We start from the raw sequence: 49,815 nt of genomic DNA on the forward strand, positions 1-49,815 counted from the left end.
CAAGGGCGTCGTGGTCACCCATGAGAGCGTGGCCGCGCTGGCCGCGTGGGCACGGGAGGAGTTCGGCACCCAGGGGCTCTCCCATGTGGTGGCCTCGACCTCCCTCAACTTCGATGTGTCGGTCTTCGAGATCCTCTGCCCGCTGCTGGCCGGTGGCGCCATCGAGATCGTCCGCGATCTGCTCACCCTGGCCGAGCGGACGGAGCCCTGGACGGCGAGCCTGATCAGCGCCGTGCCCTCGGCGCTCGGACAGGTGCTCGGCAAGGGGTCGGTCTCGGTGACGGCGGGCATCGTGGTGCTGGCGGGCGAGGGCCTCGCCGCCCGCACCGTCAAGGACGTCCGGGCGGCCATCCCCGGCTGCCGGGTGGCGAACATCTACGGGCCCACCGAGGCGACCGTCTACGCCACCGCCTGGACCTGCGACCCGGCCGATCCTGACCGCACCCCGCCCATCGGCGCCCCGGTGGCCGCCACCCGGGCCTACGCGCTCGACGCGCGGATGCGGCCGGTGCCGGTCGGGGTGCCGGGAGAGCTCTATCTGGCGGGACCGGGCCTCGCCCGGGGGTACTTCGGCCGACCGGGGCTGACCGCGCAGCGGTTCACGGCCGATCCGTACGGCCCCGCGGGCGGCCGGATGTACCGCACCGGCGACCTGGTCCGCTGGGACGAGCGGGGGCAGCTGGAGTACCTGGGCAGAACCGACGACCAGGTCAAGGTGCGCGGTTTCCGTATCGAGCTGGGCGAGGTCGAGGCGGCGCTGGCGCGCCATCCCGGTGTCGCCGAGGCGGCCGCGGCGGTCGTCGACACCGGCGGTCACAAGCGGCTGGCCGGCTATGTGGTACCGGTCCCGGGCTCCCCGCCGGTGGACACCGCCGCGATCCGCGCCTTCCTCGCCACGAGTCTGCCGGACCATATGGTTCCCTCGGCCGTGGTGGTCCTGGACCGGCTGCCGCTGGGGTCCAGCGGCAAGCTGGACCGGCGTGCGCTGCCCGCGCCCGTCTGGGCGGCCCGCGCCACCGGCCATGTGGAGCCGCGCACGGAGACCGAGAAGGCCCTCGCCGCCATCTGGGCGGAGGTGCTGGGGGTCGAGCGGATCGGCGTGGACGACAACTACTTCGCCCTCGGCGGCGATTCCATCCTCAGCATCCAGATCGTCTCCGCCGCCCGGCGGGCCGGGATCGAGCTGACCCCGCGCCACCTCTTCGTCCACCAGACCGTGGCGGACCTCGCGGCGGCCGCGCGGGAGGCCCCCGCCACGGCGGCCGAGGCCGAGCGGGGTCCGGTCGTCGGCGAGGTGCCGCTGACCCCGATCCAGCACTGGCTCTTCGACCAACTCGGCCCCACGGCCGCACACTTCACCCAGTCGGTCTCGGCCGAGCTGACCGCTCCGGTGGACGAGAGCGCGCTGCGCACCGCCCTGTCCACGGTGCTGACCCACCATGACGCCCTGCGGCTGCGCTTCGAGCGGACCGAGGACGGCGCCGTGCGCCAGCACAACGCCCCACCGGGCACGGAGCCGGTGCTGGACCTCCACGATCTGTCCGCCGTTGCGCCGGAGCGGCGGGACGCGGTGATGCGGGAGACGGCGGGCCGGATCCGGGCCGGGTTCGACCTGGCCCGGGGACCGCTGCTGCGCGCCGTGCTCTTCACCCGGGGCGAGGGGATACGGCCGGTATTGCTGCTGACGGCCCACCACTTGGTGGTGGACGCCGTCTCCTGGCGCATCGTGCTGGAGGACCTGGACACCGCCTACCGGCAGCTCGTCGCGGGACGGACGCCGGAGCCCGGCCCCAAGACCACGTCGTTCCGCACCTGGGCGCTGCGTCTGACCGAGCACACCGCCGCCGGGGGCTTCGACGCCGAGCGCGACCACTGGGCGGCCTCCCACGGCTCCACCGACCTGCCCACGGACGGTTCGGGCCCCAACACCGCGGCCTCGGAGGAGGAGGTGACCGTACGGCTCGGCGCCGAGGAGACCCGGCTGCTGCTGCACGAGGTGCCGGGCGCGTACCGGACCCGGGTCAACGATGTGCTGCTGTGCGCCCTGGGACGGGTGCTGGCCCGCTGGACCGGCCGGGACACGGTGGCGGTGGCCCTGGAGGGGCACGGCCGGGAGGAGATCTTCGACGGGGTCGATCTGTCCCGTACGGTCGGCTGGTTCACCAGCATGTTCCCCGTCGCGCTGGAGGCCCCCGCCGACTGGGGACTGGAGCGGACGCTGAAGGCCGTCAAGGAACGGCTGCGGGCCGTCCCCGGGAACGGCCTGGGCCATGGCGCGCTGCGCCAGCTGTCCGGCGCGGCCGGCGCCGGGCTCCCCGCCGCCCCGAAGATCAGCTTCAACTATCTGGGCCAGCAGGACTGGGAACCCCCGGCCGGTGGACTGCTGCACGCCCTGGTCGGTGGGCTGGAGGGCGATATGAGCCCGGAGGCGCCCCGGCCGCATCTGCTCGATGTGATCGGCCGGGTGGCGGACCGGCGGCTTGAGCTCAGCTGGTCCTACTCCCGGTCGCTGCACCAACGCGCCACGGTACGCCGGCTCGCCGAGGAGATGGCGGAGGAGCTGCGGGCGATCGTCCGGCTGTGCACCCGCCCGGACGCGGGTGGACGGACACCATCGGACTTCCCGCTGGCCGGGCTTGACCAGGAGACCGTCGACCGATTGGCGGGCGACGGCCGGGACGTGGCCGATATCCATCCGCTGATCCCGACCCAGTCCGGGCTGGTCTTCCATGCCCTGGCCCAGCGCGGCCAAGGGCTCTATGTGGAGCAGGTGACCTTCGTCCTGGACGGGGTCGGCGACTCCGGAGTGCTGGCCGCCGCCTGGCAGCATGTCGTGGACCGCACCCCGGTGCTGCGCGGCGCGGTGGTGATGCACGATGTGCCCGAGCCGCTGATGATCGTGCGCCGTACCGCGGCCGTACCGGTCGAGGAGCTCGACTGGAGCGGCCTTACGGAGGACGAGCGCACGGCCGAGCTGGAGCGGCTGCTGGACCGGGACCGCGCCCGCGGGATCGATCTCACCGCGGCCCCGCTGCTCCGCGTCACCCTGGCCCGGCTCTCCCCCGGTGAGGTGCGGGTGCTGTGGACGTTCCACCATGTGCTGCTGGACGGCTGGAGCGTCTTCCAGGTGCTCGGCGATGTCTTCGCCGCTCATGCCGCCCTGGCCGCAGGTGAGCAGCCAAGACTGCCGGCCCGCCGACCGTTCGCCGACTATGTGGCCTGGCTCGCCCGTCAGGACCGCACGCGTGCCGAGGCGCACTGGCGGCAGGCCCTGGAAGGATTCACCTCTCCCACTCCCCTCCCCTATGACCGCAGGCCGACGCCGGAGATCGCCACCAGGTCCTCGCGCTGGCTGTCGCACCGGCTCGGTGAGCGGGACACCGCCGCCCTCGAGGACTTCGCACGGCGGCATCGGCTCACGCTGAATACGATCGTGCAGGGCGCTTGGGCCCTACTCGTATCTCGCTTGAGCGGTGAGTCGGACGTCTGCTTCGGGACGACGGTCTCCGGACGGCCGGCGGAGCTGCCCGGCGCGGACGACATCACCGGCATCTTCATCAACACCCTCCCGGTGCGGTGCGCGGTGGACGGCACCGCCGGTACCGCCGCCTGGCTGCGCGAGCTCCAGGCCGAGCAGGCGGACGCGCGCGGTTTCGGCCATGTGCCGCTGGCCCAGCTGCGGGGCTGGAGCGAACTGCCCGCCGGGGCGGACCTCTTCGAGAGCCTGGTGGTGTTCGAGAACTACCCCATCAACAGCTCCGCCGCGGCCGACCACGGGCTGCGGGTACGCGATCTGAACGCCCTGGAGGCCACCAACTACGCGCTGACCGTGGTGGTCTCGCCCGGATCCGAACTGTCCGTGGAGCTCGGCTACGACCCGCGGCTGTTCGAGGAGTCCACCGCCGCGGCGCTGGCCGACCGGCTCACCCATCTCCTCGGCGCACTGGCCGCGGCCCCCGACGAGCTGCCGCTGGACGGCATCGACATCCTCCCGGCCGCCGAGCGCCGCCGCCTCCTGGTGGACTGGAACGACACCGCCCGGCAGGTGCCCCGGGCGACCTGGGCCGAGCTCGTCGAGGCGGCGGCGGACCAGCGGCCCGACGCGACGGCGGTGGACTCCCCCGGCCTCCGGCTGACCTACGCGGAGCTGGACGGCCGGGCCAACCGCCTGGCGCATCACCTCATCGGGCAGGGCGTGGGCCCCGGCCGGATCGTCGCGCTGGTGCTGCCCCGCTCGGTGGAGGCCGTCGTGGCCCGGCTCGCGGTGGCCAAGGCCGGAGGCGCCTATCTGCCCATCGACCCCGACTACCCGGCCGAGCGCGTCGAGCTGATGCTCAAGGACTCCGCCCCGCATCTGGTGATCGAGCGGACCGCCGAGGTCGAGGCGCCGGACGGCCCGGCGCACCGCCCCACGGACGAGGACCGGCTCACCGCCGTCCACCCGGACGACCCCGCCTATGTGATCTACACCTCCGGGTCCACCGGAACGCCCAAGGGTGTGGTCGTCACCCACCGCGGGATCGCCGGGTTCGCCGCCGCCGAGGCCGAGCACTTCCAGGTGCGGCCGGGCGACCGGGTACTGCGGTTCTCCTCACCCGGTTTCGACGCCTCCGTCCTGGAGCTGTGCATGGCGCTGCCGTCCGGGGCCACGCTGGTGGTGCCCGAGGCAGGACCGCTGCTGGGCGGCCATCTCGCGGACGTCCTGCGGCGGCAGCGGATCACCCACACCCTCGTCCCGCCCGCCGCCCTCGCGACACTGCCCCCGGGCACCGAGCGGGAGCTGCCCGATCTGCGCACGCTGATCGTGGGTGGGGACGCCTGCGGCGCGGACCTGGCCGCCCGCTGGGCGCCGTACCACCGCATGATCAACGCGTACGGGCCGACCGAGACCACCGTGGTGGCCACCTGGTCCGAGCCGCTCGACCCGGACGGCGCCCCGCCGCCGATCGGGCGGCCCATCCCCAACACCCGGGTCCATCTGCTCGACGCGCGGCTGCGCCCGGTGCCGGTGGGCGCGGCCGGCGAGCTGTGGGTCAGCGGTCCGTCGCTCGCCCGCGGCTATCTGGGCCGCGCAGGGCTGACCGCCGCCCGTTTCGTCGCCGACCCGTTCGGGCCGCCCGGCTCCCGGATGTACCGCACCGGTGACCTCGCCCGCTACGACGCGCAGGGCCGTCTGCACCATCTGGGCCGCGGCGACCACCAGCTCAAGCTGCACGGCCATCGCATCGAGGCCGGTGAGGTGGAGACGGCGCTGTGCGACCACCCCGCCGTCGCGGAGGCCGTGGTGACGGTGCGGGAGGACGAACCCGGGGTACGCCGGCTGGTGGCCCATCTGGTCCTCGCGCCCGGGGCCGGCGCCCCGGCCGACACCGAGTTGCGCACCCATCTGGGCCGGACGCTCCCGGGCCCGATGGTCCCGTCGGCGTTCGCCGTGCTGGACCGGCTGCCGCTCACCGAGAACGGCAAGACCGACCGCGCGGCGCTGCCCGCGCCCGGCCCCGCCACCACCGCGGCCGCACCGCCCGCCCACATCGCCCCGCGCACCCCCACCGAGGAGGTCATCGCGGAGATCTGGTCGGAGGTGCTTGAGGTGTCGCCGGTCGGCACGGAGGACGAGTTCTTCGCCCTGGGCGGTGACTCGGTCCGCAGTCTGCTGATCGCCTCCCGCGCCAAGGAGGCGTTCGCCGTCGAACTGACCCCGCGGGACATTCTGACCGCGCGCACCGTCTCCGCCCTCGCCGACCTGGTCGAGGAGCACATCCTGCGCGAACTCGAAGACGCCGCTTCCGGCGGCAGCGACCACGACGACCGGTGAGGAAGGACGACATGACGTCTTCGAGGAAGGACCGCGCTTCCGCCCTGCCCGAGGAGCTGCGGGAGGCTCTGCGCCGCCGCCTCGCGGGCAAGGCCGGGCGCGCCGACGCCATCCCCCGCGCGGACCGCGCGCGGCCGCTGCCGCTGTCCTTCGCCCAGGAGCGGCTGTGGTTCCTGCACACCCTCCAGCCGGAGGAGGCGGGGTACAACAGCGCGCTGGCACTGCGGCTGACCGGCGCCCTGGACGTGGCGGCGCTCTCCCGGGCGCTGGATGCCCTGGTGGAGCGCCATGAGGCGCTGCGGACCACGTTCGACGACCTCGACGGCGGGCCCGTCCAGGTGGTGCGCCCGGCCGCGCCCGTACCGCTGCCGGTGGCCGACCTCAGAGCCCGTGTCACCGGCGAGGACGGGGACGCCGAGGCGCTGGACCGGCTGCTGTTGGCCGAGTACGCCCGGCCGTTCGAGCTGCGGACCGGTCCGGCGCTGCGGGCACTGCTGGTCCGCCTGGCCGAGGACGCGCACGTACTGCTGCTCACGGCCCATCACATCGTCACCGACGGCTGGTCGATGGGGGTGTTGCAGGACGAGCTGTGCGCGCTCTACGACGCCGGGCCCGGCACGGACCCGCTGCCCCCGGTGCCGGTGCAGTACCCGGACTTCGCCGTGTGGCAGCGGGAGCGGCTCTCCGGGGCCGTCCTGGACCGCCAGCTCGCCTACTGGAAGGGGCGGCTGGACGGCGTCGTCCCGCTGGAGCTGCCCACCGACCGGCCCCGGCCCGCCGCGCCCACCTCGGCGGGGGCGATCCACGAGTTCACCGTGGGCCGCGCCACCGCGGACCGGCTGCGGGCGCTCGCGGCGCACGAGCGGACCACGCTGTTCACGGCGCTGGTCGCCACCTGTCAGGGGCTGTTCGCCCGCTGGTCGGGGCAGGACGACATCGCCATCGGCACCGTCACCTCCGGCCGTGGCCGCACCGAACTCGAGCGCGCCGTCGGCTTCTTCGTCAATACGGTGGTGCTGCGCTCCACCGTGGACACGGCCCGTTCGTACCGCGAACTGCTGGCCGACGCCGGGGCCACGGTGCTGGACGCCTTCGCCCATGACGAGGCGCCGTACCAGCGGCTGGTGGAGGCCGTGGGGGCGCGCCGGGAGGCGGGCCGCAATCCGCTGTTCGATGTGATGGTGCTGCTGCACAGCGCCACGAGGAGCGCGCCCCGGCTGTCCGGCCTGGCCGCGACGAGCGTGGCCGTGCCCCGCCGTTCGGCCACCTTCGACCTCAGCGTCGAGTTCGTCGAGGACGGGGAGGAGCTGCGGGGGCTGCTGGAGTACGGCACCGAGCTGTTCGACCGGGCGACCGCCGAGCGGATGGCGGGGCATCTGCTGGTGCTGCTGGACGGGGCGGCCGCCGAACCGGACCGGCCGGTGCGCGAGCTGCCCCTGCTCACGGAGGGGGAGCGGCGGCGGATGACGGCCGCCGGGCACGGCCCGGCGCTCGCGGTCGAACCGGCCACGTTCCCGGCGGTGTTCGAGGCGGCGGCGGCCCGTACCCCGGGCGCCACCGCGCTGGTGGCCTCCGACGCCACCTACGACTTCGCGGGGCTGAACGCGGCCGCCAACCGGCTGGCCCACCATCTGATCGCCCGGGGCGTGGGCCCGGAGCGCGTGATCGGGGTGAAGCTGCCCCGGACCTCCGAGATGATCGTGGCGATCCTGGGTGTGCTCAAGGCGGGCGGGGTCTATCTGCCCATCGATCCCGAACTGCCCGCCGAGCGCGTCGCGTTCCTCCTCGGCGACGCCGAGCCCGCGCTGGTGCTCGACGAGGCCGCGCTGCGCGCCGTCCCGGCCACGCTGCCGGTGGCGAATCCCACGGACGCGGACCGCACCGCCGTACTGCGCCCCGACAGCGCCGCCTACGTCCTGTACACCTCGGGCTCCACCGGCCGCCCCAAGGGGGTGGCCGTGGAGCACCGGTCGCTGGTCAATCTGCTGGTCGGCCACCGCGAGGGCTTCGTGGCCGAGGCGGGCGGGGGGCCGCTGCGGGTGGCGCTGACCGCGTCGTTCTCCTTCGACACCTCGCTGGAGGGGCTGCTGCTCCTGGCCGACGGCCATGAGCTGCACCTCATCGACGAGGCCACCCGGCTCGATCCGGCCGCGCTCGTGGCGCGCGTCGCCGAGCGCCGTATCGACTTCCTCGACCTGACCCCCTCGTATCTGCGGCAGCTCCTCCCGGCCGGGCTGCTGGACCACCCCCGGCACCGGCCGCGGGTGCTGATGCTGGGCGGCGAGGCCATCGGTCCGTCGCTGTGGCGGCGGCTGGCGGACACGCCGGGGACGTCGGCGTACAACTTCTACGGTCCGACCGAGTGCACCATCGACGCGCTCGCGGCCCGGATCGGCGGTGCGGGGCGCCCGGTGGTGGGCCGCCCGCTGGGCAATCTGCGCGCCCATGTGCTCGACTCCCGGCTCCAGCCGGTGCCGGTGGGGGTGGCGGGTGAGCTGTATCTGGCGGGTGAGCAGGTGGCCCGGGGGTACCGGGGCCGTCCGGGGCTGACCGCGTCCCGCTTCGTGGCCGATCCGTACGGGCCCGCCGGGAGCCGGATGTACCGCACCGGGGACCTGGCCCGCTGGACCGCGGACGGGGAGCTGGACTACCTCGGCCGGGCCGACGACCAGGTGAAGATCCGGGGCCATCGGATCGAACCGGGCGAGATCGAGGCGGCGCTGCTCGATCTGCCGGCCGTCGCCGAGGCGGCCGTCGTCGCCGTGACCGACGACCGCGGCCACGCCCGGCTGGCCGCCTACTACGTGCCCGCGCCCGGCGGTGAGCCGCCCGCCTCCGGTGAGTTGCGCGCGGCCCTCGGGCGGACCCTGCCCGGCCATATGGTCCCCGGTGCCTTCGTCGCCCTCGACGCCATGCCGCTGGGCACCAGCGGCAAGCTGGACCGCCGGGCGCTGCCCGCGCCACGGCTGGACGCGGACCGGCCGGAGCGGGACACCACCGCGCCGCGCACCGGGGCGGAGCGGGAGCTGGCGCGGATCTGGGCGGAGGTGCTGGGCGCCCGGACGGTGGGGGTGAACGACAACTTCTTCGAGCTGGGCGGCGATTCGATCCTCAGCATCCAGATCGTCTCCCGGGCCCGCCAGGCCGGACTCGCGCTCACCTCGCGGGATGTCTTCCTGCACCAGACCATCGCCGAGCTGGCCGCCGCCGTGGCACCGCGCAGCGCGCCCGAAGCCGCCGGGGACGAACCGGCGGAGGTGGCGGGCCCGGCGCCGCTCACCCCGATCCAGCACTGGTTCTTCGCCACCCACGGCCCGCTGCGCCACTTCACCATGTCGATGGTCCTCGAGCTGCCGTACGACCTGGACGAGGAGGCGCTGGAGGCCGCGCTGGACGCCGTGGTCGGGCACCACCCGGCCCTGCGCACCCGGTTCGTCCAGGGGGACGACGGCGGGTGGCGGCAGCTCGGGGACGGCGCGCCGGGTGAGCCGGTGCTGCTGCGCCACGAGCTGACCGGGCTCGGCGGCACGGAGGAGACGGCCGCGGCCGAGGCCGCCGCGGAGGCCGCCCGCGCCGAACTCGACCTGGCCACTGGGGCGTTGCTGCGGGGCGCCCTGCTGCGGCGCGGGGCGGGGGCCCGGCCGCGGCTGTTCCTCACCGCGCACCACCTGGCCGTGGACAGCGTCTCGTGGCGCGTTCTGCTGGGCGATCTCGAGAGCGCCTACCGACAGGCCGCCGCCGGGGAGCCGGTGCGTCTGGAGCCCGCCTCCACCCCCTTCACCACCTGGGCCCACCGGCTGGGCGAGCGGGTGCGGGAGGGCGAGCTGGACGCCGATCTGCCGTACTGGGAGGGCGTACGGCGGGCGGGCGGCGCGGACCTTCCGGTGGACCGCCCCGGTACGGCCACCGCCGGGTCCACCCACAGCGTGCGGGTGACGCTCGACCGCGAGGTCACCGACGGGCTGCTGCGCCGGGTGCCCGGGGTGTACCGGACGCAGATCAACGATGTGCTCCTCGGCGCGCTGGGGCGGGTGCTCGCCGGGTGGACGGGTGAGGACCGGGTGCTGGTGGCCATGGAGGGCCACGGCCGTGAGGAGCTGGACGCGGCCGTCGATCTGTCCCGGACCGTGGGCTGGTTCACCACGCAGTACCCGGTGGCGCTGACGCTGCCCGGGGACGGTTGGGGCGCGGTGCTGAAGTCGGTGAAGGAACAGCTGCGCGCGGTGCCGCACCGGGGGCTGAGCCATGAGGCGCTGGCGTATCTGAGCGCTCCCGACTCCCCCGCCCGCGCGCTCGCCGACGCGCCGCTGCCGGGCATCTGCTTCAACTACCACGGCCAGTGGGACTCGGGCGGGGGCGGCGGCACGTTCACGCTCACCGGGGAGAGCCTGGGGCGGGATCTGGCGGCCGACGAGCCGTCGGTGTATCCGCTCGATGTGTCCGCCGTGGTGGCGGACGGTGAGCTGGAGCTGACCTGGCTGTACTCCGACCGGGTCCACGACGCGGCCACGGTGCGGGGGCTCGCGGACGGGATGCTCACGGCGCTGCGGGAGATCGTGGCGCACTGCGACGGACCGGACGCGGGCGGCCGTACCCCCTCCGACTTCCCGCTGGCCCGGCTGGACCAGGCCGCTGTCGACCGGCTGGTGGGCGACGGGCGGGAGATCGAGGACGTCTATCCGCTGACGCCGCTTCAGGAGGGCATGCTCTTCCACCGGCTGGTGGGCGGCGAGGAGGACGTCTACCTCGACCAGGCCACGCTGATCCTGGACGGGGTGGGCGAACCGGAGGCGTTCGCCCGGGCCTGGCAGGAGACGGTGGACCGCACACCGGGCTTGCGTACCGGCGTCGTCTGGGAGGGCGTCGAGCGGCCGTTGCAGATGGTCCGCCACCGGGCCGAGGTGCCCGTGACCCAGCTGGACTGGCGCGGGCTGCCGGAGGAGCGGCGCGAGGCCGAGCTGGAGCGGTTCCGGGCCGAGGACCTGGCCCGGGGCATCGATCTGACTGCGCCGCCGCTGATGCGGCTGGCCATCGCCCGGCTGACCGGCACCCGGGTGGCGCTGATGTGGACCTCGCACCATCTGGTCCTGGACGGCTGGAGCCTGGCGCAGGTGTTCACCGAGGTGTGCGAGCGGTACACCGCGGCCGCCCAGGGCCGTGCTCCGGCGCTCCCCGCCCGCCGCCCGTTCCGCGACTATCTGAAGTGGCTGGACGGGCGGGACGGGCAGGAGGCCGAGCGCCACTGGCGGGACGCGCTCGCGGGCTTCACCGCCCCGACCCCGCTCCCCGCCGACCGCAAGGCGGTGGAGTCCCACCGGGCCCGGTCCTCGGCCACCGTGGCGGTCTCGCTCACCCCCGAGGTGTCGGAGGAGCTGCGCCGTACGGCCCGCGGCGGCGGCCTTACGGTCAACACGATCGTGCAGGGCGCCTGGGCGCTGCTGCTCTCCCGGTACGGCGGCCAGGAGGACGTGGTCTTCGGCACCACGGTCTCGGGCCGTCCGGCGGAGCTGGCCGGGGTCGAGTCGATGGTCGGGATGTTCATCAACACCCTGCCGACCCGGGTGCGGGTGGACGCCGCCCGCGACACCGGGGACTGGCTGCGGGAACTCCAGGTGGCGCAGTCCGCGTCCCGGCGCCATGAGTCCGTCTCGCTGGCGCAGGTGGCGGGCTGGAGCGAGATTCCGGCCGGGACCTCGCTCTTCGATTCGATGGTGGCCTTCGAGAACTACCCCTTTGACGACTCCTCGGCGCGCGAGGCGGGCCTGCGGATCATCGAGGTCCACTCGATCGACGCCACCAACTTCGGCCTGAGTCTGCGGGCCCATCTCTCCGACCGGCTGGGCTTCGACCTCGGCTATGACCCGGGGCTGTTCGACGCCCGGACCGCGGCCGCGCTCGCCGACCGGCTGGCTCTGCTGCTCACCGCTATCGCGGCGGACCCCGACCGTCCGCTGCGGGCGCTGCCGTGGACCACCGCCGAGGAGCGGCGGCGGATCCTGGTGGAGTGGGGCGGCGGCGCGGCCCCCGAGGCGCCGGAGCGGACACTGGTGGACCTGTTCGAGGAGCAGGCCGCTCGCACCCCCGGGGCCACGGCCGTCTCCTGCGCCGGGGTTTCGCTGTCGTACGCCGAGCTCGACGCGCGGGCGGGCCGGTTGGCGCATCGGCTGATCGCCGAGGGGGCCGGGCGGGAGCGGTACGTGGCGCTGGCGCTGCCCCGTACGCCGGAGATGGTCGTCGCGATCGTGGCGGTGCTCAAGACAGGGGCCGCCTATCTGCCCCTCGACCCGGACCAGCCGTCCGGCCGGATCGCCCGGATGCTCGCCGACGCCGAACCGGTGGCCCTGCTGACCACCACCGACCTGCGGGCGCGGCTCGCCGAGGACGAGGACACCGCCGAACCCACCGTCGAACCCACCGCCGTGACCCGGCTGTGCCTGGACGACCCCGCCCTGATCGCCGATCTGGAGCGCCGGCCCGCCGCCCTCCCGGCCGGTTCCGGGCCGCTGCCGGAGAGCCCCGCCTACGCCATCTACACCTCCGGGTCCACGGGCGTGCCCAAGGGCGTGGTGATCCCGCACTCCAACGTGGTCCGGCTGTTCTCCCGCACCCGGGAGTGGTTCTCGTACGACGCGAGCGATGTGTGGACGCTGTTCCACAGCTACGCCTTCGACTTCTCCGTCTGGGAGATCTGGGGGCCGCTGCTGCACGGCGGACGGCTCGTGGTGGTCCCGTACGCCGTCTCCCGCTCCCCCGAGGAGTTCCTGCGGCTGCTGGCGGACGAGGGGGTGACGGTGCTCAGCCAGACGCCGTCCGCCTTCCAGGGGCTGATGCGCGCCGACGCGGAGCACCCGGGCTCCCGACTCGCGCTGCGCCGGGTGGTGTTCGGCGGTGAGGCGCTCGACGCGCGGCGGCTGGCGGGCTGGTACGCGCGGCATCCGGACACCGCGCCGGTGCTGGTCAACATGTACGGGATCACCGAGACCACCGTGCATGTCACCTACGCCCCGCTCGACCGCGCGGCGACGTCCGTCGCGGCGAGCGCCATCGGCACCGGCATCCCCGATCTGCGGGTGTACGTGCTGGACGAGGGGCTGGCGCCGGTGCCACCGGGCGCGGTCGGCGAACTGTATGTGGCGGGGGCCGGGCTCGCCCGGGGCTATCTGCGCCGCCCGGGCCTGACCGCGTCCCGCTTCGTGGCCGATCCGTACGGGCCCGCCGGGAGCCGGATGTACCGCACCGGCGACCGGGCCCGGTGGAGCGCGGACGGGGAGCTGGAGTATCTGGGCCGCGCCGACGACCAGGTGAAGATCCGTGGCTTCCGGGTCGAGCCCGGGGAGATCGAGGCGGCGCTGGCCGCCCATCCGGGGGTCGGCGACGCGGTGGTGACGGTGCGGGAGGACCAGCCCGGGGTGCGGCGGCTGGTGGCCCATGTGGTGGCCGCCGGTTCGGCCGCGCCTCCGCGGGCCGGTGAGTTGCGGGAGTTCCTCCGGCGGACGCTGCCCGCGCAGATGATCCCGGCGGCGTTTGTGGCGCTGGCCGCGCTGCCGCTGACCGCGAACGGCAAGCTGGACCGGCGCGCGCTGCCCGCGCCCGGCCTCGACGGCTTCGCGGCGAGCGCCGAGCGGATCGCCCCGCGCACCGAGGCCGAGCGCACGGTGGCGCGGGTGTGGGCCGAGGTGCTGCCGGTCGAGGAGGCCGGGGCGACGGACGACTTCTTCGCCCTGGGCGGCGATTCGATCCTGGCCATCCGGGTGGCCTCGCGGCTGCGGACGGCCTTCGGCACCGAGGTCACCCCGCGTGCGCTGTTCACCCACACCACCGTGGCCGAACTCGCCGCCGCGCTGGGCGCGCCGGAGGACGGTGGGGCCGCGGAGGACGGCGGGGCGCCGGAAGTCGGCGGGGCGCCGGACACCATCCCGGCCGTGCCTCGGGACGGGGAGCTGCCGCTGTCCTTCGCGCAGGCCCGGCTGTGGTTCCTGGACTCCTTCGACGGCGGCGGCACGGAGTATGTGACCCCGTTCGCGCTGCGGCTGCGCGGCCGCCTGGACACCGCCGCGCTGCGCACCGCCCTGGACGCCCTGGTGGCCCGGCATGAACCGCTGCGCACCACCTTCGCCGAGGTGGACGGCCGCGGGGTGCAGCGGGTGCACGACCCGTACGAGGTGGCGCTGGGGCTGCGTGACCTCACGGCCCGCCCCGTCGCCGAGCGCGAGCGGGAGCTCGAGCGGCTGCTGGAGCGGGAGGGTGCCACCCCCTTCGATCTGCGCACCGGGCCGCTGCTGCGGGCGTCCCTGATCCGGCTGGACGACGAGGAGCACGTCCTCACCCTGACGATGCACCACATCGTCACGGACGGCTGGTCCACGGCCGTCATCGGCGCCGATCTGAGCGAGCTGTACGGCGCGGCGGTCCTGGCGCGGCGACCCGCGCTCGCCCCGCTGCCGCTGGGCTACGCCGACTACGCGGCGTGGCAGCGCGATCCGCTCGGCGGCGCGGCGCGGATGGAGCCGCAGCTGGAGTACTGGCGGACGCGGCTGGCGGACCTGGCGCCCCTGGAGCTGCCGACCGACCGTCCCCGGCCGGCCGTACAGACCAGATGCGGCGCACTGCTGGAGTTCACCCTGCCCGCCGCGCTGGTGGAGCGGGTGCGCGCGGCCGGGCGGCGCCGCGACTCCACCCTCTTCATGACGCTCCTCGCCACCTGCCAGGTGCTGCTGGCCCGCTGGTCGGGGCAGGAGGACATCGCGGTGGGCACCGTGGCCTCGGGACGTGAGCGGCCCGAACTGGAGCAGCTGGTCGGGATGTTCGTGAACACGCTGGTGCTGCGCACCCGGGTGGCGGCCGACGAGTCGTTCGAGGAGCTGCTCACCCGGGTGCGGGGCACCGTGCTGGACGCCTTCGCCCACCAGGACGTGCCGTTCGAGCGGATCGTGGACGCGCTCCAGCCGGAGCGGGACACCAGCCGAATCCCGCTCTTCCAGGTCATGGTGGCGCTGCACAACCTGGGCGCCGAGGTGCCCGACCTGCCCGGTCTCACCGTGGAGGCCGTACGGGTGCCGGGCCGGACCGCCGGTTTCGATCTGAGCTTCGACTTCGTGGCCGGCCCCGGCGGCCTGACCGGCTTCGTGGAGTACAACACCGATCTGTTCGACGCGGCCACCGTGGAGCGGATGGCCCGTCAGCTGCGGCTGCTGCTGGAAGCGGTGGCCGAGGACCCCGGGCTCCGGGTGGGCGAGCTGCCGCTGCTGACCGCCGGGGAGCGACGGACGGTGCTGGAGGAGTGGAACGGCACCGCGCTCGCCGTGCCGGACACCACCTTCCCCCGGCTCTTCGAGGAGCAGGCCGCCCGTGCCCCGGGCGCCACCGCGCTGGTGGCCTCCGACGCCGCCTACGACTTCGCGGGGCTGAACGCGGCCGCCAACCGGCTGGCCCACCATCTGATCGCCCTGGGCGTGGGCCCGGAGCGGGTGGTCGCGGTCAGGCTTCCGCGCACCGCCGAGCTGATGGTGGCCCTGCTGGCGGTCCTCAAGGCGGGCGGTACGCAGCTGTACGTGGACCCCGGGCTGCCCCCGACACGCGCGCGGTTCCTGCTGGACGACGCGGCGCCCGAGGTGGTCCTCACCCCGGAGGTCCTGCGCGACGCGCACCTCGACGGGCTGCCGGACACCGACCCCACCGACGCGGACCGGACGGCCCCGCTGCTGCCCGGGCACACCGCGTACATCACCTACACCTCGGGGTCCACCGGCCGCCCCAAGGGTGTCGCCGTCGAACACCGCCAGCTGGTCAACCTCTGCCTCGACCACCGGGCCGGGCTGATCGCCCCGCACCAGGCCGAGGCGGGGCGCCCGCTGCGCTCGGCGCTGACCGCCGCGTTCTCCTTCGACACCTCCTGGGAGGGCGCGGTGTTCCTGGCCTCGGGCCAGGAGGTGCACCTGGTGGACGACGCGGTACGGCTGGACCCGGCCGCGCTCGTGGCCCTGGTCGAGGACCGTGGCCTGGACTTCCTCGACGTCACCCCGTCGTACCTCCATGAGCTGATGGCGGCCGGGCTGTACGCCGGGGACCGCCACCGCCCCCGGATCGTCATGGTGGGCGGCGAGGCCCTCGGGGCGGGGCTGTGGCGGGAGCTGCGCGCGGTGCCGGGCGTGGCGGCGTACAACTTCTACGGGCCCACCGAATGCGCCGTGGACGCGGTCTACGGCGACCTGGCCGGTCTCGGCGACCGTCCGCTCATCGGACGCCCCGGCCGCAATCTGCGGGCGTACGTCCTGGACGGCGCGGCGCGGCCGGTGCCGCCCGGCGTCCCCGGTGAACTCCATCTGGCCGGGGCGCAGGTCGCCCGAGGCTATCTGCGCCGCCCCGGGCTCACCGCTGCGCGTTTCGTCGCCGATCCGTACGGCCCTCCCGGCAGCCGGATGTACCGCACCGGCGACCGGGCGCGCTGGACGGCGGACGGGACGCTGGAGTTCCTGGGCCGCGCCGACGAACAGCTCAAGATCCGCGGGTTCCGCATCGAGCCCGGCGAGATCGAGGCCGCGCTGCTGGACCATCCGGCGGTCCAGGAGGCGGTGGTGGTGGCCCGCGAGGACACCGGCCACCGGCGGCTGGTGGCCTATCTGGTGACGTGCTCCGACGACTCGACCGGCTCCCCCGATCCGGTGGAGCTGCGCGCCCTGCTCAAGCGCACCCTGCCGGACTACATGGTCCCGGCCGCCTTCGTGACCCTGGACCGGATGCCCCGCACCGACAGCGGCAAGGTGGACCGGCGCGCGCTGCCCGCTCCCCCGGACCGCCCGGAGCAGGGCTCGCCGTATGTGGCGCCCCGGAACCCGGCCGAGACGGTGCTGGCCGGGGTGTGGGCCGAGGTGCTGGGCGTCCCGGAGGTGGGGGTGGAGGACAACTTCTTCGCCCTGGGCGGCGATTCGATCCTGAGCATCCAGATCGTCTCCCGCGCCCGCCGGGCCGGGCTGACGCTCACCTCCAAGGACGTCTTCCGCCACCAGACCATCGCGGAACTGGCGCTGAGCGTCGAGACGGCCCGGCGGCAGCCGCTCGCCGAGACGGCCGACGCGGTGGCCGGACCGGCGCCGCTGACCCCCATCCAGCACTGGTACCTGGACGGGCGGCACCCCGGCGAGCGGCACCACTTCACCATGAGCCACCGGCTGGAGCTCACCGGCGACCTCGACGAGGCCGCCCTGCGGCGGGCGGTGGACGCCCTGGTGGCACACCACGCCGCGCTGCGCACCCGCTTCCTGGTCGTCGACGGGCAGTGGCGGCAGGAGGTCCTGCCCACCGCCCCCGGCGGTGTCCTGGAGCGGCACGACCTGTCCGGTCTGGACGACGCGGCACGCACCGAAGCCGTACGGAGCGCCACGGTCGCGGCCCAGACGGGGCTGGACATCGCCGAAGGGGCCGTACTGCGGGCGCTGCTGTTCACCTTCGGCCCCGGGCAGCCGCCCGAGTTGCTGCTCACCGCCCACCATCTGGTGGTCGACGGCGTCTCCTGGCGGGTCCTGCTCGGCGATCTGGAGACCGCCTACCGCGGCGCCGCCGCCGGTGGCGCGGCCACCCTGCCCCCGGCGAGCTGCGCCTTCACCCAGTGGGCCGCCCGGCTGGCGGACCATGTGCGCTCCGGCGGGCTCGACGGCGACCTGGCGTACTGGACCGGCGTGGCGCGCTCCGCGCCCGCCGCGCTCCCCGTCGACCGCGAGGGCCTCAACACCCATGAGACGGCGGCCACGGTGACCACGGTCCTCGGCCGCGCCGAGACCGAGGCGCTGCTGCGCCAGGTCCCCGGCGTCTACCGGACGCGGATCAACGACGTACTGCTCGCCGCGCTCGGCCGGAGCCTGGCGCGCTGGACCGGCGGGGACACGGTGCTGATCGGCGTGGAGGGGCACGGCCGGGAGGACCTCTTCGAGGACCTGGACCTCTCCCGTACGGTCGGCTGGTTCACCGCCGAGTACCCGCTCGCGCTGGCCGTCGACGCCGGGGCGGGGTGGCGCGACACCCTACGGTCCGTCAAGGAGCAGCTGCGGGCCGTTCCGCACCACGGGCTCGGCCACGGAGCGCTGCGCCACCTGGCCCCGGAGGACTCCCCGGCCGAGGAGCTGCGGGGCGGTCCCTCGCCGCAGATCGTCTTCAACTACCACGGCCAGTGGGACATAGGGGCAACCGGCGGGAGCGCCCCGGGCCTGTACCGCGCGGCCCTCCCCGTGACCGGCCGGGACGCCGCGCCCGGGGAGCCCCGCCCATGTCTGCTGGAGGTCACCGGGGCGGTCCAGGACGGCCGTCTCGAGCTGGGCTGGAGCTATCCGGCCCGGATGTACGACGAGGCCACCGTGCGCCGGGTGGCGGAGGACTGCCTGGCCGCGCTGGAGGAGATCGTCGCGCACTGCGCAGAGCCCGGCGCGGGCGGGCGCACCCCGTCCGACTTCCCGCTCGCCCGGCTCGACCAGCGCCAGGTGGATCTGATCGCCGGTGACGGCGGCGCGGTGGAGGACGTGTATCCGCTGACCCCGCTCCAGGCCGGCATGCTCTTCCACGGCCTCGTGGACAGCGCTGCCGCCGGTGGCGCCTACTTCGACCAGATCGCCATCCGGATCGGCGGGATCGCCGACCCGGACGCCTTCGCGGCCGCCTGGCAGCGGGTGGTGGACCGTACGCCGGGCCTACGCAGCTCCGTCCGCTGGGAGGGCCTGGCCGAGCCGGTCCAGGTCGTCCACCGCCGGGCCGATCTGCCCACCGTCCGGCTGGATTGGCGGGGGTTGACGCCGCCCGCGCGGGAGGAGGCGCTGCGGCGGCTGCTGGCCGAGGACCGCGCCGCCGGGATGGAGCTGACCTCGGCCCCGCTGAGCCGGATCGCGGTGGCCGGGCTGCCCGACGACGAGGTCATGCTGGTGTGGACCTCGCACCATCTGATGCTCGACGGCTGGAGCACCGGCCAGGTCTTCGCCGAGGTGTGCGAGACCTACGCGTCCCTCGTGGCCGGGCGCTCGCCCCGGCCGCCCGCCCGCCGGGCCTTCCGGGACTTCCTGCGCTGGCTGGGTGAGCAGGACCAGGAGCGTGCGGAGCGGCATTGGCGCGAGGTGCTGGCGGGGTTCGGCACCCGCACCCCGCTGCCGTACGACCGGCCGCCGCGGGAGGCGCATCGCACCACCTCGACCGCGCTGACCCGGCTGGAGCTGACCGAGGAGGTGTCCGCCCGGCTGCGGGAGACCGCGCGCGGCGGTGGGCTGACGGTCAACACGGTGGTGCAGGGCGCGTGGGCGCTGCTGCTGTCGCGGTACGGCGGGGTGCGCGACGTGGTGTTCGGCACCACCGTCTCGGGCCGTCCCGAGGGGCTGCCGGGCGTGGAGACGATGGTCGGCATGTTCATCAACACGGTCCCCACCCGGGCCGTGGCCGAGGGCGGCCATGAGGTCGTGGGATGGCTGCGGGAGCTCCAGGAGCAGCAGAGCGAGTCCCGCCGCTTCGACTTCGTCGCCCTCCCCCGGATCCAGGCCCTCAGCGCGGTCCCGGCCGGTGAACCGCTCTTCGACAGCATGGTGGTGTTCGAGAACTACCCCTTCGACGAGGCGTCGGCGGCCGGTGCCGGGATCCGGGTGCGGGAGGTGCGGGCCGAGGACTCCACCAGTTTCCCGCTGTGTCTGCGCGCCTACCTCGGCGACCGGCTGGGCTTCGACCTCGCCTACGATCCGGCGCTGTTCGACGCGGCCACGGTGGAGCGGGCGGCGGCCCATCTGGAGACGCTGCTGACCGGGATCGCGGACGGCGCCGGGCGGTCGCTGGACGAGCTGCCGCTGCTGGCGGAGGCGGAGCGCCGTCAGGCGGCCGGCGAGTGGAACGCCACCGCCCGGCCGCTGCCGGAGGGTTCGCTCGCGGAGCTGTTCGCCGAGCTGGTCCGCCGGACCCCGGACGCCGTCGCCGTCACCGACGGCGCCACCTCGCTCAGCTATGCCCGGCTCGATGAGTGGGCGGGCCGGTTGGCGGGGCGTCTGCTGCGGTCCGGGGTGGGTGCCGAGGACCGGGTGGCACTGCTCATGGACCGGTCGGTGGAGCTGGTCGTGGCCCAGCTGGCGGTGGTCAGGGCCGGTGGGGTGTACGTACCGGTGGACGCCCGCGCCCCGCGCGACCGGCGGCGCACCCTGCTGGACCAGGCGGGCGCCGCGGTCGTGCTGACGCCGGAGGAGGTGGCCGCCGCCCGGGAGGGCGAGCCGGTGGCGCCCGCGGTGCCGGTGCACCGGGACCGGCTGGCGTATGTGATGTTCACCTCCGGGTCGACGGGTGTGCCGAAGGCCGTGGGGGTGCGCCACCGCGATGTGGCGGCGCTCGCGCTCGACCGTGCCTTCGCCGGTGGCGGGCATGAGCGGGTGCCGCTGCACTCGCCGGTGGCGTTCGACGCCGCCACCTACGAGATGTGGGTGCCGCTGCTGAACGGTGGCCGGGTGGTGGTGACATCGGGCGAGCTGGACGCCGCCGCGGTGCGCCGTCTGGTGGCCGAGCACGCGGTGACGGGACTCTGGCTGACCGCCGGGCTGTTCCGGCTGCTGGCCGGGGACGCGCCGGACTGCTTCACGGGGCTGCGCGAGGTGTGGACCGGCGGCGATGTGGTGCCCGCGGCCTCGGTGCGCCGGGTGCTGGCGCGCTGCCCCGGGCTGACCGTGGTGGACGGCTACGGGCCGACCGAGACCACGACCTTCGCCACGTGCTTCCCGATGTCCCGCGCCGACGAGGTGCCCGAGGTGGTGCCGATCGGCCGGCCGCTGGACAACGTGCGGGTCCACGTCCTGGACCCCAGGATGCGGATCGTGCCGCCGGGTGTGGTCGGCGAACTCTTCGTCGCCGGTGCGGGGGTGGCCCGTGGCTACCTCGGCCGGCCGGGACCGACCGCCGCGGCGTTCCTCCCCGATCCGTACGGACCCGCCGGGGAGCGGATGTACCGCACCGGCGATCTGGCGCGGCGCCGCCCGGACGGCACGGTGGAGTTCCTCGGCCGCGCCGATGACCAGGTCAAGGTCCGTGGCTTCCGGATCGAGCCGGGCGAGGTGGAAGGGGTACTGGCCGGGCATCCCGAGGTGGCGGATGTCGCGGTGGTGGCCCGCGCGGACGGTCCCGGTGGCAAGCGGCTGGTGGCCTATGTGGTGGCCGCCTGCGACGCCCCGGTGGAGGGTGAGCGCTTGCGGGCGTACGCGGCGGAGCGGCTGCCGGACTACATGGTGCCGTCCGCCGTCGTCCCGCTGGACGCGCTGCCGCTCGGCCCCACCGGGAAGCTGGACCGCGCGGCGCTGCCCGCCCCCGGCCCGGACACCCGACGCACGCCCTACCGGGCGCCGCGCGAGGGGTTCGAGCAGGCCGTGGCGGCGGTCTGGGCCGAGGTGCTGGAGGTCGAACGCGTCGGCGCCGGGGACAACTTCTTCGAGCTCGGCGGCGACTCGATCCTCTCCATCCGGCTCACCTCACGGCTGCGGGAGGTGCTCGGGGTGGATCCGTCGCCCCGCCTGGTGTTCACCCATCCGACCGTCGCCGCCCTGGCCGAGGCGCTCGGTGGCGCGGAGGGCCGCGGCGCGGACCGGCCCGCCCCGATCACACCGGTGGCCCGGGACGGCGAGCTGCCGCTGTCGTATCCGCAGCAGCGGCTGTGGTTCCTGGACTCCTTCGCACCCGACAGCGCCGAGTACATCACCCCGCTGGCGCTGCGGATGCGGGGAGCCCTCGATGTGGACGCGCTCAGCGCGGCGCTGACCGCGCTGGTGGCCCGGCACGAGTCGCTGCGGACCACCTTCGACGCGGTGGACGGCCGCGGGGTGCAGATCGTGCACGACCCCCGGGAGATCCGGCTCGACCCGTACGATCTGTCCCATCTCCCCGCCGCCGAGCGGGAGGCGGAGCTGCGGGAGCTGCTGGCGTACGAACGGGCCCGCCCGTTCGATCTGCGGCGCGGCCCGCTGCTGCGCGCCGGGCTGATCCGGCTCGGCGCCCAGGAGCACATGCTGAGCCTGACGCTGCATCACATCATCACGGACGGCTGGTCCACCGGTGTGCTCACCGGCGATCTGCGGGAGCTGTACCGGGCGGCGCTGAGCGGTGAGCCCGCGGCGCTGCCCCCGCTCCCGGTGCAGTACGCGGACTTCGCCGCCTGGCAGCGCACCGAACTCACCGCTCCCCGCGCCGAGGAGGAACTGGCCTACTGGACACGGCAGTTGGCTGATGTGCCGCCGCTGGAGGTGCCCACCGACCGGCCCCGACCGGCGGTGCGGACGAAGAACGGCGCCACCGTGGAGTTCGCGGTGCCCGCCGGGGTGAGCTCGCGCCTGAGGGAGTTCGGGCAGACGCGGGGCACCACCCTGTTCATGACGCTCGTGGCGGCGGCCCAGATCCTGCTGGCGCGGCTGTCCGGCGGGCGGGACATCGCGGTGGGTACCGTCACCTCGGGGCGGGAGCGCCCCGAGGTGGAGCGGCTGATCGGCTTCTTCGTCAACACATTGGTGCTGCGCTCCACCGTCGATCCGCACGCCCGCTTCGGCGACTTCCTGGCCGAGGTGCGCGGCACCGTCCTGGACGCCTTCACCCATCAGGCGGTGCCGTTCGAGCGGGTGGTGGACGAGGTGCGGCCGGTGCGGGACACCAGCCGGACACCGCTGTTCCAGGCGATGGTGGTGCTCCAGAACGCCCCGGGGCAGTCGCTGGAGCTGCCCGGTCTGGAGCTGGCGGACGTGGAACTCGACACCCGGACCGCCGCCTTCGACCTCACCTTCGAGTTCGCCGAGGCCGAGGAGGGTGTGCTGCGCGGGCTGATCGGGTACAGCACCGATCTGTTCGACGCCTCGACCGCGGAGCGGATGGGCACGGCCCTGCGGACGCTGCTCGCCGGGATCGCCGAGGATCCGGAGCGGCCGGTGGGCGCGCTGCCGCTGACCACCCCGGCCGAGCTGCGGCGCACCCTGGTCGAGTGGAACGACACCCGTCTGGAGGTGGAGCGGGCCACGCTGCGCGAGCTGTTCGAGCGGCAGGTGGCCGTCTCGCCGGACGCCACCGCCGTGCGGTACGGGAAGGGCGATCTCACCTTCGCCGAGCTGGAGGTGGCCGCGAACCGGCTGGCGCACCGGCTGATCGGCCGGGGCGTGGGGCCGGAGCGGGTGGTGGCGCTGGTGCTGCCGCGTTCGGTGGAGATGCTGGTGGCGCAGCTGGCCGTGGCGAAGGCGGGCGGTGCGTTCCTGCCGGTCGACCCCGGCTATCCGAAGGAGCGGGTGGCGTTCATGCTGCGGGACGCCGCGCCCTCGGTGGTGCTCGACGACGCGGCCTCGGTCTGGGCCGAGGAGGGCCCCGCCGGGCCACCGCCCCGCCGTGGCCTGACGCCGGACCATCCGGCGTATGTCATCTACACCTCCGGCTCCACCGGTGTGCCCAAGGCGGTCGTGGTCACCCATGCCGGGCTGGCCGGTTTCTCGGCCGCCGCGGCAGCGCACTACGACGTGCGGGCCGGGGACCGGGTGCTCCAGTTCTCCTCGCCCAGCTTCGACGCCTCCGTCCTGGAGCTGTGTGTCTCGCTGCCCCGTGGCGCGGCGCTGGTGATCGGCGACGAGGGCCCGCTGCTGGGCGAGCGGCTGGCCGAGGTGCTCGGCGGGCAGCGGATCACCCATGCGCTCATCCCCCCGGCCGCGCTGGCCACCATGGAGGTGGCGGACCGGCGGACGGCGCTGCCGGAGCTGCGGACCCTGATCGTCGGCGCCGACGCCTGCTCAGCGGAGCTGGTGGACCGCTGGGCGCCGGGGCGCCGGATGGTCAACTCCTACGGCCCGACCGAGGCCACGGTGGTGAGCACCTGGTCCGGGCCGCTGACCGCCGGGTCGGGGGTGCCGCCGATCGGCCGGCCGATCCCGAACACCCGGGTCTACGTACTGGACGAGGCGCTGCGCCCGGTGCCGGTGGGCGTGGCCGGGGAGCTGTATGTGGCGGGCACGGGTCTGGCGCGGGGCTATCTGGGCCGTCCGGGGCTGACCGCCACACGGTTCGTGGCCGATCCGTATCGCCCGGCGGGCGGGCGGATGTACCGCACCGGCGATGTGGTGCGGTGGACCGGCGACGGTGAGCTCGCGTTCCTGGGGCGGGCCGACGACCAGGTCAAGGTCCGCGGCTTCCGGATCGAACTCGGCGAGGTGGAGAGCGCGCTGCGGCGCAGCCCGGAGGTGCGGGAAGCGGTGGTCGCCGTACGGGAGACCGCCCCGACACCGGAGCAGCCCTCCGGCGGGAAGCGCCTGGTGGGCTATGTGGTCCCGGCGCCGGGCAGCTCGCCGACCGCCGCCTCGCTGCGCGACGTCCTGGGGCGGACCCTGCCGTCCCATATGGTGCCGTCGGCGTTCGCCACCCTGGACGCCCTTCCGCTCACGGCCAACGGCAAGGTGGACCGCCGGGCGCTGCCCGACCCGGACCCGGCGCCGGTCACCTCCGGTGCGGGTCAGGTGGCCCCGCGCACCCCGATGGAGCGCCGGATCGCGGACATCTGGGCCGATGTGCTCGGTCTGGAACGGGTGGGCGTGGAGGACAACTTCTTCGAGCTCGGCGGGGACTCCATCCTCAGCATCCAGGTGGTCTCCCGCGCCCGGCAGGCCGGGCTGCGGCTGACCACCAAGGACCTGTTCACCCATCAGACCGTGGCGGGTCTCGCCACCGTGGCCACGGCCGAGCGGGACGACGGCCGCGCGGAGCCGGTGACCGGACCGCTTCCGCTCACCCCGATCCAGCGCTGGTTCTTCGCCACCCACATCGTGAATCCGCGCCACTTCAACCAGTCCACGCTGCTGGAGCTGCACCAGGAGCCGGACGAGAAGGCGCTGGAAGGGGCGCTGGCCGCGCTCCTGGTCCACCATGACGCGCTGCGCACCCGGTTCACCGAGGACGGCGCCGAGTGGCACGGCCACGTTCCGGAACCGGATGGCGACGGCGCCGTCCTGGACCACCACGACCTGTCCGGTCTGCCGGCCCAGGAGGCGGACGCGGCGATGGAGAAGGCCGCCGACGCCCTCCATTCGGGCTTCGACCTGGGCCGGGGGCCGCTGCTGCGGGCCGCGCTGTTCCGCTTCGGCGAGGCCCGGCGGCCGTTCCTCTTCCTGACCGCGCACCACCTGGTCATCGACGGGGTGTCCTGGCGGATCCTGCTGGACGACCTGGACATCGCCTATCAGCAGGGCGTGCGGGGCGAACCGGTGGACCTCGGCACCAAGACCACCGCCTTCCGCGACTGGGCGCGGCGGCTGGCGGAGCACGTCGCCGAGGGCGGCCTGGACCACGAGGCCGACCACTGGTGCGAGGCACTCGACGCCCGGCCGCTGCCGGTCGACCATCAGGTGGCCACCCCCGGGCCCGAGCTCGGTACGGTGCCGGTCGAGCTCGACGAGCGGGACACCGAGGCGCTGCTGCGCTCGGCGCCCACGGCCTATCGCACCCGCATCAACGATGTGCTGCTCGCCGCCCTCGCGCTGGCGCTGTCCCGCTGGACGGGCCAGCAGCGGGTGTCGGTGGAGCTGGAGGGCCATGGCCGCGAGGACGTCCTGGACGGTGTCGATCTCTCCCGTACGGTCGGCTGGTTCACCACCATGTATCCGGTCTCCTTCGAGCTGCCGGACCTCCCCGGCGGCGGGCCGGCCGACTGGCGAGGGCTGGTCAAGTCGGTGCGGCGGCGGCTGCGTACCGTCCCCGGCAACGGCTTCGGCTTCGGGGCGCTGCGCGCCTTCGGCCCGCCCGAGCTGCGCGAGCGGCTGTCCCGGCACGGCTCCGGGCCGCAGATCGTGTTCAACTACCTCGGCCAGTGGGACGCCCGGTCGGCCGAGTCCCAGGGCGGTCTGGTCCACGCCGAGCACGGCTCGTTCGGCCAGGACCACGATCCGCGCGAGGGCGGCTCCCATCTGCTGGAGGTGGTGGGCGCGGTGCAGGACGGCCGGCTCGGCTTCACCTGGCGCTACCGCCCCGATGTGCACGAGAGGGCGACCGTGGAGGCGGTGGCCGGGGACTTCGCGGAGGCGCTGCGCCGGATCGCCGGTGACTGCCGGGGCGCCGTATGACCGCCGCCCCGCCGGTGTCGCCGCCGGTACCGCTGTCGCGCAACCGGGACTACCGGCTGCTGTGGGGCAGTCAGGCGCTCTCGGAGTTCGGCTTCCACACGGCGCTGATCGCCTTTCCGCTGCTGGTCCTCGCGCTCACCGGCTCGGGTGCCGCCTCGGGTCTGGTCATGGGCACCATCGCCGCCGCGCAGATGGCGGCCGGGCTCCCGGCGGGTGTCCTGGTGGACGCTTACGACCGCAAGGCCATCATGCTGGGCTGTGAGGCGGCCCAGGCGGTGTCCGCCATCAGCCTGGTGGCCGCCGTGTGGGCCGGTGCGGCCACCGTCTGGCACATGGTCGTCGTGGCGGCGGTGTTCGGGGCGAGCGCGGCGCTCTTCGAACCGGCGGAGAACGCGTCGATGCCCGCGCTGGTGGCGGACGAGCAGCTGCCCACGGCGGTGGCGATGAACACGGCACGCGCCTCGATGGGGCAGTTGGCGGGCACCGCGACCGGCGGGTTCCTGTTCGCCGTGGGGCGGTTCGTGCCCTTCCTGGTGGACGCCGTGACACATACGCTCTCCTTCGTCGGGCTGCTCTTCGTCCGGCTGCCCCGGCGCGAGCGGTCCGCCGCCGGGGCGGGTCCGCTGGGCCGGGAGGCGCTGGCCGGGCTGCGGTGGGTGTGGCGGGAGCGCCGGATCCGGGTGACGGTGGTGTGCGCGGTGGTGCTCAACCTGTTCTTCAGCGCCTTCTACCTCGTCGTCATCGTGCTCGCCGAGTCCCGGGGGGTGCCCTCCGGGGAGGTCGGCGTGATGGCGGCCATGCTCGGGGTGGGCGGAGTGGCGGGCGCGCTGCTGGCGCCCGTACTGCACCGGCGACTGGGCCCGTACGGCGGCATCATCGCGGTGTTCTGGGCGCTGGCCCTGCTCGCCCCGGTCACCGTGCTGATGGACAGCGGCTATCTCATCGGGGTGCTGTTCGCCCTGATGGCGCTGTTCCCGCCGACGGCGAACACCGCCATCATGACCGACCAACTGCTGCGCACCCCCGACGAGCTGCGCGGCAGGCTCACCAGCACACTCGTCCTGGCCTGCGGTGCCGCGGGCGCGGCGGGCCCCGCGCTGGGCGGATCGCTCGCCCAGGCCCTGCCGGGCGACCGGGCGATCCTGCTCTGCTCGGCGGGGATGGCCGCCGCGGCCGTCCTGGCCACCGTCAGCCCGACCCTGCGCACGCTGTCCCGCCGCCATGAGGCGGGGCGGCCGGCCGACTGACCGCCGACCGACGCCTCACCGACCATTTCCGATCCGACCGATCATCGACAGGAGCGAACGACCATGGACGACAACGCCCGCTACCAGGTGCTGCGCAACGACGAGGACCAGTACTCGCTGTGGCCCGCCGACCTCGAGGTGCCCGAGGGCTGGCACACCGTCGGCAAGGAGGGCACCAAGGACGAGTGCTCCGCCTACGTCGACGAGGTGTGGACCGATATGCGGCCGCGCAGCCTGCGCGAACGCATGGACAACGCGGCCTCCTGACCCGGGCCTCGTGACGCGGCGCGGCCGGCGCGTGCGGGCGCCGGCCGCACCGGGCCCCTCAACTTCCCCATACGATCACGCGGTTACCATCCTTGGAACAGTCGGCCGCGGCGTGAGGGATCGCGCCCGGATACGGAGGAGAACACCACGTGACGGCGCAAGGGGTAGCATCCCAGACCGGAAGCGGGCCGGAGCCCCCCAACACCCCCCTCAACCAGGGGCGACCGCACAGCGCCCGGATGTACGACTACTTCCTGGGCGGCAAGGACAACTACGTCGCCGACCGTGAGGCCGCGGCCAAGGTGCTCACCCTGTGGCCGGGTGTCATGATCGCCGCCCGGACCAACCGGGCCTGGATGCACCGCGCGATCCGGTTCCTCGCCGCCGAGCGGGGCATCCGCCAGTTCCTCGACATCGGCACCGGCATTCCCACCCGGCCGAATCTGCACGAGGTCGCCCAGGGCATCGCCCCGGAGGCCCGGGTCGTCTACGTGGACAACGACCCCATCGTCCTCGCCCATGCCCAGGCCCTGCTCAAGAGCCGCCCCGAGGGCCGCACCGCCTATGTGCACGGGGACATCACCGAGCCCGAGACCGTCCTCGCCTCGCCCGACCTCACCGAGGTGCTGGACCTCTCCCAGCCGGTCGCGCTGAGCCTGGTCTCGCTGCTGCACTTCGTCCCCGACGAGTGGGGCCCGTACGACCTCGTCCAGCGGCTGGTCGACGCGCTCGCCCCCGGCTCCTTCCTGGTGCTGAGCCACATCACCCCGGACTTCGACCCCGAGGCCACCCAGAAGACCGTGCAGGTCTACCACAGCGGCGGCATCCAGGGGAAAATCCGCACCCGGGACGAGGTGGAGCGCTTCTTCACCGGTCTGGAGATGGTCGAACCGGGCCTGGAGGTGCCGCACCGCTGGCGCACCGACCTGGCCGAAACGGACTCCCATGTGGAGACCGGCGATGTGACCGACGAAGAGGTGTCCTTCTGGGCGGGCGTCGCGCAGAAGTCCTGACCCGGGGTCTCCCGGACGGGGTTCAGGGACGCGGTCCGACGGTCGTGGTGCCGTCGCGGATGGTGATCGCCAGCGCGGGACAGGAGTCCGCCGCGTCCAGCACCCGCTCCTCCTCCGGGACCTCCTCGCGTCGCGGCCGGGCGTGCTCCTCGTCGAGGGCGAACAGGTCGGGGGCGATACCGGCGCACATGCCGGACGCCATGCACCGGCCGCCGTCGACCTCCGCCTTCCAGGTCATCCGGCTCACCACCCGATGGGCATGGCTCGGGGCCCGCGGACCAGCATCTGGCCCTTCCACTCCACATCCCCGGCCAGCCGCAGACCGGGGAAGCGGGTGATCAGCGCGCCGAGCGCCTCCTGGAGCTCCAGCCGGGCCAGGGACGCGCCCAGGCAGTGGTGCACACCATGGCCGAAGCCCAGGTGCTGGGTGGCGGGGCGGGCGACGTTCAGGGTGCCCGGCTGGTCGAAGCGCAGCGCGTCGCGGTTGGCCGAGCCGACGGCGACGAGCACGGGCTCCCCGGCGCGCACCAGGGTGCCGCCCACCTCGATGTCCTCGGTGGCGTAGCGGGGGAAGGACGCCGCCATGCCCAGCGGGACGAACCGCAACAGCTCCTCGACGGCGCCGTGCAGCAGTGCGGGCTCCTCGCGCAGCCGGCGCAGTTCCTCCGGGTGGTCGAGCAGCGTCAGCACGAAGTTGGGGATCTGGGTGGCCGTGGTCTCGTGCCCGGCCACCAGGATGCCCACGCACAGATCGACCAGCTCGAGCTCGGACAGCCGGTCGCCCGCGTCCCTCGCCTCGATCAGCGACGTCATGATGTCGTCCCGCGGGCGGATGCGATGGTCCTCGATCAGCCCGGCCATATAGGCGCGCAGCTCATCGCGGTTACGGTCGAACTCCTCGGCGCTCAGGGAGCTGGTGGACAGCGCGGCGTCGCTCCAGGTGCGGAACTTGGGCCGGTCCTCCTCCGGGACGCCGAGCATGGCGCAGATGACCCCGACCGGAATGGGCAGCGCGTAGCGGTCCACGAGATCGACGGGTGGCCCCGCGGCCTCGAGCTCATCGAGCAGGGCCCGGGTCAACTGCCGGACCCACGGGCGGAGTTTCTCCACCTGGTGGACGGTGAACGCCTTGGCGACGAGGGTGCGCAGCCGGGTGTGGTCGGGCGGGTCCATGGTCAGGATGCCGCTGTCGCGCCGGGCCTCGGACTGCCGTGGCACATCGTGGTGGAGCGCCGCGGCCCGGCTGAAGCGCCGGTCCCCGAGCACCAGCCGGGCGTCGGCGTACCGCGTGGCCAGCCAGGCGGGCTCCCCGTAGGGCATGCGCACCCGGAGTAATCCGGTGCGGTTCCTGGCCTGGTCGTACGCCTCGCTGAGCGCGAGCCCCTCGGCGGAGTTGAAGGGATAGGCGATGGGTGTCGTCTCCGCTGTGGTCACCGTGACCTCCCTTGCGTAAGCACGTGCTTACAAAGCTAGGAGGCGGCGGCTGGTACGGTCAACGGCCCCTTTGCGCCGTTGATCTGACGGGCCGGAGGGAAATCGCCGGAGGCGGACGAGAGGGGTGTCGTGATGGGGACGACCGTGACCGAGGGGCAGCGCCGGGACGCGAGGGACACACGTCGGCGGCTGCTGGAGGCCGCGGCGGCGCTGTTCGCCGAGCGGGGCTATGAACGGGCGACGGTCCGGGACATCGCCGATCGCGCGGGGGTCAACCAGGCGCTGCTGTTCCGCTACTTCGGCTCGAAGAGAGCGCTGTTCGGCGAGGTGATCGCGCACAACGGGGAGGAGCAGCTGCGCATCACCCCACCCGATGAGCTGCTGGAGGCCGCCCTGCGCGGGCTGCTGGGCCACGGCGGCAGGGAACCGGGCGGCCGCGCGCTGGCCACGCTGCTGCGCTCGGTGGACAGCGGCGACGAGATCGGTACGGCGGTGCGCGCCATCAGCGACGACTACGCGCGGGTGCTGGCCTCCCTGTCCAGCGCCGACAACCATGAACTGCGGGCGGATCTGGCGCTGTCCTGGCTGCTCGGCATAGGGATGATGCGGGTGCTGGTGGGCAAGGAGCCGCTGGCGGACGCGGATCCGGACGAGGTGTGCGCGCTGGTCACGGCCGCGCTCGGCACCCTCCTGGACGGCCTTCCGGCGGCGGGCGGCAGGCCGTAGGCGGCCGTGCGGGCCGGGGCGCTACTCGCGGAACTCCCCGCGGGGCGTGGTGACGACGCGCCGGGCCCGGGCCGGGGTGACCACCTCGCGGAAGGCCGGATCGGTGAGCAGCACGACCGGGGCGATGCGGTGCGGGGAGTCGCATTGCCAGTGCGGTAGGGCGGCCTCGATCACGGCCCAGGACTGGTCGGTGGCGCCGCGGTCGGCCAGCGCCCTGGCCAGGTCCAGGGCCTGCTGGAAGGTGCGGGACTCGGGCAGGACGGGCGGGGCGAAGGCGGCGGCCCTGGCCATCCAGGCGGCGGTGTCGTCGCCCTCGGTGGCGGCGCCGCTCGCGGCCACACCGCCCGCGCCCACGACGCCGTCCACGCCATCGGGGAGCCGCGGCAGGATGTCGCCGAGGGCCGAGAGATAGCCGCCGGGGGCGCCGGTCCACTCCTCGGCCGCGCAGCGCAGATAGAGCGGGGCGGCCTCGGCCCGTAACTGCTCCAGGCCGATCGCCTCGAGGACGCGCGGGTCCCCGAGGATACCGGTGCGTATCCAGTGGTGGGCGGCGCTGATGTCGAGGAACGCCCCCAGGATGACGCCCAGGTACGCACCGGCGCCCGAGCCCTTGACCGCGGCCTGCTCGAAGGTGGCCATCGCCTTGCGCACCTCGCCGCGCAGGGCCTGCGCCCTGCCCTCGGCCACCAGATCCTCGGCGGTCCCGGGACGCCCCATGCGCACCTCATGGGCCAGCTGGTCCTCGAAGCCGGTGCGCTCCTCGGCGACCAGCTCGGCGAACGAGGCGTGCCGGTCGCCCAGGGCCGGATACCAACTCGCCCAGATGTACGCGGCCCACTCCCCGTCCTCGGACACATCGGCGGGGTCAAGCAGCCAGTGCTGGGCGTCGCCCTCCTCCGAGACCAGCAGCGCCCGGTCCATGAACGCGGTGTCGTCCCAGTCCTCGCCCTCGCCGCCCCGGATGACGCTCCAGGTCTCGGGGTCGGCCTCGCGCAGCCAGCCGACGGTCTTGGCCGGGCGCATCCGCCACATGAACGGGCTGATGTTCAGCCAGCCGTCGGAGGCGCCCAGGAAGGCGCGGTAGCTCGGCGGGAGCCGGGTACCGAGCCGCTCCTCCAGGGCGAGGATGCTCTCCTCGTCCGCGCCCTCGAACCCGAGCCACCCGGCGGCACGTTGCCCGTCGTCGACCTCGGTCAGCTCATCCGCGTCGGCCACCCGCAGGATGGTCGCGCTGTACTCCGCCAGATAGGACCGCCACTGCTCGACGGTCCGCGGCGGCCCCGTCACGGCCCCCGGCTCCGGGGCGGCCGACACCGATGTGCCGCGGTATCCGGTGGGTGCCTCGCCCGCCCGCTGGTAGTGGCCGATGAACCCCTTCGGCTGGGGGGCGGAGGTGAAGAGGCGGACCTGGGAGAGCTGGATCTGGTCCGCCCCCGCGTTCCGGGTGATCTCCAGGCGGTAGTGACGGTAGGCGGTGGTGGCGGCGAAGGTGAATCCCCGGGGCTGATGGCGGTGGGCGAAGCTCTCCTCGACGCGGGAGTCCAGGTCCACCCAGTGCTCCCCGTCGTTCGAGCCCCTGAGGGCCCAGTCCCTCGGGTCGCGGCCCGGCACGTCGTTGGCGGAGGTCAGGACGTAGTGGCCGACGGCCACCGGCCGGCGCAGGGTGAACTCCAGCCAGGCGCGGTCGCCATGGCCCAGCCACTTGTGCCACGAGTCGTGCAGCAGGTTCTCCGCGACCTCGCCCACCTCGGCGAACTCGCTGTGCGCCCGGACCTTGGTGACCAGGTCGGTCACCTCGGCCTCCGGACCGGGCTCGGCTGCCAGCAGCGACACCGTGCCCGAGTGGCCTGATGGATCGCCCCAGATGACCCGCTCGACGGGCGGCCCCCCGTCCTCGATCAGCAGCCGCAGCTCCTGGCGGAGGCCCGGGCCCCCGGGCCCACCGCCCTCCACCGTGCGGAAGCGGTGCATCACCTCCTCGAGCGCGCTGTCCCGCAGCGGCGAGCGGCCCTCCAGCACCCCCCGGTACTCGGTGAGCGTGCCATCGGCGGCCCTGCGGTGCCCGTAGAACTCCGTCATCGCCGGCTGGAAGCCGATCGACGCCTCCGCGCCGTCCTGCCCGCGCCAGGCGAGCCGGACCGGCAGCGAGCCCTCGCCCCGGTCGAGATGGACCAGCAGCCGTGGGGCGGGCCGCCATTCGGCGGAGCCCGGGGCGCGCCACTCGGTGCGGTAGGCGCACACCGCCGGCTCGGCCGGCCGCTCCTCCGCCATGAGGTGCATACGGGCGCAGATGCGGGACGGCTCGACGCTGATCCGGTACAGCCAGAGCAGCCCCCGCGCCTCGGCACAGCCCCGGACGCACAGCGTGTTCAGGCCCGCCACCAGTGCCTCACCGGGGACCGCGAAGGCCGCCTCCCGTGGGCGGGCGCCACCGGGCACGGTGAACCGCGAGATCACCGCATGCCCGTTGACGGTGATGTCGATGGGCGCCCATCCCAGGGACTCCCCCAGCGGTGAGACCCGCGCGATCAGGGTGAGCGTCAGCTGCTCCGGCAGTTCGCCACCGTCCAGCGCGAAGTCCAGCGCGAAGTCGAGCTCGACACGTCCGCCCGCGCCGATCGCGAGACGGTCCCGGTCGGGATGGCACCGTATGTACCGGGCCGTGCCATTGCCGAATCGAGGCGGATCGATGGTGAAATCCGCGAAAGTCGCTCGCACGCTGTGCTCCTGATGGGGCCGTCTGATCCATTGACATGTCGTCGGGGCAGGGGTGCGGGGGCCTCACAACACCCGGATGCTGCCGATGCTAGGGCGGCCGACCGATACCGTCCGTGATCCGCGACGATCACTAGGGGGATGCGGGTCGGCCGCTCCCTCCCCCGCGCAGCACGGCCCCGAGGACGGCGGGGCGCACCAGCGCGGTGGGCGCGGCGACCATGGACATCACCTCGTGCAGGGCCTTGCAGACCCCCGGGTCGACGGTGGCACGCCGGATGACCCGGTCCAGATAGCGGTGCTGGACCCGCACCCCCACTCCGGCGGGGCCGCCCGTGGTGGTGGGGAAGCGCACGTCCTCGCTGGAGGACAGCAGCCACGCGGTGTCCGCGGCGGCCGCGATGCCCTTACGGGCGGTGTGCGCCGTACGGTGGCCGATGCCGCCGTGGCGCTCGGCGGCGGTCCGCAGGGCGCGGGCGCCGAGCGCGGACACGGTGATGCCCTGGCCGTAGACCGGATTGAAGGTGCATACGGCGTCGCCGATGACAACCAGCCCTCGCGGCGCCCGGCGCTCGTAGTGACGGCGCACACCCGGGCCGGGCCAGAAGCCGCGGACCGCACCGGCGGGCTCGGCCCCGGCCAGCAGCTCGTGCAGGCTCGGGTCCCGCAGCAGACGCAGCTGCCGGTCGAAACCGGCCGCGCCCGGCTCGGCCTGTGCTCCCCGCATACTGCCGACGCTGGCGATCCACCGGCCGCCCTCCACGGGCAGCACCACGCCGAGCCTGGGCGCGTCGGGGGCCTTGGTCTGCAAATAGAGCACGTCGAACCCCGGATCTGCCCCGGCGGGGCGGTGGTACATCCGGCTGGCGTACGACACCCCCGCGTCGACGCGCTCCTCGGGGGTGGGCGGGCAGCCCAGCCGGGCCAGCCAGGCGGGGACCGAGGAGGTGCGCCCGGAGGCGTCGACCACCATCTCCGCGCGCAGCTCCCGCACCCGGGCGCGGGCATCGCCCCGCGCCCGGACCTGAACGCCCGTCAGCTCGCCCGGGGTGCCGAGGAGTCCGACGACATCGGTGTTCTCCAGCCATCGCACCGAGGGCTCGGCGCGCACCCGGCGCAGCACCGTATGGTCGAGCAGCGGTCTGGTGCAGGAGAGGAACGCGACCTCGCTCTCGTACTTCGCGAGCCACCCGGCCGCGCTGAGCCAGTGCACGCCCGACATCGGCACCCGCACCGCGCCGGCGGCCAGCAACTCCTCGCGCGCGCCGGGCATCAGCTCCTCCAGCGCCCGATGCCCGGCCTCGAGCAGCAGATGCGCGTGGCGCGCCTGCGGAACGCCCGAGCGGAACGCCGGTCCGTCGGGATAGCGGTCACGCTCGACTATGACAATGCGCTCGGCATATCCCCGCAGCGCCCATGCGGCCAGCAGCCCGGCGAGACCTCCGCCGATCACCACCGCGGTCCCTCGCTCCGTACCTTCCCCCGGTACCCCCATACTACGGAGCGTAGTGCATAATCATCCGAGCGTCACCACCCCCAAGGGTGGTAAATACAACCGCTCCGACGGCTCAGGCGCCTTCGGCGGCCTCCGTGATGAAGGTGTCGAGGACTCCGTCGGCGACGCGCACCGGGCCCTCGGGGCGGGTCTCGCCGGGGATGGTGTGGATCTCCCCGGCCCGCCGCGCGTCGGCCGCCGCCTCGGCGAACCACCGCGCCGCCCGGGCGTCATGGCCGTCGAGACGGGCGCCCAGCGCGTCCAGGGTGCGCTCGAAGGAGCACTCCCACAGCGACAGGGCGCCCAGCCAGGGCCCGCAGTCCGCCACGAATCCCCGGTCCGCGACACCGGACCTGATGCGCTCGGGCGCGGCGGCGAGCAGCCGGGCGTACGGGCGCAGCTCCCGCAGGGCCGCTCGCTCGCGCCCCGCCTCCCAGGCGGTGTGGAACCGGTCGAGCCGGGCGGCGAGTTCGGGGGCCTGCGGCTGCCAGGGTTCGGCGCCGAAGGTGGGCGCGAGGTGCTGGGTGTCGAAGAAGGCCAGCAGCGAGCGAACGGTCCCGTCCGTACGTGCCGGGTGGGCGCCGGGGCCGTCCCCGGCGAGGTGGCGGGCGGCCGCCTCCCAGGCGCGGGGGGCGTCGTAGCCGGTGTCGTTCCAGGCGAAGGCCGCTCCGCCCTTCGCCTTGCGGCTGAAAGCCTGCTGTGCGCGCTTGAGCTTCTTCTCGGCCCGGCGCAGAAAGCGAGGAGCGTCGATCTTCGTGCCGTCGGACAGGACGGCGAAATGCCCCAGCCCCAGGTCGATGCCGACGGCCCCGTCGCCCTCGGCCGAGGTGACGGGCTCGGGACAGGTCCCCGGTCTTCGGGAACGCCTCGCCTGCGGCGCGGGCGGTCTCACGGGCGCGCAGCGCATCGTTGTAGACCACCCGCGCACACCCGAACGCCCTGGCCAGCGCTGAGCGCTGAGGACCGTTCGGGTACAGGCGGAAGCCGTACCTCAACTGCGTCTCAATCGCTCTACGACGGCTGGGTTATGGCCGAGTATCAGAACATCCGTTCCGGTCGGCACTGCACTACCGGCGGGGCGGGGCGGCCGTCACCCCTTGAGCAACGCGTCGACCACCCGGCCGAAGAGCAGACGGCCGGACCAGACCGTCGGCGGGTCGAACAGGCGGGGCAGTCCCCGCAGCCGCGCCTCCTCGCGCCATACCACCTCGGATCCACCGTCCCGGGGGCGCACCTCGATCTCGGCCCATCCGAGGACCACCGAGCCGCGCTTCTCCAGCCTGCAACTGCCGGGAGCGTCCCCGGTGGGCGGGTCCCAGCGCACGACCTCCATGGGGTCGTCGAATCCGGCGCGGCCGACGCCCGTGCGCACCACGACCACGGTGCCCACCCGGGTCGGCCCTGCCGGGCGGACGGTGACACCGCTCAGCGGCACATGGGCGCCGTGGCGCGGCCAGTCGGTGAGCCGTCGCCAGGTCTCGTCGACCGGCAGTGGGGAGCGGCGCTCGATACGGAAGGGGGCCACAGCGGGATCGTAGGCGATCGACGGCCGGGGAGGCGGTCGTGGCGGCTGAGGCCATTGACAGCTCGGATCCGCCTGTTACCTTCCACAGAAAGAGAGAGATCCTACCTTTCCGGTCCGACATAGACAGAAGTCGCCCCGCCAGAGGGATTCTCGCAGTTCACGCAGGTCCAGACCTACCAACACGTCGGATCTCCACGGCTCCGCAGGAGAAGGAGAACGAGAGATGAAGAGACTCGCCGCAGGCGCGGCGTTCGCCCTCGCCGCCGTCTTCGGGTTATCGCAAGTGCCACAGGCGGCCGCCGCCCCCGCGCGGGACACGGCCACCACCGCCGCACCGGTGTTCAGCGTGATGGACTACGGCGCGAAGGCCGACGGTTCGACCAATGACTCCGCCGCCATCGAGAAGGCCATCACGGCGGCCAACGGCGCCGGGGGCGGAATCGTCCGCTTCCCGTCCGGACGGTACAAGTCCAAGAACACCGTCCACCTCAGGAGCGAGGTGACGCTCCAGCTGGACTCCGGGGCCACCATCCTCGGTTCGAGCGCGGACACCTATGACAAGCCCGAGTCCAATCCGAACGACGACTACCAGGACTACGGCCACAGCCACTTCCACAACGCGATGTTCTATGGTGACAAGCTCACCGACATCGGGTTCACCGGTTCGGGCACCATCGACGGCGCGGGCAACCTCATCACCGGCACCCCCGACTCCGGCGAGGCGGACAAGATCATTTCGCTGACCCGCTGCGACGGGCTGACTCTCGACGGGATCACCCTGCGGCGCGGTGGCCACTTCGCGGCCCTCATCAACGGCTGCGAGAACGTGACCTCGGACCACCTCACCATCGACACGGCGAGTGACCGCGACGGCTGGAACATCATCAGCACCACCAATGTGACGATCACCCATGCCGATATCGCCGCCAACGACGACGCGCTCGCCTTCAAGAGCGACTACGCCCTGGGCGCCAAACTGTCCAACGGCCATGTGAAGGTGACCGATTCACATCTCTCCGCGAAGTGCTGCAACGCCCTGATGTTCGGCTCCGAGACCTGTGGCGACTTCTCGGACTACGACTTCCAGGGCATCACCATCACCGGTGCGGACAAGTCCGGGCTCGGCATGGTCTCGATGGACGGCGCCAACATCTCCGATGTGCATTACCGCGACATCACCATGACCAATGTGCACTCCCCCATCATGCAGAAGATCGGGACGAGAAAACGGTGTGGTGGAAATCCCGGCGTCGGCCACATCAGCGACATCACCTACGACAACATCACCGGGACCGGGAACACCCCCTCCTTCAGCCCGACGCTGTGGGGCGAGTCCGGTGGCAATCACATCAGCGGTGTGACCTTCAACAACGTCAATCTGACCGTGCCCGGCGGCAACGGCACCATGTCCACCGCTGTTCCCAGCAATGACTCCGACGACTACAACCCGAAGAGCATCGGCACCCGTCCCGCCTTCGGCTGGTATCTGCACAACGCGGACCACATCACCTTCAACGACAGCTCGGTGCGGTTCGCCAAGGACGACGGACGCCCGGCGGTCATCGCCAACTCCGGTAGCGCGCTGCGGTTCGACCACTTCACCGCGGAGCGCGGCAGCGACAGCCCGGCGGACGTCATCGTCCAGAACGTGTCCGGCTACTGCCTCGCCGACAGCGCCAACACCTCCGGCGGAGCGCTGCGGGTGAGCACCAGCGGGTCCAGCGAGAACTGCTCCTCGTGACCCACGACGGCCGGCCCGCACCCCCCGTGCAGGCCGGCCGCGGGGCGGTCTCGCCGGTGGGTTTCACCCCTCGGCCAGGTCGCGCAGGCCCTCCGGAAGCGGCCCGGTGTGCACCACGCCGAGCCGCTGGGTGGCCCGGGTGAGCGCCACATAGAGGTCGCTGGTGCCGAACTCCGCGGGCTCGGCCACGATCACGGTGTCGAACTCAAGACCCTTGGCCTGCCGGGGGTCGAGCAGCACCACCGCGCTGGTCAGGTCCGGGGACCGGCCGGTGGACGCCTGCGGGAGGGCGGCCGACAGCGCGTCATGGCGGTCCTTCGGGGCGATCACCGCGAGACGGCCATCGGCGCGGGTCTCCCGCGCCACGGCCGCGGCCACCGCGCCGGGCAGTTCGCCGGTGTGCTCCGCCCACGGCCGCACCCCGGTGGCGCGCACCGAGCGCGGCGGCTGGAAGTCGGGGTCGACGGTACGGGCCACCCGCGCCGCGACGTCCATGATCTCGGCCGGGGTGCGGTAGTTGACGCCGAGCCGGCTGTGCTCCCAGCGGTCGCCGACGTACGGCTTCAGGATCGAGGACCAGGAGCCGCAGCCACCCGGCTCCGCGGTCTGCGCGGGGTCGCCCACCAGGGTCATCGAACGGGTCGGGCTGCGCCGCATCAGCAGCCGCCACGCCATCGCGGACAGCTCCTGGGCCTCGTCCACGATGATGTGGCCGAAGGCCCAGGTGCGGTCGGCGGCGGCGCGTTCGGCGGCGCTGCGGTGGTCGCGCTCCTCGGCGCGGTCGGCCAGCCGTTCGGCGTCGATGAGGTCGTGGGCGGCCAGCACCTCGGACTCCTCGTCCTCGCGGTCCTCGAACTCCAGGGTGCGGGAGCCGTAGGAGAGGTCGAGGACGCCCTGTGCGTACTCGATGCGCTCCTGGCGCTCGGCCTCCGCGGCGGCGCGGGCCGCCGCGTCGTCATGGCCGAGGAGTTCGGCCGCCTCGTCCAGCAACGGCACGTCGGCGGGGGTCCATTCGCCGTCGGTGCGGCGGATCGCCGCGGCGTCGGCGTCGGCGAGGTGAACGGGGTCGCCGAGGAAGTCGGCCACGAGCTGCTGCGGGGTGAGGACCGGCCACAGCTCCGCGATGGCCGCGTGCACCTCGGGGTTGACCGCGATCGCCTTGCCGAGCTGGGCGACGTCGTCCGCGCCGAGGAGGTTGGGCCCGCCGAGGGGGTCCGCGCCGATCCGGTCCACGAGCTGGTCGGTGAGGGCGTCGATGACGCGGAAGGCGAAGTGCGGACGGGCGAGGTTGTGCGGCAGTCCGGTCTCCCGCGCCTTGTGGCCCGCCTCGGACGCGATGTCCTTGTCCAGCACCAGATCGCCGTCGTCGTGCTCGATAACGATCGCGGGGTCGGGCAGCGTCTGCCGGTCCCGTACGTAGCGCGCCAGCGCATCGGCCATCTCCGCGCGGCCCTTGACCTCGGCGGCCTCGGGGGTGTCGGTGCCGGTGGCCGTCACCCCGGGGAAGAGCTCGCCGAGCGTGGACAGGAGCACGCCGGTCTCGCCGAGCGAGGGCAGCACCTCGCCGATGTAGCCGAGGAACGCCGGGTTGGGCCCGACGATCAGCACCGCGCGGCGGGCCAGCGACTCCCGGTGCGCGTAGAGCAGATACGCGGCGCGGTGCAGCGCCACGACGGTCTTGCCGGTGCCGGGGCCGCCCTCCACGACGTGGACGCCGTGGTGCGGGGCGCGGATGATCTGGTCCTGTTCGGCCTGGATGGTCTGCACGATGTCATGCATCCGGCCGGTGCGGGCGGCGTCGAGCGCGGCGAGCAGCACGGCGTCCGCGTCGGATCCCTCATGCCCGGTCCGTATGGTGTCCGAGAGGTCCAGGATCTCGTCGTGCAGTCCGGTGACCTCGGGTCCCTCGGTGGTGATGTGGCGCCTGCGGCGCAGCCCCATGGGGGTGTGCCCGGTGGCGAGGTAGAACGGACGGGCCACATCGGCCCGCCAGTCGATGACCAGCGGGGTACGGTCCGCGTCATCGCGCCGGATGCCGATGCGGCCGATGTGGTAGTCGCGGCCGTCGCGGAACAGCAGCCGGCCGAAGCACAGCCCACGCTCCCCCGCCTCGAACGCGGCGAGCAGCCCGGACCGCTCGGCCACCAGCACATCGCGCTCCAGCCGCGCCTGGAAGGTGGTGCCCTCCAAGGACAGGGCCTCGGTCACCGACTCCTCGGCTCGTGCCCTGAGCTCGGCGAGGCGCCCGTTGAGCAGATCAAGGAATTCTTGCTCACGGACCCATTCCTCGTTTGACAATTCGACTCCCGCCGGGATACGATGACTTCATCAGGTTTCCCCATGCCGTAAATGCAATGGCAAAGGAAATCCCCAATATACGCCGAGAAACGCCCCGGCCGTCAAGGCAGCCGGGGCGTTTCTCTGTTTTATGGCCTCATTTCACCTGGATGACGTGTTTGCCGCGGACACCACCGGCCTCCATGGCGCGATGGGCCTCTCCGATGCCGGAGAGCGGATGGACGGTGTCGACGACCGGCCGGATCGCCCCCTTCTCCACATAGGCGGCCAGATCGGCGAAGAGCTCATGCGTGGGATTGCCGGAGAAGGCCCGCACTCGCCGCGAGCCGTGCACGGCGGAGGCCAGGACGGAGCCCACCCAGCACAGCGGGCGGTCGGCATCGAAGGCGATGGACACCATGCGCCCACCGGACGACAGAAGCCCGCGATAGACGCCGAGCTCGGTGCCCACCATGTCCAGCACGGCGTCGAACGGCCCGAGGGCGGCCGGTCCGGTGGTCCGGTAGTCATGTGCCTCATCGGCGCCGAGCTCCCGGACGAAGTCGAGCGCCTTCGCCCCGGCGAGCGCGGTGACATGGGCGCCGAGCGCATGTCCCAGCTGGACGGCGACACTGCCCACACCGCCGGCCGCGCCACGCACCAGCAGCCGCTCACCACTCATCAGGCCGATCTTGTCGCGCAGCGCCGTGATGGCCGTGGTGCCGACCCCGGGCAGGGCCGCGGCCCGGACCAGATCGATGCCCTCGGGGGCGTAGGAGAGCTGACGGGGCCGGACGGCCACGTACTCGGCGGCCGCCCCGAACCTCAAGTGCGGCATCGCACCCCACACCCGCTCGCCCACTTCGAGATGGCGCACGGAGGAACCCACCCCGGCGATCTCCCCGGCGATGTCGATGCCGGTGCCCTTCGGGAACCTCCGTCCGGTCACCAGCTTCACCTTGCCCGCCCGGGCCGAGAGCTCACCGCCGTTCACACTTGTGGCGTGCACCCGTACCAGCACCTCGTCCGGGCCGGCCACCGGCTTCGGCAGGGTGCCCTCGTACAGCACCTCGGGGGGTCCGTACCGGTCGAACCGCGCCGCGCGCATTTCGCTCATCGCCCTCATCGTCCCTTTCGCACATCGGGGTCGCCGTCACGCTAATGTGCGCAAAGGGGGAAACCGCCCGGTCGGCGTAAGGTGAGAAACATGCCTGCTCACGTCTCTCATATAGCGCCCGCCACCGGTGTTCGGGACGCCGGAGGTCCGGGGTTGCGGTCCGACGCGGCGTCCAACCGCCGGCGCGTCCTCGAGACGGCCCGGGCGCTGTTCGTCTCGCGTGGGCTCGATGTGCCGATGGCCACCATCGCCCGTCATGCCGGGGTCGGGGTGGCCACGCTCTACCGGCGTTTCCCCACCCGGGAGGCGCTGGTCGGGGAGGTGTTCTCGGACGAGTTCGCCACCTGCGCGGCGATCGTCGACGACGCCCTGGCCGACGACGACGCGTGGCGGGCCTTCCGCCGGACCATCGAGACGGTGTGTGCCTCACAGACGCGGGACCGGGAGTTCAACGACGCCCTGCTGTCGACGTTTCCCGATGTGGCCGGCTTCGAGCGGGAGCGGCTGCGGCTCGAAGAGGGCTTCGCCGAGGTGGTACGGCGCGCCAAGGCCGCGGGGCGGCTGCGCGAGGACTTCGACGTGTCCGACCTGAGCCTTGTCTTCCTGGCCAACAGAGGTGTCATCGGCGACCCGGCAACGGCACCGGCCGCGTCCCGGCGGCTGGTCGCCCACCTCCTGCGGTCCTTCGAGGCGGGGCGGGCCGAACCGGCCCGCCCCCTCCCGCCACCCGCCCCGCTGGGGCTGGGCGGGTTGCCCCGGACATCCGGGGGATGAGCTATCGGGCGGTGCCGAAGTCCTGCGTCCAGTAGTTGCCGGGCTGCGCCAGGCCGACGCCGATCTCCTTGAAGTCACAGTTCAGGATGTTCGCCTTGTGGCCGGAGCTGTTCATCCAGCCCGCCATGACACTCTTGGGCGAGTCATAGCCGTAGGCCACGTTCTCGCCGTAGCTGCTCCAGGAGTAGCCCGCGCGCTCGATCCGGTCGCCCGGGGAGGAGCCGTCGGAGCCGGTGTGCGACATGTTGCTGTGGGCCGCCATGTCCTCGCTGTGGTCCTGGGCGGCCTTGGTCAGCTTCTCGTTCACGGTCAGCGGCTCACAACCGGCCTTGCTGCGCTCGCTGTTGACGAGGTCCACCACTTCCTGCTGGTCCGTGGCGGCCGCGGAGGTGGCGGAGGGGGAGCCGGCGGGTGCGGCGGACTGCGACGCCATCGCGGCCGAGGGAACGCCCACGGCGGCCACGGCGAGCGTGGCGATGGCTATCTTGCGGCGGTGCGTCGTGCTGCTGCGGTGCTTGCTCATGCGGGACCTCACACTCGGTTGAGGTCCGTCATTCTTGGAGCCGTCCGCCACATGGGCAACACACGTGTTCGTACGACACAGGTTCGTAGCGAGGGCGGAACTTGCGCTCGGCGGCGAGTCATGCTGAGCGGGTTCCGGGGAAGGGCACGGTGGCCCGACACGCCATCAGGAATCGCGGCAACCAGGCGAGTGGGTGGCGAGGCCCGAAGTGCCGGGGCCGGGACGACGAGGAATCCACCATGTCCGACAGGGCGGACAAAGGCCACTATGCCGCCTAGTCGATATGCACCGCTACGCCCCCTTTACTCCGGCGCTCGATGTGAGAGATGTCATGACATGGCGCGGTGGGTGGTCAGCGGCGGTAGATGGTGATCGAGTGGCCGACCTCGTCGATCGGCCGACTGCCGTCGATCAGCGCCGCCAGCCGTCCGGTGGCCTGGGCGATCGAGGAGTCCGAGACCACCAGCAGCCCGCGCACCTCGTCCGGGGCGGCCCGGCGCGGGTCGGAGGCGTGGATGCCGTAGGCCGACGGCACACCGCTGCCCTTGTAGACGAGCCAGATCCGCTCACCCCGGTAGCGCTCCCGGAGGCGGTCGGCCAGTCGCCCCAGGTCCTGCCCCCAGTCCACGTTCGAATCGTGCAGCCGCAGATGGGTTCGGGACGGGCCGCCGAACGCCTCGTTGGAGTACGGCAGGTAGTACGGATACGTCCGCAGCGAGCTGACCGCGACGAACAGCACCAGCGCCAGCGTGGCCCCGTACACCCACCGCCGCCGCACGGCCATCAGCCCGGCCGCCGCCACCGCCAGGAACATCGGCAGGAAGATGGCGTACCGGACACCGAGGTTGCGGGCCCCGTCCAGGGCGGCGAGCAGCAGTACGGCCGCGGGGACGAGCACATACGGCGCGGCGGGCCGCAGCCGGGGCACCATCAGCATCGTGACCGCGCCGGCCGACCAGAGCGCGAGCATGCCCAAGGGCGTCTTCACCAGCAGCGCGACGGGCAGGTAGTACCACAGCGACCCGAGGTAGCGGCGGCCGAGCAGAAAGCCACGCCAGGTGTCCTGCTCGAAGCCGAACTGGATGCGCATCCCGTCGCGGTACGCCTCCGGGAGCGGCAGCCAGTGGACGGCGAGCCCGCGCAAGCCCTGGACGGCGGGCACGGGCCCGGTGGGCGTCCAGCGCAGCCGGGGGTCGACCAGGAGGTAGGTGGCCCACACCACGGCCACCGCGATCAGCGCCATGGCCGCCGCCACCGCCACGCCGATCCCGAGCGACCGCATGTGGTCGCTCGGTGTGCGGTGGTGCGTACGGCGGGCGTACCAGACCGAGAGCACGGTCAGGAGCAGCAGCACCGGGACCGCGGCCAGCATGCTCATCTTCGTGGCGAGCGCCGCGCCGAGCGCCACCCCCGCGAGGGGAAGGTGCCATCGCGGCCGCAGCCGCGCCCGCCACAGCAGCCAGACCGACGTCAGCAGGAAACCGGCCGCCGGTACGTCGAGCGTGGCGAGCGAGCCGTGCGCGATGACGTCCGGCGAGAAGGCGTAGAGGGCGAGCGCCACCGCACCGCCCACCGGGCCGGTCAGTTCGCGGGCGAACGCGAACACCACCAGCCCGAACAGCAGCGTCAGCGCGATCATCGGCAGCCGTGCGCACAGCATCAGCCGCCAGGGGTCGTTGCCCGCCTCGTACAGCACATGCCGCCCGAGCGCCGTCTGGTCACCGGTGAAACCGGCGTCGAGGTGCGGCCGGGCGAACGCCACCCCCGTCGCGATGATGAGCTTGCCCAGCGGTGGGTGCTCGGGGTTGTAGCGCACCCGGTGATGGTGCAGGGAGTCCACCGCCGCGCCGACGTACACGGGCTCGTCGATGGTCGGCGTCTGCTCCACCGCCGCGGTGACCATCGCGACGGCCATCTGGACGAGGAGCGCCACGACGGCGGCCACCACCAGCCACCGCCGATGCCGCGCCGGCGCCACCGACCACCGGCCCTTCGGCCCGCCGACGGCCCTGGTCACGCTGTCGATCACACCGGCCCACCGCATAGCGACAGACGCTAGCGCCCTCGCTCCCCCGCATCCGGCATCCGCCCGAAACTTGCGCCAAGTCCGCAAACGGGTCCTGACGTCGCGATGGGCTATCGCCGACCGGCCGCGGGCCAGCCGTGTTCGAGGAGGGCGAAGGCGGCCTCGATGGCCTGCCGGGCGTCGGCCCGGCCCCGGACGAAGCTGACGGTCTCCAGCGCGAAGTGGGCGAGCGCCGCACATCCGGGGTCGTCCTCGGGGGCGCCGGTGGCCTCGGCGATGGCGGCCGCGAGAGCGGATTCGTGCCGCATCCACATGCGGCGGCCGTACTCCCGCAGCGCCGGGGTGCTCTGCGTCAGCTCGACGAACCGCGCCATCTCGGGGTCGCCCGCGCCTTCGGAGTGCGTCCGCAGCGTGTGCTCGCGCAGGGCCCCGGGGATGGACATCCCCTCCGGCCGGTCGCGTACGACGGCTATGAGGGCGGTTTCCCGGTCGGAGTCCAGGTCGAAGAGCAGGGCCTCCTTGCTGGGGAAGTGCTTGAAGACCGTGGTGGTGGAGACGTCGGCGGCCTCCGCGATGTCCCGCACGCTCACCCGGTCGAAGCCACGGTCGAGGAACAGCCTCAGGGCCGCGTCCGCCAGCGCCTGGCGGGTGGCGGCCTTCTTGCGCTCACGGCGCCCCATCGTCTCGCTCACGGGGACCACCCTACCCGTGGGTGGACCGAATAGAAAAGTTGAGTCGTTGCACTTTTTTAGTCGGTGTGCTCTTCTGTTCGCGGCGGGACCCCGCCCCTTCGGCTCCCGTCATCTCGAAGCCCCGCGCCGAGCGCGCCGAGAAGGAAGTGATCAGCCATGTCCGTATCCGACGCACCGCCGTCCGGCAGTCCCGCCCCGCCGGAGACCACCCCGAAAAGCGTCCGTCTGGCCCTGCTCGGTGTGCTGCTCGCGATGCTGCTGTCGATGCTCGACTCCACGATCGTCGGCACCGCGATGCCGACGATCGTCGGAGACCTCGGCGGCCTGGAGCACATCTCCTGGGTGGTGACCGCCTACACCCTGGCCACCGCCGCCTCCACCCCCGTCTGGGGCAAGTTCGGCGATCTGTACGGCCGCAAGCACATGTATCTGATCGCCGTCGTCGTCTTCGTGCTCGGCTCGGCGCTGTCCGGCGCGGCCCACACGATGACCCAGCTGATCGTCTTCCGGGCGCTTCAGGGCCTGGGCGCGGGCGGTATCGGCGCCGGTGCCTTCGCCCTGATCGCCTCGCTGGCACCGCCCCGGGAGCGGGGCCGCTACCAGGGCATGACCGCCTCCATCATGGCCATCGGCACCATCGGCGGCCCGCTGCTCGGCGGCTTCGTCACCGGCCATCTGGGCTGGCGCTGGGCCTTCTTCATCAATCTGCCGCTCGGTGTCCTCACCGTGGTCTGGTGTCAGCTGATGCTGCGGCTGCCCGCCACCCGCGCCAAGGCCCGTATCGACTGGCCGGGCATCACCGTGATGACGACGACCGTATGCGCCCTGACCCTCGCCGCCACCTGGGCCGGCTCCACCTACGCGTGGACCTCATGGCAGATCCTCGGCCTGTTCGCCCTGGCCGCGGTGGGCGTGGCGGCCTTCGTGGCGCGGCAGCGGCGCGCGGCGGAACCGCTCATGCCGCTGCGCATCTTCACCGGACACCGCAATTTCTCCCTGGCGTCCTCGCTGATCCTGGTGGGCGGGGTGGTGATGTTCGGCTGCTCGCTGTATCTGCCGCTGTATCAGCAGACCGTGCAGGGCGTCTCCGCCTCCCGCTCCGGTCTGCTGCTGCTCCCCCTGATGATCCCCGTGGTGATCATGTCCCAGGTCGGCGGCAAGGTCATGTCCGCCACCGGGCGGTACAAGGTCTTCCCCATCGTGGGCACCGTCTGCATGGCCGTCGGACTGTTCCTGCTGGCCACCATGGACACCACGACCTCCCGCGCGGCCACCGGGTGTTTCATGGCCCTGGTGGGCACGGGCATGGGCTGCCAGATGCAGATGGTCACCACGATCGCGCAGAACAGTGTGGAGATGCGCGACATGGGGGCCGCCTCCGCGTCGGTCACCCTCTTCCGCACCATCGGCGGCTCGCTGGGCGTGGCGGTCTTCGGTTCGCTCTTCACCGGCGCCGTGCGGGGCCACGCGCCCGCCGGGGCGGAGACGGGCGAGGCCCGGCCCGATCCGGCGGCACTGGCCCGGCTGCCGGAGTCGGTCAGGGACGGCTACCTCCACGCGGTGGCCACCGGCACCCAGCGGATCTTCCTGACCGCGGCCGTCGTGTGCACCGTGGCCTTCATCGCCGCCCTGTGCGTCCAGGAGGTCCCGCTGCGGGGCAGGCCGGGTCCGGCGGCCCAGCCGCGGAAGGCCGAGGATGCCGCCGCCCCGGCCGCCCCGTAGCGCCCAGGGGCCGTCAGCTCAGGGCCGGGATGACCTCCTTCGCGTAGGCATCCATGGTGGACTCCACACCATCGTGCATCGCGTACAGGGCGAACTGGTCCACGCCCAGGTCACGCAGCTGCTTGAGCTTGTCGATCTGGGCGCCGGCCGGGCCGAGGAGGCAGAAGCGGTCGACGATCTCGTCGGGCACGAAGGCGGTGTCCGGGTTGCCGGAGCGGCCGTGGTGAGCGTAGTCGTAGCCCTCACGGGCCTTGATGTACTCGGTCAGTTCGGCCGGCACCATGCCGGAGCCCTGACCGTAGCGCGTCACCAGGTCGGCGACATGGTTGCCGACCATGCCGCCGAACCAGCGGCACTGCTCACGGGCGTGGTCCAGGTCGTCGCCCACATACGCGGGGGCGGCGACGCAGATGGTGACCGCGTCCGGATCGCGCCCGGCCTCGGCGGCGGCGGAGCGCACCGCCTTGACCATCCACTCCGTCAGGAACGGATCGGCGAGTTGGAGGATGAAGCCGTCGGCCTGACGGCCGGTCAGCGCGAGCGCCTTGGGGCCGTACGCCGCCATCCACACCGGCAGGCTGCCGTCTCTCACCCAGGGCAGCCGCACGGTGTTGCCGTCCACCGTGGCCGCACGGCCCTCGGCCAGCTCCTTGATGGTGTGCATGGCCTCGCCGAGGCGGGCCAGGGTGTTGGGCTTGCGCCCGGCCACCCGCATCGCCGAATCGCCACGGCCGATACCGCATACGGTGCGGTTGCCGTACATGTCGTTGAGGGTGGCGAAGGTGGAGGCGGTCACCTCCCAGGTGCGGGTCCCGGGGTTGGTGACCATCGGCCCGACGATCAGCCGCTCGGTGTGTTCGAGGATACGGCTGTAGATGACGAACGGCTCCTGCCACAGCACGGCCGAGTCGAACGTCCAGCCATGGGTGAATCCCGCGTCCTCCGCGCGCCGCATCCGGTCGACGACCGCGGAGGCGGGGGGATCGGTCTGGAGGACGATTCCGAAGTCCATCGCATGCTCCGTGTGGTGGTCGCTAGAGGTACTGGCAGGTGGCGCGGGGCAGATACCGGCCGTGCCCGGTCCGGCCGAGGTACGCGTCGCCGTCGACGACGACATGTCCCCGCGAGAGGACGGTGCGCACCCGCCCGGTGATCCGCTTGCCCTCGTACGCCGAGTAGTCGACGTTCATATGGTGGGTCTCGGCGGACAGGGTCTGCCGCGCCTCCGGGTCGTAGACGACGATGTCGGCGTCGGCCCCGGGCGCGATGGTGCCCTTGCGCGGGTAGAGGCCGAACATCCTGGCCGGGGTGGCGCAGGCGATCTCGATCCAGCGGCGGCGGGAGATATGGCCGTCCACCACGGCCTGGTGGAGCAGATCCATCCGGTGCTCCACGCCGGGCATTCCGTTGGGGATCTTGGAGAAGTCGCCCCGGCCCAGCTCCTTCTGCCCGGTGAAGCAGAACGGGCAGTGGTCGGTGGAGACCACCTGGAGGTCGTTGGTCCGCAGCCCCCGCCACAGCGCGGCCTGGTGCTCGACGGGGCGCAGCGGGGTGGAGCAGACGTACTTGGCGCCCTCGAAGTCCGGCTCGGCGAGGTTGTCCGTGGACAGGAACAGATACTGCGGACACGTCTCGGCGAAGACCGGCAGCCCCAGGTCACGGGCTCCCGTGATCTCCTGGACAGCCTGCTCGGCGGAGACATGGACCACATAGAGCGGGGCGCCGGCCACCCGGGCGAGCTGGATGGCGCGATGGGTCGCCTCCGACTCCAGCAGCTCCCGGCGGACCTCACCGTGGTAGCGGGGGTCGGTCCTGCCCTCGGCCAGCGCCTGCTCCACCAGGACGTCGATGGCGATGCCGTTCTCGGCATGCATCATGATCAGCCCGCCGTTGCCGGAGGCCCGCTGCATGGCCCGCAGGATCTGCCCGTCGTCGCTGTAGAAGACCCCCGGATAGGCCATGAACAACTTGAAGCTGCTCACGCCCTCGTCCACGAGAGCGTCCATCTCCTTGAGCGAGTGCTCGTCGACATCGGAGAGGATCATATGGAACCCGTAGTCGATCGCGCATCGGCCCTCGGACTTGGCGTGCCAGGCGTCCAGCCCCTCGCGCAGGGCGTGGCCCACCGTCTGGATGGCGAAGTCCACGATGGTGGTGGTCCCGCCCCAGGCCGCCGCCCGGGTGCCGGTCTCGAAGGTGTCGGAGGCGAACGTGCCGCCGAACGGCATCTCCATATGGGTGTGGGCGTCCACCCCGCCCGGAATGACATACAGCCCGGTGGCATCGATGATCCGGTCCGCTCCGCGCGCCCAGGTCTCGGTGACCTCTGTGCCCGAGGCGGCGACGGCCGCGACGCGCTCACCGTCCACGAGGACGTCGGCGGACAGCTCCTCGCCGGCGGTGATGACCAGCCCGCCCTGGATCAGCGTGCGGGTCACGGCCGCACCAGCCCCTCGTAGGCGTCGGGCCGCCGGTCGCGGTAGAACGCCCACTGCTGGCGCACCTCGTCGATCAGGCCGAAGTCGAGGTCGCGGACGATCAGTTCCTCCTCCTTGTCACTGGCCACATCGCCGACGAACTGACCGCGCGGATCGACGAAGTAGCTGGTGCCGTAGAAGTCGTTGTCGCCGTACTCCTCGG

At 73.1% G+C, this 49,815-nt stretch carries 22 protein-coding genes and 2 pseudogenes (1 of these 24 cut by a window edge); 9 read left to right on the forward strand and 15 right to left on the reverse strand.

Going from position 1 to position 49,815, the window contains the following annotated elements:
* The 5 genes from ABD329_RS09770 to ABD329_RS09790 all read left to right on the forward strand — a co-directional run.
* Positions 1-5,815 carry the final stretch of a non-ribosomal peptide synthetase gene (locus ABD329_RS09770; RefSeq protein ID WP_344316229.1) on the forward strand. It extends 12,827 nt beyond the left edge of the window, so 5,815 of the gene's 18,642 nt are visible here — the last part of the coding sequence; the start codon falls outside the window, past its left edge; it ends in the stop codon at positions 5,813-5,815.
* Positions 5,816-5,826: 11 nt separating this feature from the next.
* Positions 5,827-25,881 carry a non-ribosomal peptide synthase/polyketide synthase gene (locus ABD329_RS09775; protein ID WP_344316231.1) on the forward strand — a complete coding sequence of 6,685 codons (20,055 nt, stop codon included), beginning with the start codon at positions 5,827-5,829 and terminating at the stop codon, positions 25,879-25,881.
* Positions 25,878-27,128, forward strand: a complete 1,251-nt coding sequence (locus tag ABD329_RS09780; RefSeq protein WP_198276454.1) for an MFS transporter — start codon at positions 25,878-25,880, stop codon at positions 27,126-27,128. The genes ABD329_RS09775 and ABD329_RS09780 overlap by 4 nt, the downstream gene beginning before the upstream one ends.
* Positions 27,129-27,191: 63 nt before the next feature.
* Positions 27,192-27,395, forward strand: a complete 204-nt coding sequence (locus ABD329_RS09785) for an MbtH family protein (protein WP_037953954.1) — start codon at positions 27,192-27,194, stop codon at positions 27,393-27,395.
* 149 nt (positions 27,396-27,544) lie between these two features.
* Positions 27,545-28,408 carry an SAM-dependent methyltransferase gene (locus tag ABD329_RS09790; protein ID WP_198276453.1) on the forward strand — a complete coding sequence of 288 codons (864 nt, stop codon included), beginning with the start codon at positions 27,545-27,547 and terminating at the stop codon, positions 28,406-28,408.
* Between the two features lie 22 nt (positions 28,409-28,430).
* Here ABD329_RS09790 and ABD329_RS09795 read toward each other — a convergent pair whose 3' ends face one another.
* Together ABD329_RS09795 and ABD329_RS09800 are read right to left on the reverse strand one after the other, a co-directional pair.
* Positions 28,431-28,646, reverse strand: a complete 216-nt coding sequence (locus ABD329_RS09795) for a ferredoxin (RefSeq protein ID WP_037953950.1) — start codon at positions 28,644-28,646, stop codon at positions 28,431-28,433.
* A 5-nt stretch (positions 28,647-28,651) separates the two neighbouring features.
* Complete coding sequence (locus ABD329_RS09800) at positions 28,652-29,842, reverse strand: cytochrome P450 (RefSeq protein ID WP_198276452.1); 1,191 nt, start codon at positions 29,840-29,842, stop codon at positions 28,652-28,654.
* Positions 29,843-29,974: 132 nt separating this feature from the next.
* On the opposite strand from ABD329_RS09800, the gene ABD329_RS09805 reads away from it, so the two are divergent.
* Complete coding sequence (locus ABD329_RS09805; RefSeq protein ID WP_198276451.1) at positions 29,975-30,568, forward strand: TetR/AcrR family transcriptional regulator; 594 nt, start codon at positions 29,975-29,977, stop codon at positions 30,566-30,568.
* A 21-nt stretch (positions 30,569-30,589) separates the two neighbouring features.
* Here ABD329_RS09805 and ABD329_RS09810 read toward each other — a convergent pair whose 3' ends face one another.
* The 5 genes and pseudogenes from ABD329_RS09810 to ABD329_RS09825 all read right to left on the reverse strand — a co-directional run bounded on the left by ABD329_RS09810 (position 30,590) and on the right by ABD329_RS09825 (position 36,303).
* On the reverse strand, positions 30,590-33,286 hold the full coding sequence (locus ABD329_RS09810) for an SMI1/KNR4 family protein (RefSeq protein WP_198276450.1): 2,697 nt from the start codon (positions 33,284-33,286) through the stop codon (positions 30,590-30,592).
* Positions 33,287-33,416: 130 nt separating this feature from the next.
* A complete protein-coding gene (locus ABD329_RS09815; protein WP_344316233.1) occupies positions 33,417-34,736 on the reverse strand; it encodes an NAD(P)/FAD-dependent oxidoreductase in 1,320 nt (439 codons plus the stop codon).
* Between the two features lie 712 nt (positions 34,737-35,448).
* Positions 35,449-35,592, reverse strand: a pseudogene (locus tag ABD329_RS48190) (transposase); the annotation flags it as partial.
* A 115-nt stretch (positions 35,593-35,707) separates the two neighbouring features.
* Positions 35,708-35,773, reverse strand: a pseudogene (locus ABD329_RS48195) (helix-turn-helix domain-containing protein); the annotation flags it as partial.
* A gap of 95 nt (positions 35,774-35,868) precedes the next feature.
* A complete protein-coding gene (locus tag ABD329_RS09825) occupies positions 35,869-36,303 on the reverse strand; it encodes an SRPBCC family protein (protein WP_198280352.1) in 435 nt (144 codons plus the stop codon).
* A 223-nt stretch (positions 36,304-36,526) separates the two neighbouring features.
* Here ABD329_RS09825 and ABD329_RS09830 point away from each other — a divergent pair, with 223 nt between their 5' ends.
* Positions 36,527-38,044 carry a glycoside hydrolase family 28 protein gene (locus ABD329_RS09830; protein ID WP_198280351.1) on the forward strand — a complete coding sequence of 506 codons (1,518 nt, stop codon included), beginning with the start codon at positions 36,527-36,529 and terminating at the stop codon, positions 38,042-38,044.
* A gap of 63 nt (positions 38,045-38,107) precedes the next feature.
* On the opposite strand, the gene ABD329_RS09835 is transcribed toward ABD329_RS09830, so the two are convergent.
* Both ABD329_RS09835 and ABD329_RS09840 read right to left on the reverse strand, forming a co-directional pair.
* On the reverse strand, positions 38,108-40,342 hold the full coding sequence (locus ABD329_RS09835; RefSeq protein WP_198280350.1) for a HelD family protein: 2,235 nt from the start codon (positions 40,340-40,342) through the stop codon (positions 38,108-38,110).
* 136 nt (positions 40,343-40,478) lie between these two features.
* Entirely contained in the window at positions 40,479-41,438 is a 960-nt protein-coding gene (locus tag ABD329_RS09840) for an NAD(P)-dependent alcohol dehydrogenase (protein ID WP_198280349.1), read from the reverse strand.
* Between the two features lie 90 nt (positions 41,439-41,528).
* Here ABD329_RS09840 and ABD329_RS09845 point away from each other — a divergent pair, with 90 nt between their 5' ends.
* Positions 41,529-42,212, forward strand: coding sequence for a TetR/AcrR family transcriptional regulator (locus ABD329_RS09845; protein WP_344316236.1), 684 nt, complete (start codon positions 41,529-41,531; stop codon positions 42,210-42,212).
* Position 42,213: 1 nt separating this feature from the next.
* Here ABD329_RS09845 and ABD329_RS09850 read toward each other — a convergent pair whose 3' ends face one another.
* The 3 genes from ABD329_RS09850 to ABD329_RS09860 form a co-directional block, all read right to left on the reverse strand.
* Positions 42,214-42,735: a CAP domain-containing protein gene (locus tag ABD329_RS09850; RefSeq protein WP_198275483.1), complete on the reverse strand. Its 522-nt coding sequence runs from the start codon at positions 42,733-42,735 to the stop codon at positions 42,214-42,216.
* Between the two features lie 352 nt (positions 42,736-43,087).
* Positions 43,088-44,779, reverse strand: coding sequence for a phospholipid carrier-dependent glycosyltransferase (locus ABD329_RS09855; RefSeq protein ID WP_198275482.1), 1,692 nt, complete (start codon positions 44,777-44,779; stop codon positions 43,088-43,090).
* 92 nt (positions 44,780-44,871) lie between these two features.
* Positions 44,872-45,441, reverse strand: coding sequence for a TetR/AcrR family transcriptional regulator (locus ABD329_RS09860; RefSeq protein ID WP_198275487.1), 570 nt, complete (start codon positions 45,439-45,441; stop codon positions 44,872-44,874).
* A 168-nt stretch (positions 45,442-45,609) separates the two neighbouring features.
* Between ABD329_RS09860 and ABD329_RS09865 the strand changes: the two genes are divergently transcribed.
* Positions 45,610-47,175: an MDR family MFS transporter gene (locus ABD329_RS09865; RefSeq protein ID WP_198275481.1), complete on the forward strand. Its 1,566-nt coding sequence runs from the start codon at positions 45,610-45,612 to the stop codon at positions 47,173-47,175.
* A 13-nt stretch (positions 47,176-47,188) separates the two neighbouring features.
* On the opposite strand, the gene ABD329_RS09870 is transcribed toward ABD329_RS09865, so the two are convergent.
* The 3 genes from ABD329_RS09870 to ABD329_RS09880 form a co-directional block, all read right to left on the reverse strand.
* The gene (locus ABD329_RS09870; protein WP_198275480.1) at positions 47,189-48,187 is read right to left on the reverse strand and encodes a TIGR03842 family LLM class F420-dependent oxidoreductase; all 999 of its coding nucleotides are present in this window, start codon (positions 48,185-48,187) and stop codon (positions 47,189-47,191) included.
* 22 nt (positions 48,188-48,209) lie between these two features.
* The gene (gene hydA, locus ABD329_RS09875) at positions 48,210-49,613 is read right to left on the reverse strand and encodes a dihydropyrimidinase (protein ID WP_198275479.1); all 1,404 of its coding nucleotides are present in this window, start codon (positions 49,611-49,613) and stop codon (positions 48,210-48,212) included.
* The coding region (locus ABD329_RS09880; protein WP_344316239.1) for a nitrilase-related carbon-nitrogen hydrolase at positions 49,610-49,815 on the reverse strand (206 nt) is incomplete at its 5' end. The genes ABD329_RS09880 and hydA, both read right to left, overlap by 4 nt.

This window comes from Streptomyces javensis, assembly GCF_039525925.1.
GTDB lineage: Bacteria > Actinomycetota > Actinomycetes > Streptomycetales > Streptomycetaceae > Streptomyces > Streptomyces asiaticus.

Bases quoted from the DNA above. Each gene is read 5' to 3' on its own strand.
- ABD329_RS09775 (WP_344316231.1), top strand. From the start codon at position 5,827: ATGACGTCTTCGAGGAAGGACCGCGCTTCCGCCCTGCCCGAGGAGCTG.
- ABD329_RS09780 (WP_198276454.1), top strand. From the start codon at position 25,878: ATGACCGCCGCCCCGCCGGTGTCGCCGCCGGTACCGCTGTCGCGCAAC.
- ABD329_RS09785 (WP_037953954.1), top strand. From the start codon at position 27,192: ATGGACGACAACGCCCGCTACCAGGTGCTGCGCAACGACGAGGACCAG.
- ABD329_RS09795 (WP_037953950.1), bottom strand. From the start codon at position 28,646: ATGACCTGGAAGGCGGAGGTCGACGGCGGCCGGTGCATGGCGTCCGGC.
- ABD329_RS09805 (WP_198276451.1), top strand. From the start codon at position 29,975: ATGGGGACGACCGTGACCGAGGGGCAGCGCCGGGACGCGAGGGACACA.
- ABD329_RS09830 (WP_198280351.1), top strand. From the start codon at position 36,527: ATGAAGAGACTCGCCGCAGGCGCGGCGTTCGCCCTCGCCGCCGTCTTC.
- ABD329_RS09840 (WP_198280349.1), bottom strand. From the start codon at position 41,438: ATGAGCGAAATGCGCGCGGCGCGGTTCGACCGGTACGGACCCCCCGAG.
- ABD329_RS09845 (WP_344316236.1), top strand. From the start codon at position 41,529: ATGCCTGCTCACGTCTCTCATATAGCGCCCGCCACCGGTGTTCGGGAC.
- ABD329_RS09850 (WP_198275483.1), bottom strand. From the start codon at position 42,735: ATGAGCAAGCACCGCAGCAGCACGACGCACCGCCGCAAGATAGCCATC.
- ABD329_RS09855 (WP_198275482.1), bottom strand. From the start codon at position 44,779: ATGCGGTGGGCCGGTGTGATCGACAGCGTGACCAGGGCCGTCGGCGGG.
- ABD329_RS09860 (WP_198275487.1), bottom strand. From the start codon at position 45,441: ATGGGGCGCCGTGAGCGCAAGAAGGCCGCCACCCGCCAGGCGCTGGCG.
- ABD329_RS09865 (WP_198275481.1), top strand. From the start codon at position 45,610: ATGTCCGTATCCGACGCACCGCCGTCCGGCAGTCCCGCCCCGCCGGAG.
- ABD329_RS09870 (WP_198275480.1), bottom strand. From the start codon at position 48,187: ATGGACTTCGGAATCGTCCTCCAGACCGATCCCCCCGCCTCCGCGGTC.